The sequence below is a fragment of the Paenibacillus dendritiformis genome (assembly GCF_945605565.1).
In the GTDB taxonomy this organism is placed as follows: Bacteria; Bacillota; Bacilli; order Paenibacillales; family Paenibacillaceae; genus Paenibacillus_B; species Paenibacillus_B dendritiformis_A.
On the sequence record NZ_OX216966.1, the window covers coordinates 2,466,534 to 2,524,204 of the forward strand.

Annotated in this window: 50 protein-coding genes (2 of these 50 cut by a window edge); 42 read left to right on the forward strand and 8 right to left on the reverse strand. The window is 56.3% G+C overall.

Annotation, left to right across the window (positions count from 1 at the left end):
- On the forward strand, positions 1-1,087 hold the 3' portion of the coding sequence (tgt, locus tag NNL35_RS10800; protein ID WP_006679770.1) for a tRNA guanosine(34) transglycosylase Tgt. It extends 53 nt beyond the left edge of the window; the window shows 1,087 of its 1,140 coding nt (coding positions 54-1,140); the start codon falls outside the window, past its left edge; the stop codon is at positions 1,085-1,087.
- A 95-nt stretch (positions 1,088-1,182) separates the two neighbouring features.
- Positions 1,183-1,503 carry a preprotein translocase subunit YajC gene (gene yajC / locus NNL35_RS10805; protein ID WP_006679771.1) on the forward strand — a complete coding sequence of 107 codons (321 nt, stop codon included), beginning with the start codon at positions 1,183-1,185 and terminating at the stop codon, positions 1,501-1,503.
- Between the two features lie 301 nt (positions 1,504-1,804).
- Here yajC and NNL35_RS10810 read toward each other — a convergent pair whose 3' ends face one another.
- Positions 1,805-2,665, reverse strand: coding sequence for a phosphatase PAP2 family protein (locus NNL35_RS10810; RefSeq protein ID WP_111155278.1), 861 nt, complete (start codon positions 2,663-2,665; stop codon positions 1,805-1,807).
- Positions 2,666-2,779: 114 nt separating this feature from the next.
- On the reverse strand, positions 2,780-3,175 hold the full coding sequence (locus NNL35_RS10815; protein WP_006679645.1) for a TIGR04086 family membrane protein: 396 nt from the start codon (positions 3,173-3,175) through the stop codon (positions 2,780-2,782).
- 218 nt (positions 3,176-3,393) lie between these two features.
- On the opposite strand from NNL35_RS10815, the gene NNL35_RS10820 reads away from it, so the two are divergent.
- Positions 3,394-4,707, forward strand: a complete 1,314-nt coding sequence (locus tag NNL35_RS10820) for an ArsB/NhaD family transporter (RefSeq protein ID WP_254553343.1) — start codon at positions 3,394-3,396, stop codon at positions 4,705-4,707.
- Positions 4,708-4,867: 160 nt separating this feature from the next.
- Entirely contained in the window at positions 4,868-5,695 is an 828-nt protein-coding gene (locus NNL35_RS10825; RefSeq protein ID WP_254553344.1) for a DUF421 domain-containing protein, read from the forward strand.
- 13 nt (positions 5,696-5,708) lie between these two features.
- On the opposite strand, the gene spoVB is transcribed toward NNL35_RS10825, so the two are convergent.
- Complete coding sequence (gene spoVB / locus NNL35_RS10830) at positions 5,709-7,307, reverse strand: stage V sporulation protein B (RefSeq protein ID WP_254553345.1); 1,599 nt, start codon at positions 7,305-7,307, stop codon at positions 5,709-5,711.
- Positions 7,308-7,549: 242 nt separating this feature from the next.
- On the opposite strand from spoVB, the gene NNL35_RS10835 reads away from it, so the two are divergent.
- The 6 genes from NNL35_RS10835 to NNL35_RS10860 all read left to right on the forward strand — a co-directional run bounded on the left by NNL35_RS10835 (position 7,550) and on the right by NNL35_RS10860 (position 14,167).
- Positions 7,550-7,762: a post-transcriptional regulator gene (locus NNL35_RS10835; protein WP_193372699.1), complete on the forward strand. Its 213-nt coding sequence runs from the start codon at positions 7,550-7,552 to the stop codon at positions 7,760-7,762.
- A gap of 97 nt (positions 7,763-7,859) precedes the next feature.
- The gene (secD, locus tag NNL35_RS10840) at positions 7,860-9,140 is read left to right on the forward strand and encodes a protein translocase subunit SecD (protein WP_006679650.1); all 1,281 of its coding nucleotides are present in this window, start codon (positions 7,860-7,862) and stop codon (positions 9,138-9,140) included.
- Positions 9,130-10,038, forward strand: coding sequence for a protein translocase subunit SecF (gene secF / locus NNL35_RS10845; protein ID WP_254553346.1), 909 nt, complete (start codon positions 9,130-9,132; stop codon positions 10,036-10,038). The genes secD and secF overlap by 11 nt, the downstream gene beginning before the upstream one ends.
- Positions 10,039-10,242: 204 nt before the next feature.
- Positions 10,243-11,190: a cation diffusion facilitator family transporter gene (locus NNL35_RS10850; RefSeq protein WP_254553982.1), complete on the forward strand. Its 948-nt coding sequence runs from the start codon at positions 10,243-10,245 to the stop codon at positions 11,188-11,190.
- Positions 11,191-11,211: 21 nt separating this feature from the next.
- Positions 11,212-13,665, forward strand: coding sequence for a single-stranded-DNA-specific exonuclease RecJ (gene recJ / locus NNL35_RS10855; RefSeq protein ID WP_254553347.1), 2,454 nt, complete (start codon positions 11,212-11,214; stop codon positions 13,663-13,665).
- Positions 13,655-14,167, forward strand: a complete 513-nt coding sequence (locus NNL35_RS10860) for an adenine phosphoribosyltransferase (RefSeq protein WP_006679654.1) — start codon at positions 13,655-13,657, stop codon at positions 14,165-14,167. The genes recJ and NNL35_RS10860 overlap by 11 nt, the downstream gene beginning before the upstream one ends.
- A 64-nt stretch (positions 14,168-14,231) precedes the next feature.
- On the opposite strand, the gene uraA is transcribed toward NNL35_RS10860, so the two are convergent.
- The gene (uraA, locus tag NNL35_RS10865) at positions 14,232-15,500 is read right to left on the reverse strand and encodes a uracil permease (RefSeq protein ID WP_111155270.1); all 1,269 of its coding nucleotides are present in this window, start codon (positions 15,498-15,500) and stop codon (positions 14,232-14,234) included.
- A 312-nt stretch (positions 15,501-15,812) separates the two neighbouring features.
- On the opposite strand from uraA, the gene NNL35_RS10870 reads away from it, so the two are divergent.
- The 14 genes from NNL35_RS10870 (at position 15,813) to NNL35_RS10935 (ending at position 30,742) form a co-directional block, all read left to right on the forward strand.
- Positions 15,813-17,990 (forward strand): RelA/SpoT family protein, encoded by a 2,178-nt coding sequence (locus NNL35_RS10870; protein ID WP_006679656.1) that lies wholly within the window; start codon positions 15,813-15,815, stop codon positions 17,988-17,990.
- A 273-nt stretch (positions 17,991-18,263) separates the two neighbouring features.
- Positions 18,264-18,707, forward strand: coding sequence for a D-aminoacyl-tRNA deacylase (gene dtd / locus NNL35_RS10875; RefSeq protein ID WP_254553348.1), 444 nt, complete (start codon positions 18,264-18,266; stop codon positions 18,705-18,707).
- A gap of 172 nt (positions 18,708-18,879) precedes the next feature.
- Positions 18,880-19,023 (forward strand): hypothetical protein, encoded by a 144-nt coding sequence (locus NNL35_RS10880; protein ID WP_164776455.1) that lies wholly within the window; start codon positions 18,880-18,882, stop codon positions 19,021-19,023.
- Between the two features lie 191 nt (positions 19,024-19,214).
- Positions 19,215-19,646 carry a flagellar basal body rod protein gene (locus NNL35_RS10885; RefSeq protein ID WP_111155268.1) on the forward strand — a complete coding sequence of 144 codons (432 nt, stop codon included), beginning with the start codon at positions 19,215-19,217 and terminating at the stop codon, positions 19,644-19,646.
- A 118-nt stretch (positions 19,647-19,764) separates the two neighbouring features.
- Positions 19,765-21,333: a coproporphyrinogen III oxidase gene (locus tag NNL35_RS10890; RefSeq protein ID WP_254553349.1), complete on the forward strand. Its 1,569-nt coding sequence runs from the start codon at positions 19,765-19,767 to the stop codon at positions 21,331-21,333.
- A gap of 541 nt (positions 21,334-21,874) precedes the next feature.
- A complete protein-coding gene (gene hisS / locus NNL35_RS10895) occupies positions 21,875-23,125 on the forward strand; it encodes a histidine--tRNA ligase (protein WP_254553350.1) in 1,251 nt (416 codons plus the stop codon).
- Positions 23,126-23,210: 85 nt separating this feature from the next.
- Complete coding sequence (gene aspS / locus NNL35_RS10900; protein WP_254553351.1) at positions 23,211-24,998, forward strand: aspartate--tRNA ligase; 1,788 nt, start codon at positions 23,211-23,213, stop codon at positions 24,996-24,998.
- A 117-nt stretch (positions 24,999-25,115) separates the two neighbouring features.
- Complete coding sequence (locus tag NNL35_RS10905; protein ID WP_006679662.1) at positions 25,116-25,868, forward strand: tRNA threonylcarbamoyladenosine dehydratase; 753 nt, start codon at positions 25,116-25,118, stop codon at positions 25,866-25,868.
- A gap of 5 nt (positions 25,869-25,873) precedes the next feature.
- Entirely contained in the window at positions 25,874-27,205 is a 1,332-nt protein-coding gene (locus NNL35_RS10910; RefSeq protein ID WP_111155281.1) for a replication-associated recombination protein A, read from the forward strand.
- A gap of 35 nt (positions 27,206-27,240) precedes the next feature.
- Positions 27,241-27,732, forward strand: coding sequence for a fluoride efflux transporter CrcB (crcB, locus tag NNL35_RS10915; protein WP_254553352.1), 492 nt, complete (start codon positions 27,241-27,243; stop codon positions 27,730-27,732).
- Positions 27,729-28,094, forward strand: a complete 366-nt coding sequence (gene crcB, locus NNL35_RS10920; protein WP_254553353.1) for a fluoride efflux transporter CrcB — start codon at positions 27,729-27,731, stop codon at positions 28,092-28,094. The genes crcB (NNL35_RS10915) and crcB (NNL35_RS10920) overlap by 4 nt, the downstream gene beginning before the upstream one ends.
- Before the next feature lie 60 nt (positions 28,095-28,154).
- Complete coding sequence (locus tag NNL35_RS10925; protein ID WP_254553354.1) at positions 28,155-28,697, forward strand: PCYCGC domain-containing protein; 543 nt, start codon at positions 28,155-28,157, stop codon at positions 28,695-28,697.
- 169 nt (positions 28,698-28,866) lie between these two features.
- A complete protein-coding gene (locus NNL35_RS10930; RefSeq protein WP_006679667.1) occupies positions 28,867-29,175 on the forward strand; it encodes an ArsR/SmtB family transcription factor in 309 nt (102 codons plus the stop codon).
- Between the two features lie 223 nt (positions 29,176-29,398).
- Positions 29,399-30,742, forward strand: a complete 1,344-nt coding sequence (locus NNL35_RS10935) for a hemolysin family protein (RefSeq protein WP_254553355.1) — start codon at positions 29,399-29,401, stop codon at positions 30,740-30,742.
- A gap of 79 nt (positions 30,743-30,821) precedes the next feature.
- Here the strand turns inward: NNL35_RS10935 and mnmA are convergent, their stop codons facing one another.
- Both mnmA and NNL35_RS30370 read right to left on the reverse strand, forming a co-directional pair.
- Positions 30,822-31,922: a tRNA 2-thiouridine(34) synthase MnmA gene (mnmA, locus tag NNL35_RS10940; protein WP_006679669.1), complete on the reverse strand. Its 1,101-nt coding sequence runs from the start codon at positions 31,920-31,922 to the stop codon at positions 30,822-30,824.
- 192 nt (positions 31,923-32,114) lie between these two features.
- Complete coding sequence (locus tag NNL35_RS30370) at positions 32,115-32,420, reverse strand: DivIVA domain-containing protein (RefSeq protein WP_276540129.1); 306 nt, start codon at positions 32,418-32,420, stop codon at positions 32,115-32,117.
- 315 nt (positions 32,421-32,735) lie between these two features.
- Between NNL35_RS30370 and cymR the strand changes: the two genes are divergently transcribed.
- The 8 genes from cymR (at position 32,736) to NNL35_RS10985 (ending at position 42,534) form a co-directional block, all read left to right on the forward strand.
- Entirely contained in the window at positions 32,736-33,155 is a 420-nt protein-coding gene (gene cymR, locus NNL35_RS10950) for a cysteine metabolism transcriptional regulator CymR (protein ID WP_006679671.1), read from the forward strand.
- Positions 33,156-33,174: 19 nt separating this feature from the next.
- Positions 33,175-34,338, forward strand: coding sequence for a cysteine desulfurase family protein (locus NNL35_RS10955; RefSeq protein WP_254553356.1), 1,164 nt, complete (start codon positions 33,175-33,177; stop codon positions 34,336-34,338).
- Between the two features lie 116 nt (positions 34,339-34,454).
- Positions 34,455-34,952 (forward strand): PRC-barrel domain-containing protein, encoded by a 498-nt coding sequence (locus NNL35_RS10960; protein WP_111155257.1) that lies wholly within the window; start codon positions 34,455-34,457, stop codon positions 34,950-34,952.
- 26 nt (positions 34,953-34,978) lie between these two features.
- Positions 34,979-35,194, forward strand: a complete 216-nt coding sequence (locus NNL35_RS10965; protein WP_006679674.1) for a hypothetical protein — start codon at positions 34,979-34,981, stop codon at positions 35,192-35,194.
- A gap of 233 nt (positions 35,195-35,427) precedes the next feature.
- Complete coding sequence (locus tag NNL35_RS10970; RefSeq protein WP_254553357.1) at positions 35,428-37,386, forward strand: anaerobic ribonucleoside triphosphate reductase; 1,959 nt, start codon at positions 35,428-35,430, stop codon at positions 37,384-37,386.
- Positions 37,383-37,868, forward strand: a complete 486-nt coding sequence (gene nrdG / locus NNL35_RS10975; protein WP_254553358.1) for an anaerobic ribonucleoside-triphosphate reductase activating protein — start codon at positions 37,383-37,385, stop codon at positions 37,866-37,868. Before NNL35_RS10970 ends, nrdG begins: the two co-directional genes overlap by 4 nt.
- 50 nt (positions 37,869-37,918) lie before the next feature.
- Positions 37,919-38,989, forward strand: coding sequence for an AI-2E family transporter (locus NNL35_RS10980; protein WP_006679677.1), 1,071 nt, complete (start codon positions 37,919-37,921; stop codon positions 38,987-38,989).
- Between the two features lie 230 nt (positions 38,990-39,219).
- Positions 39,220-42,534 (forward strand): SwmB domain-containing protein, encoded by a 3,315-nt coding sequence (locus tag NNL35_RS10985; RefSeq protein ID WP_254553359.1) that lies wholly within the window; start codon positions 39,220-39,222, stop codon positions 42,532-42,534.
- A gap of 528 nt (positions 42,535-43,062) precedes the next feature.
- On the opposite strand, the gene NNL35_RS10990 is transcribed toward NNL35_RS10985, so the two are convergent.
- The gene (locus tag NNL35_RS10990; protein WP_254553360.1) at positions 43,063-43,230 is read right to left on the reverse strand and encodes a hypothetical protein; all 168 of its coding nucleotides are present in this window, start codon (positions 43,228-43,230) and stop codon (positions 43,063-43,065) included.
- Positions 43,231-44,191: 961 nt separating this feature from the next.
- On the opposite strand from NNL35_RS10990, the gene alaS reads away from it, so the two are divergent.
- The 10 genes from alaS (at position 44,192) to NNL35_RS11040 (ending at position 57,323) form a co-directional block, all read left to right on the forward strand.
- Positions 44,192-46,834 carry an alanine--tRNA ligase gene (gene alaS, locus NNL35_RS10995; protein ID WP_254553361.1) on the forward strand — a complete coding sequence of 881 codons (2,643 nt, stop codon included), beginning with the start codon at positions 44,192-44,194 and terminating at the stop codon, positions 46,832-46,834.
- Positions 46,835-46,992: 158 nt separating this feature from the next.
- Positions 46,993-47,253, forward strand: a complete 261-nt coding sequence (locus tag NNL35_RS11000; protein WP_006287029.1) for an IreB family regulatory phosphoprotein — start codon at positions 46,993-46,995, stop codon at positions 47,251-47,253.
- 49 nt (positions 47,254-47,302) lie between these two features.
- Positions 47,303-47,719, forward strand: coding sequence for a Holliday junction resolvase RuvX (gene ruvX / locus NNL35_RS11005; RefSeq protein WP_006676955.1), 417 nt, complete (start codon positions 47,303-47,305; stop codon positions 47,717-47,719).
- A 9-nt stretch (positions 47,720-47,728) separates the two neighbouring features.
- Entirely contained in the window at positions 47,729-48,025 is a 297-nt protein-coding gene (locus NNL35_RS11010; protein ID WP_006676956.1) for a DUF1292 domain-containing protein, read from the forward strand.
- Positions 48,022-48,321, forward strand: a complete 300-nt coding sequence (locus NNL35_RS11015) for a DUF1292 domain-containing protein (RefSeq protein ID WP_006676957.1) — start codon at positions 48,022-48,024, stop codon at positions 48,319-48,321. Before NNL35_RS11010 ends, NNL35_RS11015 begins: the two co-directional genes overlap by 4 nt.
- 81 nt (positions 48,322-48,402) lie before the next feature.
- Positions 48,403-49,464 (forward strand): endolytic transglycosylase MltG, encoded by a 1,062-nt coding sequence (gene mltG / locus NNL35_RS11020; protein ID WP_006676958.1) that lies wholly within the window; start codon positions 48,403-48,405, stop codon positions 49,462-49,464.
- 17 nt (positions 49,465-49,481) lie between these two features.
- Entirely contained in the window at positions 49,482-50,417 is a 936-nt protein-coding gene (locus NNL35_RS11025; protein ID WP_006676959.1) for a peptidase U32 family protein, read from the forward strand.
- Positions 50,418-50,434: 17 nt separating this feature from the next.
- Complete coding sequence (locus tag NNL35_RS11030) at positions 50,435-51,778, forward strand: peptidase U32 family protein (protein WP_006676960.1); 1,344 nt, start codon at positions 50,435-50,437, stop codon at positions 51,776-51,778.
- 1,476 nt (positions 51,779-53,254) lie between these two features.
- Entirely contained in the window at positions 53,255-55,363 is a 2,109-nt protein-coding gene (locus tag NNL35_RS11035; RefSeq protein WP_254553362.1) for a methyl-accepting chemotaxis protein, read from the forward strand.
- A gap of 118 nt (positions 55,364-55,481) precedes the next feature.
- Positions 55,482-57,323, forward strand: a complete 1,842-nt coding sequence (locus NNL35_RS11040) for a peptidoglycan D,D-transpeptidase FtsI family protein (RefSeq protein WP_254553363.1) — start codon at positions 55,482-55,484, stop codon at positions 57,321-57,323.
- 51 nt (positions 57,324-57,374) lie between these two features.
- Here NNL35_RS11040 and NNL35_RS11045 read toward each other — a convergent pair whose 3' ends face one another.
- A protein-coding gene (locus NNL35_RS11045) for an AI-2E family transporter (RefSeq protein WP_254553364.1) crosses the window boundary here: on the reverse strand, positions 57,375-57,671 show its 3' portion. 852 nt of this gene lie beyond the right edge of the window; only the last 297 of its 1,149 coding nucleotides appear in the window; the start codon falls outside the window, past its right edge; it ends in the stop codon at positions 57,375-57,377.

A 57,671-nucleotide genomic window follows, 5' to 3' on the forward strand; every position in this document is an offset into this window, starting at 1 on the left:
GCGCCTGGGCATCGTCCATACGCCGCACGGGTCGTTTGAGACGCCAACATTTATGCCGGTCGGCACGCAGGCGACCGTCAAGACGATGAGTCCCGAAGAATTGAAGGAGATGAGCGCGAAGATTATTTTGAGCAATACGTATCATCTTTTTCTCCGGCCGGGACATGAGATCGTACGGGAAGCGGGCGGATTGCATAAATTCATGAACTGGGACCGCGCGATATTGACAGACAGCGGCGGATTCCAAGTCTTCAGCTTAAGCGACATGCGCAATATTGAAGAGGAAGGCGTTCATTTCCGTTCCCATCTGAACGGAGACAAGCTGTTCATCTCTCCGGAGAAAGCGATGGAGATTCAGAATGCGCTCGGTTCCGACATTATGATGGCATTCGACGAATGCGCTCCTTATCCTGCCGAGCATAGTTATGTCAAGCATTCGCTCGAGCGGACGACCCGCTGGGCGGAGCGATGCCTGAACAGTCATGCGAGACCGCATGATCAAGCGCTGTTCGCCATCGTGCAGGGCGGAATGTATGAAGATCTGCGCATACAGAGCGCCAAGGATTTGACTTCGATGGATTTCCCGGGGTATGCTATTGGAGGACTCAGTGTGGGTGAGCCGAAGCCGTTGATGTACGTGGCATTGGAGACGACGGTGCCCCTCTTGCCTGACAGCAAGCCGCGATACTTGATGGGAGTCGGATCGCCGGATGCATTGGTGGAAGGATCGATGCGCGGAATCGATATGTTCGATTGCGTCCTGCCTACCCGTATCGCGCGCAACGGGACAACGATGACGAGCCAAGGCCGTCTCGTCGTGCGGAATGCCAAGTTCACAAGGGATTTCGGACCGCTTGATCCGAACTGCGATTGTTATACGTGCCGCAATTATTCGCGTGCGTATCTCCGCCATTTGATTAAGGCGGATGAGACGTTTGGCTTGCGCCTGACGACGTATCACAATTTGTATTTCCTGTTGAATCTGATGCGTCAAGTTCGTGAAGCCATTCGCGAAGATCGTTTGCGTGACTTCCGGGACGAATTTTTTGAAGCTTACGGAATGGATCGCAACGAGAGCGGCTTTTAATGGACCGCCGATGGCTGAGTGCGCGCATATAGACAACGGCATTGGCAGGAGGAGTCCATACATAGGTTAACCATTTGGAGAAAGGGGGATTGTCCATGTTTTTAGCCGGAGCAGCTGATCCTGGTGCTGGCGGCGGGTTGTTAACGATGCTGCTGCCATTCGTGGCGATGTTTGCGGTGTTCTATTTCCTGTTGATCCGACCGCAGCAGAAGAAGCAGAAGCAGCGTAATTCGATGCTGAGCCAGTTGAAAAAAGGGGACAAAATCGTGACGATTGGCGGCCTTCATGGGACGATTATGGAGATTACCGACGACATCGTCGTCCTGCGTGTCAATGATGTTACGAAGATGACATTTGACCGCAATGCGATTAGCACGGTGGTCACTAGCGAGGAAGCCGCAAGCGCGTCATCATAGTCTAGTCGCCTTTTACCGAACACGATATTTATCGCTTCAGACTGTCGACAAAGTCCTGTCGACAGTCTTTTTTCTTAGGAAGGGCGGGGCCAGGGAAGGCAGAACAGGTTAGGTTAGGGCAAGCTGGTCCGCGCATGAAGCAAGCTGTTCCCCGCATGAAATTGCTGCATTCTTGCAGTATTGGTGGAGCAGATGATAGGGATAAAAAACGTAAAGAACTCCCGCGATTGCCGTATTTCGCGGGAGTTTGTCTTCAATCTAAAGCGATGCCTCGTCAGAGACATCGCTTTTTTGTCCATTTTCAGATTTTCGAATCCGGATACGATTTGGTATACGCTTTGCCGCCGCGCTTGGACAGCTGCGTATTCCACGAAGTCCGGACCCCTGCCCATTTCATTCCGAGCCAAGAGGCCGTAATTGCCAGTATCGTTCCCGCGATCATATCCGTCAGCCAATGAATGCCGAGGTAGAAGATCGAGAAGATGACGATGAGGGCGCTGATTGAGGTGAAGATCGCCCAACGTCGGTTGCCGGATTGCGATGCGAGCAGCGCAACCGTCACGGATATCGATGTATGCAAGCTAGGGAAGCAGTTATCCAATCCGGATAATTGCCGGTAGTTCTCTTCGAATGACGGAAACACGTCGAGCATGCGGAACTCTACGGCGGCCGGCGGATAAGACCATACTTCGTTCACCGGGAAGAACAGATAGAACGGGATGGCTACCGCGTAATTGATGATGACCGCATAGCATACCGCCCGCGCCATGCGAAGATTATCCTTCGCGATATAGATGGCGATGGAGCCGACAATGAGCGACTGGAAGACAACAATATAAAAAAAGGCGACGACCTGGGTAAGAAGCGGATGATGGAACAGCTTCTGAATGCTGTGTACGAATTGGCCTTCCAGCTGATGAATATGGGAAGTAAAATCCCAGTTGATGGCCAGCGCTGCCTCGACGGTCAGCTCAAAGTTGTTCACGAGCAAGATAAGAATGAGGCCGATAAAAGCGAATAAGAAAGAGCGGGAATGCCGCAAAGCCTTGTAAAATGCAGCGACGACTGCCAGCGGCTGCTTGCCTGATCCGAACCAAAGCAGCAGGATAACGACCGCGATAGTCCATAACGTGACCGTCTGCATGGAGTGAAATAATACCACAAATATCCCCCTATATATTTCCGGTAAACGGTTATTTAATTCATTTAGTATACCATAAAGAGCAGGGGGAACATATGCACCCAAGCGACCATTTCTACCTGCCGGTCCGGATGCTTATTTGTTGTGGCTCATATTGACGCCGAATATGCCGCCGAGCGCGCCGCAGGCGCTTGCGGCAGCAACGAGAATCAGCTTCTGCAAGCTGATGCCGGCATCCATGGCGAGAAAGCCGATAATGAGGACAAGCATGGCGTAGCAAAAACCGGTCAGACCGCCATAGTACCAGCCTCTCCGCCCGCTGCGCCGGCCTGCCGTCCAGCCTCCGATAAAAAGAGCGATGATATGGACAAGATAAATATAGCCGAGCGTCTTGTCCTCATTGGCGGAACTGGAGTAGAGCAGCACGGATAAGGCCAGGGCGCCCATGGCCATCCAGATAAACGAATTGACGATGCCGGCCAAAATGGGGTGATTCGGCTTCCATTGTGATACACGCTGCAATGCATTCATGATAGGGATTCTCCTTTCGGCTTGAATTATCGTTCCCGAGCGTGGGTGGGACAAAATATATCTGGTAGTACAGATCGTATGGGCAAGCAGATAGAAATAGTACAAGACATAGACGAAAAATAATGAACGGCGTTATAATATGTGAGCAAAAATATCGAATCCGTCATGGGATCCCCGGATCCGAATTGAAGCTATTGCGCAGAGAGGGATGGAATGACATGGGACATGATGCGTCGACATGGCAGGTCACGATTGCGGTAATCGTCTTTTTAGTGACCTATGCCATCATCATTTCGGAAAAAATTAACCGGGCCATTATCGCCCTGCTTGGAGCAGTGGCGATGCTTGTGCTGCAAATCGTAGATGTGCACCGCGCGTTCACCGAGCATATCGAATGGAACACGATTTTCCTGCTGGTCGGGATGATGATACTGGTCGGGATTACGAACAAGAGCGGTATCTTTCAATATGCCGCCGTCAAGGCGGCCCAGCGAACAAAAGGCAGGCCGATCCGGATCCTGGTGATACTAGCGACGTTAACTGCGGTCGGATCGGCTTTTCTGGATAATGTGACGACCGTGCTGCTGGTCGTGCCAATTACGTTTTCCATTACCCGGATGCTCAGTATCAATCCGGTTCCGTTTTTGATTACGGAAGTGATCGCATCGAATGTGGGCGGCACCGCAACCTTGATCGGCGACCCGCCGAATATTATGATCGGGTCTGCGAACCCGCATTTGACTTTTAATATGTTCTTGATCTATTTGGCGCCGGTCATCGCGGTCATCATGGCCGTGCTGCTTGCCGTGCTCGTATTTATTTACCGGAAGCAGTTGAAGGTCACGGACAGTCAGCGCCAAGCGCTGATGGAGCTGTCGGCGGAATCGTATATTTCCGACAAGGGGCTCGTCAGGAAATCGGTCACGATCCTCGTATTGACGATCTTGGGCTTCATGCTTCACTCGGCCATTCATGTGGAGCCGGCGGTTATCGCGATGGCGGGAGCTACGCTGCTGATGCTGATCGGCCTGAAGGGTGAAGAAGAGCTGGAAGAAGCACTGCATCGGGTGGAATGGATAACCATCTTGTTCTTCATCGGTCTGTTCATTCTTGTAGGAGGACTAATCGAAGTCGGCATCATCAATCAATTGGCCCAATGGATGTTGAGCGTCACGAGCGGCGATATGACGCGAACCGCCATGTTCGTGCTCTGGGGCTCGGGCATCGCGTCCGCGACGATTGACAATATCCCTTTTGTGGCGACGATGATTCCGCTCCTGCAGGATGTCGGGACCCAGATGGGCATTACGGATCCGAACCAATTGAATCCGCTCTGGTGGTCACTGGCGCTGGGCGCTTGTCTGGGGGGCAACGGGACCTTGATCGGCGCATCGGCGAACGTGATTGTGGCAGGAATGGCGCAGCGCGAGGGACGTGGCTTCGGGTATATGGATTTTCTCAAAATCGGGGCTCCGCTGACGCTGCTGTCGCTGGCGATTTCAACTGTCTACATTTTCCTGTTCATCCTCTAACCGTTCGCGATCCAAGGCGGACGGTTTGGAACAGCCGCTAACCGTATTGTAAGATGCAGGATGGGAACATTTCGATAAGAAAAAGCTGCATGCCTCTCGAGGACCAGGGCCAGAATACACGTTACTGGCACACCGAAAATGGCACCGGGAGGCGTTGCTAATGGAAGTCTGGACTCTCGTATTGCGCACAATCCTGATGTATATTGTGGTCTTCGTCGTGCTTCGTCTGATGGGCAAAAGAGAGATCGGCAAGCTGTCCGTCTTCGATGTCGTCATCTCCATCATGATCGCGGAGATTGCGGTCTTTGTCATCGAAGACGGCAAGAAGCCGCTATGGCAAGGGCTTGTCCCGATCATCGTGCTTATTATCATTCAGATCAGCGTGGCTTACATAGCCTTGAAAAGCCAATGGATAAGGCATTTGTTCGATGGCAAGCCAAGCGTTATCATCAAGAACGGCCAGCTTGACCGCCCGGAGATGGCGCGGCAGCGGTACAATCTGGACGACCTGATGCAGCAGCTCCGCGAGCAGGGCGTGGATAATATCGGAGATGTTCGCTATGCGATACTGGAGGCGAACGGCAAGCTGACCGTGTTCCTGAAGCAGGACTCGGATACGCCGACCGCCGAGCAATCCCAGAGCGGCGCCCAGCAATCGGGAGGCATTCTGGAGGATGATTATACGGGGGATACGAAAGGTCCCGGCCCGGTTACCGCCGGCAGCTCAGCCTCCTCGTCGGGCGGCCGAAAGAAGGCCAAGAAGCAGCGCCCCGCCTTGCGCAAGCCGGAGCGTTACCATTTCACGACCTTGCCGCTGCCGCTGATTATGGATGGCAAGGTGCAGGATCATAATCTGTCGACCATCAATAAGACCCGCTTCTGGTTGAAAAACCAGCTTACGTTGAAAGGCGTCAGCGAATTTAAAGACGTTTTTTTCTGTTCTATCGATCATCGGGGCCACTTATTCGTGGATCGGAAGCATAAGTAGCTGAACCGGATGATTATTTGCGATGCGGCTTCGGCGGCAGCCAATGCCGGACCAGCGGAAGCCGCGTCACATCATCGCGGTTGATGAGGCCCATAATAATGAGCAGTAGCAGATAGACAATGACCCCCGCCATCCCCGCAGCGACAAAGCGCAGCAGGCCGTAGCCTTCCGGCAGCGGAGCGCGCACATAGACCGCCTGAATGCAGCCTGCCATAATCACCATGGCAGATCCCACCTTGATGAAATCGAGCCATGGCATCTTCAATTGAAGATGGCGGATGACGCTCACCGCATGGAGCAGCGTGACGACGACAATATTGATGCATATCGCGATAATGGCTCCATAAATGCCCAATTGAGGCTGAGAAGCCAACTGAATAATGAGCAGAAGCTTCAGGGCGGCTCCGATAAATGTGTTGACGAGGGCGGTTCCCGGGCGCTCAAGGGCCTGCAGCGCAGCCTGCAGCGGCGCCTGCAAATAGATGAAGACCGCGATCGGAGCCATCCATCGCAGCATGGGAGCGACGCTGGCATCGTTATAGAGCAGGACGCAGAGCGGAAGCGCGAGCACGAACATGATGACGGCGAACGGCGCGCCGCATACGAGGGCCAGCCGGATCGCCTGATGTATACGCTTATGAATCGTGCGCATGTCATTTCGGCCGAGCGCCTCGGATAACGAAGGCACGAGAGAGACGGCCAGCGAGTAAGTCAGCGCCCCAGGGAGCGTCAATATCGGGATAATCATGCCCTGGAGAGCGCCGTACTGCGCCGTCGCGATCGCGGTGAGAACACCGGCGGCCGCCAGGCTGCGCGCGATCGCAATCGACTCCAGCAGGTAGGACAGCGAGCCGATAAGCTTGCCTCCCGTTACGGGTAACGCAATGCGGAGCAAGCGGGGAGCTACCTTGTGCGAAGCTCCTTCCTGCAGCGGCTGTGGTGAAGCCGGAGCTCCATCGGCCGCGCCGCTCTCCTTCTGCTTGCGCGCGGACCGCATCAGGAAGACGAGGACGAGCAGCCCTCCGAGCTCGCCTACGACGACGCCGACCATGGCGCCCGCTGCCGCCCATTCCAGCCCGTAGGGGAGGAAGAGATAGGCGAAGCCGATGACGGCCACGATGCGGATAAGCGTCTCGGTTACTTGGGAGACGGCGGTCGGTACCATATTTTGCATGCCTTGGAAGTAGCCGCGCAGCACAGCGGAGATGGCGACCATAACGATGATTGGCGTCATGACGAGAAACGTATAGTACACCCGGCTATCCGTCAGAACGCGGGTTGTAATCCATGGTGCGAGCACGAGACAGGCGGCGGAGAAGACGATGCCCGCGCTTACGGTCAGCTTCATGGCGATGGATAAAATGCGCCGCACGCGGGCACGATCCCCGACAGAGTCCGCCTCGGCGATCAGCTTCGCTACGGCGAGCGGAACGCCGCCTGTAATCAACGTAATGATGACGAGCAGGAAGGGGTAGCCGAGCTGGTAGATTCCTACCCCTTCCGCCCCGATGATGCGCGGAAGAGTAACGCGCGGAATGAACCCGAGTATGCGATTCACAATGCCTGCGGCCAATAAAATCAGCGTTCCCTGTATGAATGACTGCTTCTTCACGTTCCGATCATCCCTCTTCCCCTGAAGACTTGTCTACCTGATATAACCATAAATATGCGGTTGTCCCCATTCCATGACGATTGGCTTGTACCGATGGAAGCGAAAAGTCAGGAGAGGCAATGATTGCTATGGGGTGCGAAGCAGGAATTGCGTGCAGGATCGCGAATAATAAATAGACACGGAAAGGAGTGAGCGGCGTGTCTGAGCCATGCACGGAACAGGAGCGGGTCGAGGCGATCGAAATGTGCTGTGAGAGCAAGGCGGAAGAGCTGAGGCTGCTCGGCTACGAGCAGGTAACGGGGAAGGATGTATGGGAGTGCGTCAGCGCCAAGTATAAAAAAGAGGACGCTGAGCCGGCCATTCATCAGGTCGTCAATGATATTTTGTCTTTGAAAGCAACGCAATTCATGAACTTTATGACGATGGCGGCTTATCGCGGGTCTCCCTTTTTATAAGGCGAGATTTTTTTTATGCCATGATCACAAAAATTGACTCGAAAAATGACGGTCGATATAATAGGAATATTGAATATGAAAGGGGAATAGGGACGATATGAAAAGGGTGTTAGCATTTCTGCTCATCGTTGTCGTATCGCTAGGTGTCATTGTCTGGACTAGCCCTTCGATCGTCAACAACATACGTCTCGGACTCGATCTCAAGGGCGGCTTCGAGATTCTATACCAAGCCTCTCCGCTGGAATCGGGCGGGAAAGTGACTAACGATGCGCTTAAACAGACCGCCAAAAGTCTGGATAAACGGATTAACGCCACCGGTACGAGCGAACCGGAGATTACGATTGAAGGCTCCGACCGGATCCGCGTCAAAATTGCGGACGTTCAGAACGAGGAGGAGGTGCGGAAGAAGCTGAAAGAACCGGCTGTTCTTACATTCCGCAGCTCTGAAGGCTGTAAAGACGCGACCGATTACTGCAAGATTGAACTGAAAGGAACGGACTTCGTCGAAGGCGGAGCGAGCGTCGTATTTGACGAGCTGCAGCGTCCGATCGTAGCGATTAAGCTGAAGGATGCGAGCAAATTCGCCGAAATTACAAAACGTCTCGCCGGTCTGTATGATCCGGATCCGACCAAAGCGCGCAACCATCTGGCGATTTTCATGGATGACACCCTCATCTCCGATCCGTCCGTCAATTATGAGATTCCAGGCGGGGAAGCGACAATTACCGGCCAGCGCACGAAGGAAGAAGCGAACGAGCTGAAGGATACGATCAATCTCGGTTCCTTGCCGCTCAAGCTGACCGAGAAGTACTCGCAGACCGTTACGGCTACGCTTGGCAAGATGTCGCTGGAGCAGACAGTGAAGGCCGGACTCATCGGCACGGCGCTGATTCTGTTATTTATGCTTGTCATCTATCGGCTGCCTGGTGTTATTGCCAGCGTCTCGCTGATTCTGTTTACATGGATTCTGCTGATTGTCTTCTGGCTGTCCGAGATTACGCTGACGCTGCCGGGCATCGCGGCTTTCATTCTCGGTCTCGGCATGGCCGTCGACGCGAATATTATTACGTATGAACGGATTAAGGAGGAGCTGCGCAGCGGCAAGTCGATCAAATCCGCGATGAAGGCAGGCTCCAAGAACTCGTTCCGGACGATTATGGACGCGAACATTACGACCATTATTGCCGGCGTCGTCATGTATATTCTGGGCGAGAGCCAGGTCAAGGGCTTTGCGCTCATCCTGATGATGACGGTTATCGTCAGTATTTTGACGAACGTATTCCTCTCCCGCGTCATGCTGCATGCGCTGGTCAAAGCGAACGTGCTGTCCAAACCGGGATATTTCGGCGTAAAGGAGAGTGAAATCCGTGCGCTTTAAAGGAACGTTCAACTTTGTTCATTCCAGCAAATACTTCTTTATTTTGTCGATCATTATTACGATTGTCGGCGCGATCTCGCTTAGCGTGTTTGGCTTGAACTACGGGGTAGATTTCAGCTCGGGCACGAACGTGGACATTACGCTCTCAAAGCCGGTGGAGAAGGCCCAGATCGAGCAGATGCTGGAGCCGTACCACTTGAAGAAGGAGCCGACCATTACGATGGGCAGCGACCGGGTGACGATCCGGTTCACGGAAGTGCTGACCGAGCAGATGGAGAACCAGTTCAAGGCAGATTTCAAAAAGCTGGACGCGGGCGCTTCATTCGAAATCAATACGGTCGATGTCGAGATTGCGCGCGAGCTGCAGCGCAATGCCTTGCTCGCGGTCCTGATCGCGAGCATCGGCATCATTATCTATATCAGCATCCGCTTCGAATGGCGCTTCGCCATCTCGGCGGTCGTCGCCTTGCTGCATGATGCGTTCATGGTTATCAGCATCTTCTCGATATTCCGGCTTGAGGTCAATCTGCCGTTCATTATCGCGGTGCTGACCATCATCGGATATTCCATCAACGATACGATCGTTATTTTTGACCGGATTCGCGAGAATATGAGATTTGCCAAGGTCAAAAATATACATGACTTGTCCCATCTCGTGAACGACAGTATTTATCAGACGCTGACCCGTTCCATTAATACGGTGTTGACCGTTCTCGTGGCGGCCCTCTGTCTGTTTATTTTCGCGAGCGAGTCGATCCGGATGTTCTCGCTGGCCATTCTGGTCGGCTTGGCATTCGGCGCTTATTCCTCGATCTTCATCGCGAGCCCGCTGTGGGTCGTCTTGAAGAGCAAGGAGAAGAACAAGTCCAAGTCTCCGGCGAAGCCGAAGCAGGCGTAACCGCCAACTTCAAGCCGAAGGATGCGGCGGCAATGGAACGAGTCCCGGCTTGGCTTCCCTGCCGCAGCCTGCGGCGCAAGCATAAAGATGAAGCCGCGTCAGTACAGGATGCTGACGCGGCTTTGATGTTGCAAGCAAGAACAGACTCATGCGAAGTCGAAGTCCACAATAGGAATGAAAAAAATGAAATGCGAGGGTTGCGACATGACGACCGATCGGTTTGCAAGGGCCGAGGCAGGGGCATGGCTGGGCATTATCGGCAATCTGCTGCTCGCGCTGCTCAAAGGGATTGCCGGCTTCTTTGCGGGCAGCCAAGCACTCATCGCGGACGCTTGGCACTCCGCCTCGGATGTGGCGGGATCCGGCGCCGTCCTTGTTGGCTTGAAAGCAGCGAAGCGCCCTCCGGACAAGGATCATCCGTATGGACACGGCAAAGCGGAATCCATCGCCGCCATCATCGTCTCGGTGCTGCTGCTCGTCGTCGGGCTTGAGCTCGCCGTCTCGGCCGTGAAATCGGTATGGCACGGGCAGATGGACATCCCGAAATGGTACGCTCTCGCCGCGATTATGGTGTCTATCGTGGTGAAGGAAGCGATGTTCCAGTACAAGTTCCGGCTGGGCAAGCGCTTATCATCGCAAGCATTGATTGCGAACGCATGGGAGCATCGTTCCGATGTCTATTCCTCCATCGCGGCGCTGATCGGGGTGGGAGCCGCGATGCTCGGCGGGATGTATCATATCGAATGGCTGCTGTATCTGGATCCGGCAGCCGGATTTATCGTGGCGCTTCTTGTGCTGCAGATGGGAACGAGATTGGTGAAGGAAGCGATTCACTCGACGATGGACCATGTTCTTCATGATGAAGAAGCGAATCCGCTCATCCGGGCCGTACAGTCGGTCAACGGCGTCATTACCGTCGACAATCTGCGGGCGCGGGAACATGGCCATTATGTTATCGTCGATGTTAAAATCAGTGTAAATCCCCGCATATCGGTGGCCGATGGCCATGCGATTGCGAAGCGGGTCAAAAATCATTTAATGCAGCGTTATTTGCATGTGGCAGACGTATTTGTCCATGTGAACCCGTTCGAAACCGGCAATCCGTACCGGATTCCGGACAATGACGGGGGAGAGTCTACGCTGCTGCAATGAGGATGTTAAAGGAGTGGGAGGATGCTTCATCCACGCTCCCGGTGGATCTGCTCTGACGTGCCGGATACCGGCATCGAGCAGCTGGCCCAGGAAGCCCGGGTCTCGAAGCTGGTCGCCCGTATGCTGGCCGTACGGGGGATTGCAGACGCAGAGCAGGCGCACCGGTTTTTGCATGCGGATATTGATGAGATGCACGATCCATATTTATTGGCAGGAATGGAAGACGCGGTGGCCCGAATCCGGACAGCGCTTGCGAACCGCGAGCGCATTCGCATATATGGCGATTACGATGCGGACGGAGTCTCGAGCACATCGCTTATGATTTATTTGATGCGTCACCTGGAGGCGGATTTCGATTATTATATCCCGCATCGGGCCAACGAAGGGTACGGGCTGAACAAGGCCGCGCTGGAAGATGCCAAGGCTTGCGGCGTCACCCTCGTCGTAACGGTCGATACCGGGATAAGCGCCGTGGAGGAAATCGCTTACGCCCGCGGGCTTGGAATCGACATCGTGGTGACCGATCACCATGAGCCTCCGGAGCAGCTTCCGGAAGCCTGCGCCCTGGTCAATCCGAAGCTGCCTTATTGCCCTTATCCGTTCAAAGGGCTGGCCGGTGTCGGGGTGGCCTTCAAGCTGGCGCACGCGCTGCTCGGACGGATTCCCGAGGAGTGGCTGGAGCTGGCCGCCATCGGCACTGTCGCTGATCTGATGCCTCTGCTGGATGAGAACCGCATTCTCGTGCGGGCAGCCCTGCAGCGGATGAAGCGTTCCCGCTATGCCGGGATTCGGGCGCTGCTTCAAGTGTGCAGCATCGATCCGAAGGAAGTGACCTCGACGCATATCGCCTTCTCGATGGCTCCGCGAATCAATGCCAGCGGCCGGCTCGATCATGCCGGCATCGCGGTTCAACTGCTGACGGCGGAAGACGACGCGGCGGCCGAGGCGTTCGCATGGGAGCTGGATCGGTTGAATAAGGAGCGGCAGAAGATCGTCGACGGCATCGTCAAGGAAGCGGAAGCACAGTTGGTGGAGAAGATGGAGGATACGGGCGAGCCTCCTCATGTCATCGTATTGGCCGCGGAGGGCTGGAATGTCGGCGTCATCGGGATCGTCGCTTCCAAAATCCTCGAAAAATATTACCGTCCGACCTTCGTGCTGGGAATCGACGGGGAGACGGGATTGTGCAAAGGCTCGGCCCGGTCGATCCCGGGCTTCGATCTGTACGAGGCGATGCAGGCGTGCGGCGAACTGTTCGAGCATTATGGCGGTCATCAGGCCGCGGCAGGCATGACGATTCAGGCAGACAAGCTCGCGGAGCTTGAGCGGCGCCTGCAAGAGATTGCCGAGGGTATACTGACAGAGGAGCACTTCGTTCCTTGCGTCGAAGTGGACGCGGAATGCGGCTTGAATGAGATTCCGCTGGAAGTGATCGACCAGCTGGAGCAATTGGCCCCGTTCGGCATGGGCAATCCGAGCCCCCGGGTCGTCATCCGCAACGCGCGGGTGCGCGAGATCCGGACGATGGGCAAGGAAGGCCAACATTTGAAGTTGATGTTGAGCCAAGAGCGTGCTACATTGGATGCGGTAGCTTTTCACCGGGGGGGCTTGGCCCGAAGGATTGCGAGTGACGTGAAGGCGGATGTGCTGGGCGAGCTGTCCGTCAATGAATGGAACGGTCGGCGCAGACCGCAGTTGTTCATGCAGGATATCCGAATCCAGGAGCGGCAGCTGTTCGATTTGCGGGGGATCCCGGAGGCTTGGGAGACCGCCGTCCAGCTGGCGCGTATATTGGAGCAGGATGGAGACGGCGCAAGCGTGCTCGTCACGACCCGTGAACAGGCGGGCGTGCATGCCGCGGAATCGTTCGCGTGGCTGTATAGCGACGAGGAGGATGGACCGGTCGTCGTTCCTGGCGCATGGCGGGGAGACGAGCCGTTCATTGCCGCGATGTCGGAGCGCGTTCGCGAGATGGTGCTGTTCGGGATGCCGCCATCGGAGCAGGATTGGAGCCGGTTAATCCGCCAGCTTCGCCATATGGAACGGCTGCATGTCGTGCTGCCGCGCGAACCGATCGGGGGACGGCTTCATATGCCGACGCGCGATCGAATCAAGCGGGCTTATGCCGAATTGAGACGGGTACATACATGGACCAATGAACCCGAGCCGATGCGAGCGCTGGCCAAGCGCGTCAACTTGTCCCTGCGGGAATTCATGCTGCTGCTCGATATGTTCAAGGAGCTGCAATTTTTAACTTGCACTCATCATAAACATACAACGACATTCGAAATGGCGGCACAGCCGGCGAAGACCTCGTTGGAAGCTTCCCAACGTTACCGGGACTGGGCAACTGCAGCCGCCTGGGAGCAGCGCTGGTATGAGCCAGCGACGGAGGAGTTTGCAGCATGGCTGTGGTCCTGCTGGGACGAAGACCGCGATGTTTCATTACTTAGGAGGAGTTCAGATGGATTTTAAATCGTATATTCGGGTCATCCCCGATTTTCCTCAGCCGGGAATCAGCTTCAAAGATATTACGACGCTGTTGAAGGACGGTTCCGCTTATCAGGCGGCGATCGCCGCAATGAAGCAGCTGGTCGAGGATAAGCAAATTGATCTGATTGCCGGACCGGAGGCGCGCGGCTTCGTCGTAGGCGCTCCGCTCGCCTTGGCGATCGGGGCCGGATTCGTCCCGATTCGCAAGAGCGGCAAGCTGCCGGGTGAGACGATTGAAGCGGGCTATGCGCTGGAATACGGCAGTGACAAGCTGGCCATGCACAAGGATGCGATCAAGCCGGGGCAGAAGGTGTTGATTGCCGACGACCTGCTGGCAACCGGAGGCACGATCTCGACGGCCGTCAATCTGGTGCGTCAACTGGGCGGAGAAGTGGTCGGTGCGTTGTTCCTGATCGAACTGAGCGACCTGAACGGACGCGCCAAGCTGCCGGATATTGACGTGCGTTCCCTGATGACTTACTAATAGGTGAATGTCAAAAACCCCCTGAACCGGGCTGACGCCCGTTCCAGGGGGTTTCTTGCATGCATCAGGCTTGCTCGTTAGACAAGCCCAGCTTGTCAATGATGATGAAGAACAGGTTGAGCACGATGCCGAGCACCGTGGCCAGCGCCATTCCCTTCAATTCTACAGCGCCCAGCTTCAAGGTGGCGCCGCTGATGCCGATGACGATGATGAGCGTCGTCAGCAGCAGATTTTTCGGCTTGCCGTAGTCGACCTTGGCATCGACGAGCACCCGCAGGCCGGATGCCGCGATAACCCCGAACAACAGCAGGGATACGCCGCCCATGACGGGCACCGGGATGTTGGCGATGAGGGCGGATACTTTGCCGAAGAACGACATGATAATGGCAATGACCGCCGCGCCGCCGATGACATATACAGAATAGACGCGGGTAAGCGCCATGACACCGATGTTCTCCCCGTACGTCGTGTTCGGCGTCGAGCCGAAGAAGCCGGAGAAGATGGTCGAGATCCCGTTGCCGAGCAGGGAGCGGTGAAGCCCCGGGTTTTTCGACAGATCGCTGCCTACAATATTGCTAGTTACCATCAAATGCCCGATATGCTCCACGACGACGACCAGTGCCGCAGGCACGATAATAGCGATCGCCGTCCAGTTGAATTCAGGGAACGTGAATGTCGGCGCTTTGAACAGGGCGGCCTCCCGGACCGGATCCATGCTGACGGCGCCCATGAAGTAAGCGACGACATAACCGGTAATGATACCGATTAGAACTGGAATAATTTTGAAGAAGCCGCGGAAGAGCACATTGCCGAGCACGGTCACGCCGAGCGTGACGCAGGCCAGCGTAATGGCAGTCGAATCGAGCGCGGCTCCCGGAGCGGACGGAATAAATCCCGACATTCCGGCAGCGACCGGAACAAGCTCGAGGCCGATGACCGCGACGATGGCTCCCATGGCGGCCGGCGGGAAGAGCACATCCAGCCAGCGAGTGCCAACCCACTTCACGATAAGCGCGACCGCCACGAAGATGATTCCGCATACGATGAAGCCGGAGAGCGCTTGGGCGTAGCTGCCGCCATTGCCGGTGAGAACGACTGTAACCGGAGAAATGAACGCAAAGCTCGATCCGAGAAAGGCTGGGATGAGCCCCCGGCACAGCACAAGATAGAAGATGGTGCCCAATCCGTTCATCAGCAGTACGATGCCCGGATCGACGTGGAACAGGTTCGGCACCAACACGTTCGATCCGAACATGGCGAACATGTGTTGGATGCTTAGCAGCAGTCCAGGCCCGAAAGCCGGTTTTTCATGCACTTGAATTTCGCGTTGCAAGTCGAATGCACTCCTTTAATATGAAATTGTCATAATCCGTTCTGGATATTATCCCTTAGACCCAACTATATAATTTACATGCTGTCCGGCTTATTTTTCAACAACATTTTTCTGATGGGGCAATAAAATGTCGAGAAAGTCGAGTTTTTTCGAATGAAAAACCTATTTTTCAACAAAAAAAGACAGACTCAATTAGGGAAGCCTAGGGAGACCATTGACGGGAGACACCGAATAAAGGCATAATTAAAGGATATAAATCTGTAGTCTGGCGGATATGCTCCCCGACTGAAGAAAGGAACCGAAACGACTCCAATGGGCATCGATCATTTATTAGAGAAGGCCTCGGCGTATATGAAAGAATCGGATCTGGATCGCGTCCGTGAAGCGTATCTGTTCGCGGAGCAGGCTCATTCGGGGCAGGTCCGGAAATCCGGTGAACCCTATATATTGCACCCTCTGGCTGTCGCCGACATCGTCGTGAGCATGCAGATGGATCCGACTTCCGTCGTAGCGGCGCTGCTGCATGATGTCGTGGAGGACACATCCGTCTCCCTGGAGGAAGTGCGCACCAAATTCGGAAATACATGCGCGATGCTGGTCGATGGATTAACGAAGCTCGAACGGATTCAGTTCCGGTCCAAGGAAGAGCAGCAGAACGAGAATTACCGGAAAATGTTCGTGGCCATGGCCAATGATATCCGCGTTATCGTCATCAAGCTGGCGGACCGGCTTCACAATATGCGGACGCTGAAGTACCAATCGGAAGAGAGTCAACGGCGCATCGCCTACGAGACATTGGAAATCTTCTGTCCCATCGCCCACCGGCTCGGAATCTCGGCCATCAAGTGGGAGATGGAAGACATTGCGCTTCGCTATTTGAATCCGCAGCAGTATTACCGCATTGCCAACCTCATGCACAAGAAGCGCGCCGAGCGGGAGCAGTATATTGCCGACGTTATCGGGCGCATCCAGGAGAAGCTGGAGGAGATGGGCATTACCGCCGATCTGTCCGGCCGACCGAAGCATATATACAGCGTCTACAAAAAAATGACGGCCAAGAGCAAGCAGTTCAATGAAATCTATGATCTGCTGGCGATTCGGATCATCGTCGACAATATCAAAGATTGCTATGCCACCCTCGGCATTATCCACACGCTCTGGAAGCCGATGCCGGGCCGGTTCAAGGACTATATCGCGATGCCGAAGACGAATATGTACCAGTCGCTCCACACGACCGTCATCGGTCCGACGGGGGAACCGACCGAGGTGCAGATTCGGACCTGGGAGATGCACCGCACGGCCGAGTACGGGATTGCGGCCCACTGGGCGTACAAAGAGGGCGGAGCCAATTCGGGCAGCTTCGAAGAGAAGATGACGTTCCTGCGCGAAATTCTCGATTTGCAGCAGGAGACGAACGACGCGCAGGAATTCGTCGAATCGCTCAAAATGGATTTTTTCTCGGATTTGGTGTTTGTATTCACGCCCAAAGGAGAAGTCATCGAGCTTCCGGCCGGATCCGTGCCGCTTGATTTCGCGTACCGCATCCATACCGAGGTCGGGAACCGGACAATCGGGGCGAAGGTGAATGGCCGCATCGTGCCGCTCGATCACCAGCTGAAGACCGGCGATATCGTCGAGATTTTGACGTCCAAGCATTCTTACGGGCCGAGCGCGGACTGGGTCAAAATCGCGCAGTCGTCGCATGCGCGCTCCAAAATCAAGCAGTGGTTCAAAAAAGAGAAGCGGGAAGAGAACGTTCAAAAGGGACGCGAAGGCATCGAACGGGAATTGAAGCGGCTGGGGCTGGAGCCGTCGGCCTGGATGAGCGACGACAAGCTGCTCGAGGTCGCGAAGAAATTCACCTTCAACGATATCGAGGACATGATGTCCGCGATCGGCTTCGGCGGCATTACCGCCTCCCAGATCGTGACCCGCTTGACGGAAAAGCTGCGCAAGGAAACGGAAGAGGCCAATCAGATTGAATTGACCCACGAGGTCAAGGAAGTCAAGAAGGAGCCGGAGCGCAAACCCCGGCCCGCGCATGGCGTCAGAGTGGAAGGCATCGACAATTTGCTCGTTCGCTTCGCCCGCTGCTGCAATCCGGTGCCTGGCGACGAGATCGTCGGGTATGTTACCCGCGGACGGGGCGTCTCGATCCACCGGGCCGACTGCCTGAACATCCCGACGACGATCGACGGGGAAGAGGCGGAACGGATCATCGATGTGCAGTGGGGCGATTCCTCCGAAGCGAATTACAGTGTCGACATCGAGATTACCGGCATGGATCGGAGAGGCTTCCTCAATGAGGTGCTGCAGGCCGTCTCCGAGAGCAAGACGAATATCGCCGCCGTCTCGGGCCGTTCGGATCGCAACCGGCTGGCGATGATTCATATGACGATTCTTATCCGCAATACCGACCATCTCCATTCGGTGGTCGAGAAGATTAAGCGTGTGAAGGACGTGTATACGGTGCAGCGGATCATGCAGTGAGATCGCTGCACTTTTTTGGCATGTTATGAGGTAGTTCAAAAAGTCCGCTTTTGATCACGAAGTGAATCAGGAAGTAACTCGGCATCGAATCTTGCATTCACTCTTGATGTCCGCTGCTCATGTAGCTTACCTACACTCCGCTGCTCCCTCTTCGAGTTCAAGCAACCTTCTCGGTGCTGAAAACCGGACTTTTTGAACACATAATTAAAGAGGTTTTTTCAAAAGAAGTAATTCAAGAGGTAGTTCAACTGCAGGAAGGGATGATAAGGTAGCATGCGAATCGTGGTTCAGCGGTGCAAGGAAGCCGCGGTAACGGTTGAGGAAGAGACGGTCGGGAGCATCGGCCCAGGCTTGATGCTGCTCGTCGGCGTAACGCATGAGGATATGGAGCAGGACGCGATCTGGGCGGCCGACAAAATTGCCGGGCTGCGCATTTTCGAGGATGAATCGGAGAAGATGAATCTGTCGGTTCAGGATGTAGGAGGCGCGATATTGTCCGTCTCGCAATTCACCCTGTTCGGCGACTGCCGCAAAGGACGGCGCCCCAACTTCATGGCTGCCGCGCGGCCGGAGCAGGCGGAGCGGCTCTATGAGAGCTTCAATGAGCGGCTGCGCGGGCTGGGGCTCGCTGTGGAGACCGGCCGCTTCGGAGCAATGATGGATGTGCAGCTGGTGAACTGGGGGCCGGTCACGCTCATCGTGGACAGCCGGGAGTAGTCTCACGCCGGACAAGCTCGGCCCGCCTGGGGAGCGAGCGGGTTGAATAGTGGAATAATTGAACGCGGACGCGGCCCATACTAGGGAGGAACCCTGCGCGTGCTGCCCTGCCCGACCGGATGCTTCGCTTGGCATACGGGATCGGCCGGCAGCTGCGGAAAGGAGCCGTATCGTGCGACAATCTTTGCATCAGCTCGCGATCCAGTACAGCACCTGGGCAGCCGTTCAATCCGTCAAGGAAGCGGCTGCGCTCTTGCGGGAGGAGCAGGCCGAGCAGGACGCTCTTCGCCGCCAAGGAGCCAATGTAAAGCGATAGCCGCGGTCATTCGATGCCCGGTCTTCTTCCATCAGGAAGGGGCCGGGCATTGCTGTCTGTTTCACCGGCTGGGGCGCCGGGGTATTAAGTCGTACGGAAGGACTTCCGCCAGCAATCCGCATCTTCATCTTGGTGCACAGGATGAGGAAAGGGTGGAAATACGATACCAGAAGACGGCGAGGTGACGGAAGATGAAACGAATTCAGGCATATACGCGGACGGAGGACGAGGCGGAGACGCTGCGGATACAGCTTATCGCGGCAGGCGCCACGAATATCGAGGTCGGGGAGCTGGGAGGCCCGCTTGGCAGCAAGCAGATGCTGTTCGCCCCGTTCATAACCGGCAATGCGAATGGCTCCGCTTATAACGGCGGCATATCGGCCGTAGGCCCGGGCGGCATCGTGAGGACGCGCGACGACGGTCAGGAGGCGCTCACGACGACCCCCGCCACGGATTTGACCGGTAACGAAGGGGGTGAGGACATCGCTTCCTCCGAACGGATGGAGCCGCCGGACGGGCTGCGCTATGTCGTCACCGCGAAGGCGGATGAAGCGGACTATCATGACGCCGTCCGGCTTATCCGCGAGAATGGCGGATATTTCGATCCGGGAGAAGAGGGCTAACCTCTTCACTTTATTTCGGAAAGTCAATATGATAGGATAAGGACTGGCGCCCGCATGGATGGGCGCCTTTTTGGGAAGAAAAGCCAATTTGGGCCGCGTAAGGGGGAGCTTGCAGGAAATGCGCATTACAGTAATCGCCAATGAAGCGGCGTTTGAACGTTCGCTTATTCATATTGTTCAATTGTTCATCGAGCAGCCGGAGGTCACATATCAGGTAAGCCAGCAGCCGGAGGCAGAGCGGGCGGAGGAAGCCGAGGCGGTCATCCGTCTCGTGCAGACTGACCCGGAGGCCGGGCTCGCGCCCGAATCGTTCCCGCTCGCGGCAGCGGGCCGCGTTCATGTCCGGGCTGCGCTGGAGCGGAAGGACGGCCCTTCGCTGGAAGCCGTCAATGAACGTCCGTGTCCTGCGGGAGCGACCTATGAGCAGTACCGCAAGCAGGTGAAGAATGCATTCTCCCATGCGCTGCTGCAGGTGCTGACCGCATGGACCGGCATGGAGCAGCCGTGGGGCATTCTGACCGGCGTCCGTCCGACGAAGCTGATGCATGAGGCCCGGCGGCGCGGACTGTCGCAGGACGAGGCGAAGAAGATGCTTCGCGAAGAATATTTGATAACGGACAGCAAGATCGCGCTGATGGAACAGATTGTGGAACGCCAGCTGACGGCACTGCCCGATCTGGATCAGCTTCAGAATCAGCTAAGCATTTATATCGGAATCCCGTTCTGTCCGACCAAATGCGCCTATTGCACCTTCCCGGCCTACGACATCAACGGGCGTCAAGGCTCGGTCGATTCGTTCCTTGGCGGGCTTCACTATGAAATGCGCGAGATCGGACGCTTCCTGAAGGAACGGAATATTCCAATAACGACGATATACTATGGCGGTGGAACTCCGACCAGCATCACGGCGGAAGAGATGGATATGCTGTATGAGGAAATGATGACCTCCTTCCCCAATGTGGAGAAGGTGCGGGAGATTACGGTCGAGGCGGGACGCCCGGATACGATCACGCCGGAGAAGCTGGATGTGCTGCGGAAGTGGAATATCGATCGCATCAGCATCAATCCGCAGTCTTATATTCAGGAGACGCTCGATATTATCGGCCGCCATCACAGCGTGGAAGAGACCGTGGAGAAATACAAGCTGGCGCGCGAACTCGGCATGAATAATATCAATATGGATCTCATTATCGGGCTCCCGGGGGAAGGGACGGCAGAGTTCGCCCATACGCTGCGGGAGACGGAACAGCTCATGCCGGAATCGGTGACGGTCCATACGCTGTCGTTCAAGCGCGCCTCTGAGATGACCCGCCACCGCGGCGAGGAGAAATTCAAAGTGGCCGGCCGGGAAGAAGTGGAGCGGATGATGACGATGGCGGCGGAATGGACGGGGGCGAACGGCTATGTTCCGTATTATTTGTACCGCCAGAAAAATATCCTCGGCAACCTGGAAAATGTCGGCTATGCGATGCCGGGAACCGAGAGTCTGTATAATATTCTCATTATCGAAGAAATTCAATCGATTCTGGGCCTGGGCTGCGGCGCATCCTCCAAATGGGTGCATCCGCAAACCGGCGCGATTACCCGCTTCGCCAACCCGAAGGAACCGAAAGTATACAATGACAATTATGTGGAAGTGACGCGCAAAAAAATAGAAATGATGAAGGAATTGTTCAGGGAGGCCTAAAGGAAACGCTTGCTTTTTTGTAATCTGTTTGTAATCTTTGCTTCATGTTCCTTTAATATTTGCGCCCTATACTGAATGCATGACCCCCTTTTTAATATATTCTTTTGCTGGACCTACATCTGATGTAGGTTTTTTTCTTGACTTTAGCGTGTTACATCCTTACAATGTTCTTTATATTCTGACATACCAACCGATTCAATGACGGGAACAAGTAACCCGCCCCACATGTGCAGAGAGAGGTTCCATGGCTGGAAGAACCTTGATGATGGACGGACGAAGGACATCCCCGAGAACCGGCGGCGAATTCCATTCGGAATCGAATGGATGTGTAGCCGTTCGGCGTCTGGCGTGCGTTATACGTGAATGAAGCGCGGGAAGCGATCCGGAGGCATATGGGCCGGCGAGGGAGAGCGGACGGCGGAATGTGGGTGGCACCACGGGTGATTGGATTCGACAACCAACTCTCGTCCCTTAGCAAATGTTACATTTGCAGGGCGGGAGTTTTTTTATTTTTCAGGAAGCAGGCAGGAGGAGGAAGAACATGGCTTATCAGAAGCCGACAGGCACACAGGATTTGCTGCCGGGCACCGTCGAAATATGGCAGACGGTCGAGCGCAAAGCCCGCGATCTGTGCCGTCGATTCAACTACAAGGAAATCCGCACCCCGATATTCGAACAGACTGAGCTGTTCGAGCGCGGCGTCGGCGAGACGACGGATATCGTGGAAAAAGAAATGTATACGTTCAAGGACAAGGGCGATCGCAGCATGACGCTTCGTCCGGAAAATACGGCAGGCGTCGTCCGCTCCTATGTGGAGAACAAGCTCTACGGCGAACCGGATGTGACGAAGCTGTATTATATCGGGCCGATGTTCCGGTATGAGCGGCCGCAAGCGGGACGCTACCGCCAGTTCCATCAATTCGGCGTGGAGGCGTTCGGGGCTTCGGATCCGAGCCTGGATGCGGAGATTATTGCACTCGGGTATGAATTCATGAAGGAGGTCGGGCTGACCGGCGTCCGCGTGGAGATCAATTCGGTCGGCAACGTGCCGAGCCGCGCGGCATACCGGGAGCGCCTGCTTCAATTTTTGGAGCCGATGAAGGAATCGCTGTGCAAGGACTGCCAGTCCCGAATGGAGCGCAATCCGCTGCGCGTGCTCGATTGCAAGGTCGATCAGGACAAATTCGGCAATGCGCCTTCCATTCTGGACAGCCTGGATGAAGAGTGCGCAACGCATTTTGCCAAGGTGAAGCAGTATTTGTCGGCGATGGGGGTTGAATATGAAGTGAACCACCGCCTCGTGCGCGGACTCGATTATTATACGCATACGGCCTTCGAGTACAAGGCGCAGGGCATCGGCGCCATCGATACGGTCGGCGGCGGCGGCCGCTACAACGGTCTGGTGGCGGATATCGGCGGGCCGGATCAGCCCGGCATCGGCTTCGGCATCGGGCTCGAGCGAATTGCGCTGCTCCTGGAGAAGCAGGGCGTCGATTGCAATGAGACGTCGCCGCTCGATATTTATCTGGTCGGTCTTGGCGAACAGGCGGAGGCCGAGGTGACGAAGCTGCTGAACGATCTGCGGCGCGAAGGACTGGCCGCCGAGAAGGATTACCAGGGCCGCAAGATGAAGGCGCAGATGAAATCGGCCGATCGCATGCATGCGCGTTATGCCGGGATTCTGGGAGATGACGAGCTGTCCCGGGGCGAGATTGCGCTGAAAGAGCTGGCCAGCGGGGAGCAGCGGTTCGTGCCGCTGTCCGAATTGGCGCAGCAGTTGAAGCAGGCTTGAACTGCTGAGGCGCCGCGTGCAGGCAAGAGGCAGACGATGCAAGAACATAGATGAAGAACGATCGATAATGAGGAGAGTGGAGTTCATGATGTATAAGACGCATTCCTGCGGAGATATAACGAAGGCCCGCATCGGAGAGACAGTCACTTTGAACGGCTGGGTACAGCGTCGGCGGGATTTAGGGGGCGTATTGTTCGTCGATCTGCGCGACCGCACCGGCCTGGTGCAGATTGTATTCAACCCGGAATTTTCAACCCGCGCCCATGAGATTGCCGATCGCTTGCGCAATGAATTCGTCGTGGCGGTGAGCGGGCAAGTCGTCATGCGCGACGCGGAGACAGTCAATCCGAACCTGCCGACGGGCGATGTCGAAGTTCGCGTGACGGACATCGAAATATTGAACGGGGCCAAAAACCCGCCGTTCTTCATTGAAGACGGCATCGAAATCGACGAGTCGCTTCGCCTGCGCTACCGTTACCTTGACCTTCGCCGTCCGGAAATGCAGCGCACGCTGAAGCTGCGCTCCAAAGCGTCGAAAGTGATCCGCGATTTCCTGGACGAGCAGGAATTCGTCGAGGTGGAGACGCCGATTCTGACGAAGAGCACGCCGGAAGGAGCACGCGATTATCTCGTGCCGAGCCGCGTGCATCCGCGCGAGTTCTTCGCCCTGCCGCAATCCCCGCAGCTGTTCAAGCAGCTGTTGATGGTATCGGGCCTGGAGCGCTACTACCAGATCGCCCGCTGCTTCCGCGACGAGGATCTGCGCGCCGATCGCCAGCCGGAATTCACGCAAGTCGACATCGAGACCTCTTTCCTGTCCGAGGAGCAGCTGCAGGGCATGATGGAGCAGCTGATGGTCCGCCTGTTCAAGACGACGATCGGCGTGGACATTCCAACGCCGTTCCAGCGCATTACGTATCAGGAAGCGATGGAGAAGTACGGCTCCGACAAGCCGGATCTGCGCTTCGGCCTGGAACTGGTCGATGTCTGCGACCTCGTGGCGAACAGCGGCGTCAAAGTGTTCGCCTCCGTCATCGAGAAGGGCGGCGTCGTCAAAGTGCTGAACGCCAAAGGCTGCGGCACGTGGAGCCGCAAAGATATCGATGATCTCGGCCCGTATGCGGCGCGCTACGGGGCGAAGGGCCTGGCGTGGATTCAAGTGAAGGACGGCGAGTTCCGCGGTCCGATCGTCAAGTTCATGAACGAGGAAGAGATCGCCGCTCTGCGCGAGCGGACGGGCGCCGAGGACGGAGACCTGCTGCTCTTCTCCGCCGATACGCGCAAGGTCGTGTACGATGTGCTCGGCAACCTGCGCCTCTACATCGGCCGCAGACTGAATCTGATCGACGACAGCGCGTTCAAGTTCGCCTGGGTCGTCGACTTCCCTCTGCTGGACTATGATGAGGAGGAGAAGCGCTATGTTGCGGCGCACCATCCGTTCACGCGTCCAAAAGATGAAGACCTGCATCTGTTCGATTCGGATCCGGGCCAAATCCGGGCTCAGGCGTATGACCTCGTGCTGAACGGCTACGAAGTCGGCGGCGGCTCCCTGCGGATCTACAAGCGCGACGTGCAGGAGAAAATGTTCACGGCGCTTGGCTTCTCCCCGGAAGAAGCGCAGGAGAAGTTCGGCTTCCTGCTGAACGCGTTCGAATACGGCACACCGCCGCACGGCGGGATCGCCCTCGGTCTCGATCGTCTTATCATGCTGCTGGCAGGACGCACGAATCTTCGCGAGACGATTGCATTCCCGAAAACGGCCAGCGCGGTCGATCTGATGATGGATGCGCCGAACGTCGTGGAGCCGGCTCAATTGGAGCAGCTTCATATCAAATCGACCTTCAAGAAGAAAGAGAAGAAAGAAGAGCAATAACACGCCCGCTGCTTCGAGCAGCTTGAACGAACGCCCCTTGCCGATCTATGCTATATAGCAGGCGGCCAGGGGCGTTGCCATTATACTCGGGCGTTAGGCCCGCAGGAGGAATAGCTGATGTTGCATCAATTTTCGCGTACAGAATTAGCCATCGGCCCGGAAGGGCTGGACAAGCTGAAGAACAGCACCGTCGCCGTGCTTGGCATCGGCGGCGTCGGCGGCATCGCTGCGGAAGCGCTGGCGCGCACCGGCATCGGGCGCATTATCATGATCGACAAGGATGTCGTCGACATCACGAATGTGAACCGTCAGATCCACGCCTTGACGACGACGGTCGGACAGAAGAAGGCGGAGCTGATGCAGGAGCGGATTAAGCTCATCAATCCGGAGTGCGATGCTATCGCTTTAAATATGTTCTATACGGAAGAGACGTACGAGGAACTGTTCGCCTACGATCTCGATTACGTCGTGGACGCTTCGGACACGATCTCTTATAAGATTCACCTCATTAAGGAATGCTTGCGCCGCAACATCCCGATGATTTCGAGCATGGGGGCGGCCAATAAAATGGACCCGACGCGCTTCCAGGTGGCGGACATCTCGAAGACGACGGTCGATCCGATCGCGCGCGTCATCCGGCAGAAGCTGCGCAAGGACGGCATCAAAAAAGGAGTCAAGGTCGTCTTCTCGACCGAGGAGCCGTTGAAGCCGCGCGTTGACGTGACCGAGAAGATCGTTCCGGAGACGGCCCCGGATATCCGCAAGGCGAAGCAGCCGCCGGCCAGCAACTCCTTCGTGCCGCCGGTGGCGGGGCTGATCATGGTCAGCGTCGTCGTCCGCGATCTGCTTACTACGTTAGAATCACGGTGATGAACATGGATTTATTCTCCTATCAGGAAGAACGGGATCCGGGCATGCGCCTGCTGGCCGACCGGATGCGCCCGCGTAATCTTGATGAATATATCGGCCAGGAGCATATCGTCGGGCCGGGCCGTTTGCTGCGGCGGGCTATCGAAGGGGATCGCATTTCTTCGATTTTGCTGTATGGGCCGCCGGGATGCGGGAAGACGACGCTGGCCAATATTATTTCGGAGCGGACACAGGGAGAGTTCGTCCGCCTCAATGCGGTCGATGCCTCGGTCAAAGACGTGCGGGCGGTCATCGAGCAGGCGGAGAACAACCGCAATCTGTACAATACGAAGACGATTCTGTTCCTGGACGAGGTGCACCGCTTCAACCGTTCGCAGCAGGACGCGCTGCTGCCCGCCGTCGAGAAGGGAACGATCATCTTCGTCGGCGCCACGACGGAAAATCCGTTCCATCATGTCAACGGAGCGTTGATGAGCCGCTCGACGCTGTTCCAGCTCAAGCCGCTGACGAAGGAGCATTCGCTGAACGCGATGCGGCGGGCGCTGGCCGATGCGGAACGGGGGCTCGGCTTCATGAAGGTGGAGGCGGAGCCGGGAACGCTGGAGCATATCGCCGCGATGGCGAACGGCGATATTCGCCGGGCGCTCAACGCGCTGGAGCTGGCGGTCATGACGACCTCGCCGGAGTCGGACGGAACCGTCCGCATTACGATGGAGGTCGCGGAGGAGTCCGTGCGGAGGCCCCTCGTGCAGGCAGACGAATCGGTGCAATACGATGTGCTGTCCGCCTTCCACAAGAGCATCCGCGGCTCCAGCGATGCGGCGCTGTACTGGTTCCTCTACGCGGTGGAGAAGCTGGGCATGGATCCGATGACCTTCATCCGCCGCCTCACTGTCGCCTGCAGCGAGGATATCGGCCTGGCCAATCCGCAGGCGATGGTTCAGGCGGTCAGCGCGCTGGAGGCGTACCAGCGCATCGGATGGCCGGAATCGAAATATATTGTCGCCCAGGCGATTCTGTTCGCCGTAGAGAGTCCGAAGTCGAATTCGATTCCGGCGGCCATCGCCCGCGTCATGGCGGCATTCGACGACTATCCGTCGGCTCCTGTGCCGCTCCATCTCCGCGATGCGCATTATAAAGGGGCCGAGAAGCTGGGGCATAAGGGCTACAAATATCCGCATGATTATCCTGGGCATTATGTCGATCAGCAGTATTTGCCGGATTCAATCCGTAACCGGGTCTTCTTCATGGCCAGCGAGCAAGGGACCGAGGCGAAGATGCGCCTGAATCAGGAGCGGAGACGCCAATCGAAGCCGGACAACGGGGACCAAGGGTAGCGAAAAGCTCTTGTGACGGATACAGGTAATCATTCATGGGCTCAACATTCAGCAGCCAGAAGGAGAGGGAAGCGATGATGGCGAAGCATACAGGTAGAGCGGATGCCGCGGCGATGCGGAGAGCAACGGGAGCCGCTGTCGCGGCAGGGGGCAGCGCAGGTGCCTGTCTCCGCTATGGCGTCGGCCTGCTGCTCCCGTTCCATCCGGGGACAGGCTTCCCATGGGCGACCTTGGCCGTCAATCTGGCCGGCTGTCTCTTTCTCGGCTGGTTCTTCACCTGGGTGCAGGAGCGTCCCGGCCTGTCTCCGGTATGGAAGCCGCTGCTCGGAACCGGGCTTACGGGGGCGACCACGACATTCTCGACCTTCGCGGTCGAAGCGCTGGAGCTGTTCGCAGCCCATCGATATGCTGCCGCGGCCCTCTATCTGACAGTGAGCATCGGCTTCGGTCTGGGGCTGGCCCGGCTCGGAATGTGCTGGGCGGCACGCTCCAAGCCGGCAGGCGCATTGCAGGAGGGACGGCGATGAATATGCTGTGGGTAGCGATAGGCGGGGCGCTTGGCGCCTGGAGCCGTTATGAGTTGGGCGCTTATATTGCGAAGCGGGCAGGCAGCCGCTTCCCGTGGGGGACGCTGCTGGTCAATTGGGGAGGCTGCTTCCTGCTCGGCCTGTTGGCCGGGATGCGACAGGTGCTGCCCGCTCCGCTGTATGTCTTCGCTGCCGTCGGCTGGTGCGGCGCCTTTACGACATTTTCGACTTTCAGCTTCGAAGCATTGACGCTATGGAGGGACAAGCAGCGCGGCCTCTGCGCGCTGTATCTGTTCCTGACGGCAGCCGTCGGACTCGCCGCTGCGGCGGGAGGACAATGGCTGGCCGGTCTGCCAGGGTAGCGCGGGCCGCAAGGTCAAGCGCAGTATCGATCGACATGAAATGAAAATGGAGGAGTCGACATGTTCCAAGCGAGGCGTTCCTCAACGGGACGGAATAAGATTCAGATGCTTATCGGTGCGGTTATAGTAACGGTATCGGTGCTCGGAGCGGCCGGATGCAGCGCCGGCGAGGCCGGCCATACCGGGACGGGCAAGCCGGAGGCGGCCGAGCGGCTGATGCCGAATGGGGATCTGCGGCAAACGACAGCGTCCGCCGACCAGCTTCCGCCTTTTATGGACGATAAGAGCGAGGAGATGCAATTGATATACAAGCTGGCTGCCGCCAACCATGAGCTGCTGACCTCGATGCCTTGCTATTGCGGCTGCGGAGAATCGGCAGGACATCAGAGCAATCTGAACTGCTTCGTCGCGGAGATCGAAGAAGACGGCACCGTCGTATGGGACGATCACGGCACCCGCTGCGGCGTATGCCTCAATATCGCGGTAGAGGCTTCCAAGCTGAAGAGCGAAGGAATGAGCGACATCGATATCCGCAACGCCATCGACGACAAATACAAAGAAGGATATGCCGAGCCTACGCCTACCCCGATGCCATCCGTATAAGCAGGCTGCGCCGATTCGCGTGCGGTCAATTTCCTTGAAACGCCATGTTTAAATTGAGCCGCTTTGTCATATCCTACAGGCAACAGCTTGCCAACATATGAGGATATGTTCATTCCCGTCCGGAGCCGGATACACAGGGGATGGACTAAAGGACAAAGGAGAGACAATGATGGAATATTTCCTGGGAAAAGATCTGGATCCTGAAGTGCTCGAGCATGTATCGCAAACCTTCAAAGCACTGGGGGATCCGACGCGGATACGGATATTGTCCATGCTGGCCAAGGAAGAATGCGCAGTGAATCAGCTTGCGGAGACGCTGCAGCTGTCCCAGTCAGCGGTATCCCACCAGTTGAAGACGCTGCGGGCCTACCGGTTTGTCCGTTACCGGCGGGAAGGACAAAATATTTTATACATTTGCGACGATGACTATATCATCGGATTGTTGAATGAAGCGGTCCGGTATGCTTCCAAATTATAAAAAAGCCCCGTTTCCGAGCAAAACGGGTGATAGGACGCCGTAGAGGCGGAATATACTTAATGTCAACCGGGCGCACGGCAAGGGGATGCCATTTCATCGGTTTTTCGGGCCGTGCCGCCATTTGACGGTTATGTACTTTCTTATATAATGTTCTTAATGCAATTATTTTCAGATGATGGGGAGGTGTACCTGTCTATTCCGATGACGGGGAGACAGGGAAAGTTTGGGTGATCCGTTACCGATAGGCTTAGGCATTTTTTTGGTTCCATTTCTTGTATTTCTGAACGGTTTTTTTGTCGCTGCCGAATTCGCCATGGTGAAGGTGCGCGGCAGCCGGATTGATACGCTGGTGCAGGAAGGCAATGCGAAGGCGCGGTTCGCGCGGCATGTGACCGAGCATCTGGATGCGTATTTATCCGCTTGCCAGTTAGGCATTACGCTGGCTTCTCTCGGCCTGGGCTGGATCGGGGAGAAGACGGTAGCGCAGCTGCTCAGAGAGCCGCTGGCGGCCCTCGGCCTCGGCGAGGTCGTATTGCGCAGCGTATCGACCGTAATTGCGTTCATCATCATTACGGTGCTTCATATCGTGCTGGGCGAGCTCGCGCCAAAATCTTTGGCCATTCGCAAAGCCGAGGCGATTACGTTGTTGACGGCGGCGCCGCTCCGTTACTTTTACAAGATTATGTATCCGTTCATCTGGCTATTGAACGGAACTGCGAACCTTCTGCTGAAGTTATTCGGTATTCAGCCTGCTTCCGAGCATGAGTCGGCTCATACGGAAGAAGAAATACGTATTTTGATGAAGGAAAGCTACAAGAGCGGTCTGATTGACAATACCGAGCTTGCCTTGGTCGATAACATTTTTGACTTCACAGAAACGCATGCGCGCGATATTATGATTCCGCGCACGGATATGGTCTGCCTTTATGCGCAGAATTCATTCGAAGAGAATAAAGAGAAAGCAATCACGGAAATGCATACACGCTATCCGGTGTGCGACGAGGACAAGGACAATATTATCGGCTTTGTCCATATCAAGGATTTGGTGAAGGCGCCGCCGGGGATTGAAGATATACGCCAAGTGATGAGACCGATGATGAGCGTGCCGGAATTGATCTCCATCAGCGCGCTGATGAAGATGATGCAGAAGAACAAGGTGCAAATTGCCTTGCTCATCGATGAATTCGGCGGAACGGCAGGTCTGGTCACCTTGGAAGATATTATGGAGGAGATCGTCGGCGAGATTCAGGATGAATTCGACGAGGAACGGCCGCAGATCGAGAAGCGGGACGAGTCGAACTATTCGATTGACGGCCGCCTTCTGATCGAGGAAGTGAACTCCTATTTCGGCACGGATATCGTATCGGATGATTACGATACCATCGGTGGCTGGATCTACGCCCAGGTGGAAGTGCCGCCGCGGATAGGCCAGACCATCGCCGTCGAGTCTCACTTCGAGTTCATTGTGGAGGAGACCGATCATCTTCGCATCGCGCGGCTGCATGTCCGCAAGCTCGATGCGCCGGCCCACGACGAGATCGATTCTTCGGCCTCGACAACCGTATAGAACAAACGAATCCCCCCTTGCTGCCAGAGCGAGGGGGGATTGGTGTATTCCGGGCTTCCGGTGCGTAGCCCGCTTGCGGTTAGTACTTCAGCTTATGGACGGCGTCGATCGTTCCTCCGCCCAGGCAGACCTCGCCGTCATAGAACACGACGGCTTGTCCCGGCGTAACTGCCTTCTGGTGCGCCCCGAACGTCACTTCATAGGTCCCGTCGCCGATTCGCTCGATCGTGACCTCCTGATCCGGCTGCCGGTAACGGAACTTGGCCGTGCAATGCAGCTTGTCCGGCGCCTCGCCCGCGATCCAGCTCACGCCGGTCGCCCGAAGCCCGGTCGAATACAGGCTGGGATGGTCGCCCTGGACGACATACAAAATATTGCGGGCGACATCCTTCTCTGCCACGAACCAAGGCTCGCCCGTGCCTGAACCGCCGATGCCGAGGCCTTGGCGCTGTCCGAGCGTATAGTACATCAAGCCGTCATGACGGCCCTTGAGTTCTCCGCTGCGGATATCGATCATATCCCCGGGCTGGGCCGGCAAGTACTGGCTCAAAAACTCCTTGAAATTGCGTTCGCCGATGAAGCAGACGCCGGTGCTGTCCTTTTTCTTCGCAGTAGCGAGTCCGGCTTCTTCCGCAATCCGGCGCACTTCCGGCTTCGGCAGATGGCCGATCGGGAACATGGCGCGCGCGAGCTGCTCCTGATTCAAGGCATTCAGGAAATAGGTCTGATCTTTGTTGCGGTCGATGCCGCGAAGGAGCTTGGCCTGGCCGTCCTCCCGCACGACGCGGGCATAATGGCCCGTGGCCACGTAATCGGCGCCGAGATCGAGCGCTTTTTGCAGGAACTCTCCGAACTTGATCTCCCGGTTGCACATAACGTCCGGGTTCGGGGTCCGTCCGCGCCGGTACTCCTCCAGGAAGTAGGCGAAGACTTTATCGTAATATTGGCGCTCGAAGTTGACCGTATAATAAGGGATGCCGATCTGCTCGCAGACCCGGCGCACGTCTTCGGCATCGTCCTCGGCGGTGCAATGTCCGAATTCGTCGGTATCATCCCAGTTTTTCATAAAAATGCCGATTACATCGTACCCCTGCTGCTTGAGCAGCAAGGCCGTTACGGAGGAATCGACGCCCCCCGACATGCCGACGACGACACGGGTATGGGCATTCGCAGTTGTCATGATATCACCGTCTTTGCTGCGGGCCGGCCGGTCCAGGCGCGTGGAGCCGCTGCCTGGCCGTGACCCGTCGATTTATAGTATCACTCTATTGTAACATACCGGCTGAATGAGATGGGGAAAATAACGATCAACAAGCTCTTCATGTTCCTAGTATGGGCTGCTTTGCCGCGAAACTTTCGCGTTGACTCACCGCTAGTCCTTTATCTTTCCGAAAGAATAGATTTCAAGCTCCCGAATCCGCTGCACAATATTGTCCATGTCAGGCTCAGACGTTTCGGGAGCGTCTTCATACAGCAGCTCAGCGATCTGTGCCTGCAGCTGTTGAATGATTATGTTGTAGGTCTCGTAATCCTTAATAATCAGGTCTAAATATTCGTTGACCTGATCTTCATCATACCCTCGAAACGTGCGATCAAATTCTTGGTTATGGATTTCGAGCGGAGTGAACCGGACTCCGAGTTCCGTCGGCCTTGAGGTCGCTAATTTTTCATTTATCATAGAGCACTCTACCTTTCCTCTACCGTTCTGCACTTTATGTTCTGAACTTCATGCTCTGCACTTTATCGTCGAATGTTCCATTATCTACATTATAATCGAAATTGGGCCCGGGAGCCGAAAATGAAATGAGCGTCTGCTCATATTCTACAATATCCCCCTAATTCTCCAATGAACTTTATGCGAAAGTTCTTCATAAAATTCGAATAGCCTGTCAGATTATTGTCCATAACGGAGATAGTTATGTTACGATATACGGGGTGCCTTAATCGGAATACATTGAATTGGACAGGAACAACCAATAAATGAGGTGTAACAATGAAAATATCAACGAAGGGCCGTTACGGGCTGACGATTATGATGGAGCTGGCCAGGAGCTACGGCGAAGGCCCGACTTCCTTGAAGAGCATCGCGGAGAAGAACAATCTCTCCGAGCATTATCTTGAACAATTGATTGCGCCGCTTCGCAACGCGGGCTTGGTCAAGAGCATACGGGGCGCGTACGGCGGATATATATTGCCGGAGAGCCCGGAGCAGGTCACGGCGGGCGAAATTATCCGCGTGCTGGAAGGCCCGATCTCTCCGGTCGACTTCACGGAAGAGGACGATCCGGCCAAGCGCGATCTGTGGCTTCGCATTCGCGACAGCATCGCCCAGGTGCTCGATTCGACAACGCTTGCGGATCTGATTTCGTACAAGGATGAGAACGTGCAGGAAAGCTATATGTTCTATATTTGACGATCGCGAGGGAACCGAAATGGAACGAATTTATTTCGATCATGCCGCGACGACGCCGCTTCACCCGGAGGCGGCGGAAGCGATGATCGCCGTCATGCGGGACGTGTACGGCAATGCCTCCAGCGTTCACGCCGCCGGCCGCGAAGCGACAGCGGCCTTGACCCGGGCGCGGGACGGCATCGCGGAGCGGCTGGGCTGCCGGCCGCAGGAGCTCGTCTTTACAAGCGGCGGGACGGAGAGCGACAATGCAGCCCTGTTCGGCGTTGTCCATACCGCCTGGCGGAAGCATGGACGGGAACGTCCGCCTCATGTCGTGACGACGGAAGTGGAGCATCATGCGGTGCTCCACGCTTGCCGTTATTTGGAGCAATTCGGAGTGGAAGTGACATACGTCGCGCCGGACGAGACGGGCCTCGTCGCGCCAGATCGCATTCAGGAGGCACTCCGGCCGAATACTTGCCTGGTGAGCGTAATGACGGGCAACAACGAAGTGGGCACGCTTCAGCCGATTCGCGAGATCGGCCAGCTGGTGCGCGAGCAGGGGATTGTAATGCATACCGACGCCGTTCAGGCGTTGGGACTGCTGCCGTTCCAACTGAAGGATTGGCCGGTCGACATGGCCAGCTTCTCCGCCCACAAGATCAATGGGCCGAAGGGAGTCGGCTGCTTATATATCCGTCAAGGGACCGATTGGGAGCCGATGCTGCACGGGGGCAATCAGGAGCGGAAGCGCCGGGCCGGTACGGAGAATGTGGCCGGCATCGCGGGCTTCGCGGCCGCGCTTCGCGTCGCAGAGGACGAGCGGGAGGATAAGGTGCGCCAGACGAAGCGAGTCAGGGCTGAGTTGTGGTCGAAGCTGGTTGACGGGCTGGGAGATCGGGTTGCGTACAATGGGCATCCAGAGCAGCATCTGCCTCACATCCTGAATGTGAGCGTGCTGGACGTTCCGACAGAGACGCTGCTGATGAATCTTGATCTCGCGGGCATCATGGCAGCCAGCGGCTCCGCCTGCACTTCCGGTTCCCTGGAAGTGTCTCATGTGCTCGAAGCGATGAAGCTGTCCGAGCTTCGCACGAGCACCGCCGTTAGATTCAGCTTCGGATTGGGCAATACTATAGAGCAAGCCGATATTGTGTCGCAACAAATTGCAACCATCGCCAATCGCGTCCGTAGTAGAAATTAAGGAGTCCGCTAGACATCATCGAGGGGCGGGACCCGCGGCGAATGGAGCGCTATCGGCGGAGCGGCGCGCCTGTGCGGCGCAGCCGTATGTGCCATGAACCGAAGGAGGGCCCCTGAATGAAGTTGCTGGAGCTGATCGGTCTGCCCGTGTTCGATATCGGTACGGGTAAGCAAGTGTCCAAAGTGAAAGATATCTGCATCACTCCCGATTGGAAGATTACCCATCTTCAGCTTGTCAGCCGCGTTCGCAAGCAGGACATGCTGATACGGTGGGAGGATGTGACCGCATGCGGGGATGACGCGGTCATGATTACGAGCGGCGAAGCCGTGCAGATGAAGGACAGCGCCTCGCTGGAACGGGCATTTCTGTCGGGAGAGGCGGCATTGAAGGGATTGCCGGTCATGACTTCGGAAGGCTCCCAGCTCGGATGGGTCGCCGACGTTTATTTTCAGCCCAATATGGGTAACCAGATAACAGGCCTGGAAATTTCAGACGGCCTGCTTGCGGACCTTCTGGAAGGAAGACGGCAGATTGAAGGAATGAGCCGCTTGACATGGGGCACCGATGTAATCGTCGTGGAAGAGAGCGGAGGCGCAAGTGCACAATCAAATTAGTCTAATGGACGGAATGGTGAAGAACGATGATGCGATGCCCGAATTGCAATTCCAAAGATATCGGGAAAATTGGCGCCCACCAGTTTTATTGCTGGGGATGCTTTATCGAGTTGACCGTTAACGGCGATAAAATGTCGGTGTTCCAGGTGGAGGAAGACGGAACGTTGAGCTCGCTCGACGATTTATTTTTTGGCGATGAGTTTATGACACCACCCTATCCGGAAGCCCATGCTTCTTCATAACGGAATGAACACAAAGTGGAATAAAGCGAACAAAAGCGTTCATGCTGCCCCCGAGGCGGTGCATGGGCGCTTTTTGCCGTTCCGGCGGCTGCCCGGCTGTGACCGATCTCATATTGCAACCTTTCGCATTTGTAGATAATACATATTGTGTCTTTTTTAAAATACTAATACTACATATAGTGTTTCAGGGTGTTAGATTATCAATAGAAACGATAGGAAAGGGTGGAGTAGCGATGACGATCATGCCGCGATTGCGCGATGGGAACGTTGCCGAAGAGAGTGCGGGAGGTGCCGGACCGATGCCTTGGGCATCATGGGGGAGCGCCCGGAAGGGGGATGGCGGGACGCTGCGGGACAATCATCCGCTGACGGCATCGCTGCACGAGATTGTGCGGGACAGCGATTCGGATCTGATGCGCGAGAATGCGAATGTGGACGGCCGATCACCGATGGGCATCATGAGCAAGATGGCCAGCGAATGCTCGCGTTGGTATGCGATGAACTATTTGCTCGCCCCGGAAGCGCGGGAAGCGGTGGAGGATAATCTGCTTTACCCTCACGATCTTGATTTCTACGCGTACGGAACGACGACCTGCTGTCAAATCCCGCTCGGACAGCTGCTGAAGCGGGGCTTCAATACCGGCCACGGTCATATGCGGGAGCCGCAGGATATCAAGAGCGCGCTCGCTCTCGCCTCGATCATTTTGCAGGCGAATCAGAACCAGCAGCATGGCGGCCAGGCCTATCCCGCCTTCGATTACGATCTTGCCCCGTATGTAGGCAAGACGTTCCGGCGCCACCTGGCCTATCTGGAATCGCTGCCGCTGCAGCCGGAGCTCGACCGGGAGCAGGAAGCATGGCGCTTGACCGAGCGCGACGTATACCAAGCATGCGAAGCCTTCGTACATAATGCCAACTCGATGCATTCGCGCGGGGGAGGGCAGGTTCCGTTCATCTCGATCAATTATGGCACCGACACGTCGCGTGAAGGGCGCATGCTGGTCAGACAGCTGCTGCTGGCGACGAGGGCGGGCTTGGGCAAGGGAGAGACGCCGATCTTCCCGATCCAGATTTTCAAAGTAAAAACAGGCGTCAACTTCGCGGAGCAAGACCCGAACCGCGATCTGTACGAGCTGGCGCTGGCGACGACGGCGGAGCGGCTGTTCCCGAACTTCGCCTTCCTCGATGCGTCTTTCAACAAGGAGCATGACGACGGGACGCCGGAGAGCGAGGTCTGTTACATGGGCTGCCGCACTCGGGTCATGGCCAATGTGAACGGCCCCTCGACGCCGCAGGGACGCGGCAATCTGTCCTTCACCTCGCTGAATCTGGTGCGGATCGCGCTGCTGGCCCGCACGAAGGAAGCTTTTTTCAGCCTGCTGGACGATATGCTGGCCATTGCCGTGAGACAGTTGGCCGCGCGCTATGAATATCAAGGGGGAAAGCGCGCCCGCGATTTTGCCTTCCTGATGCAGCAGGGCGTCTGGCGCGGCAGCGAGCGGCTTCAGCCGGAGGACGAGCTGCGTGACGTATTGAAGCAGGGCACGCTCAGCGTCGGCTTCATCGGGCTGGCCGAGGCGCTTGTCGCCCTGACCGGCTCCCATCACGGTCAATCCGAGGAGGCGCGCCAGCTCGGTCTTGACATTGTCGGCCATATGCGCCGCCGGATGGACGAAGCTGTGGCTTCCACCGGGATGAACTATTCGCTTATCGCGACCCCGGCAGAAGGGCTGTCCGGCAAATTCACGAAGCGCGATCGGGATGATTTCGGCCGCATTCCGGGAATTACCGATCGCGATTATTATACGAATTCATTTCATGTTCCGGTCTATTATCCGATCAAGGCGTATGACAAAATCCGCATCGAAGGGCCGTACCATGCCTTGTGCAACGCCGGCCATATTACCTATGTCGAGCTGGATGGCAGTGCCAAAGCGAATCCGCAAGCGCTCGATCGGATTGTGCGCGCCATGGCAGAGCACGGGATCGGCTACGGATCGATGAACCATCCGGTCGATCGCTGCCGCCGCTGCGGCCATCAGGACACGATCGAGGAGGCATGCCCCGTATGCGGCGGCACCGATGATGACATTGAGCGCATTCGCCGCATTACCGGTTATCTGGTCGGCGATATGAGCAAATGGAACTCGGCCAAGCGGACAGAGGAGACCGAGCGGGTGAAGCATCAATGAGCTTGCGGGTGATGTCGATTGTGCATGATAGCGTCGTGGACGGCGAAGGGCTAAGGACGGTCGTGTTCGTCAGCGGCTGTCCCCATCGCTGCCCGGGATGCCATAATCGAAGCTCCTGGCGCAGCGACGGCGGCACGCTGATGAGCGTCGAGGCGGTGGCGGATGATGTGCTCTCCAATCCGCTAACCGATCTCACCATGTCGGGCGGGGAGCCCTTCCTCCAGGCCCGGGGGCTGGCCAAGCTGGCCCGCATCGTGAAGGACGCAGGCCGGACAGTCTGGTGCTACACCGGATATACGGTGGAGGAGCTGCTGCAGGACGGAACCCGGGATCAGCGGGATCTGCTGCGGCTGACGGATGTGCTCGTGGACGGGCGTTTCCTGATCGATCGCCGCCGTCCCGGCCTTCGCTTCCGCGGCAGCGACAATCAGCGCATCTGGAAGATGAGGAACGGCCAGCCGGACGAGTTAATTTTCACTTAGCTACACATACTTTACTGTATGATGCTCGTCCGAACGGAGTGTGGAATACAGTGGAGCGTTTTTGGAAAAACAAGTTGTTCGTCTATGGCGTATATGTGCTGCTCGCTTTGTTCATCTTGTATTACTTGTACTTGTTGAAGCCGCTTCTCGGCAATGTATACGGGATAGTAAAGTCGGTGGTTGCCCCGTTCCTCATCGCGATGATTATCGCTTATGTGCTCAATCCGGTCGTCAATATGCTGTCCGAGCGCAAAGTTCCCCGGCCGATCGCGGTGCTGCTCATTTATGCGGTATTCATCGCCTGCGTTACCGTGCTGCTCATCAATATGATTCCGATGATTATGAAGCAGCTGGAGGAATTGAACGAGCAGATGCCTCACTTGAATGCGAAGGCGGCGGAGCTGATGGACGGGCTCAGCGAGTCGTCTCTGATGCCGACGTCCGTCCGGAGCAGTCTGAACGATTGGATTTACGGGATGGAGCAGCGGGTGGGCAAGGTGATCACGGAATTTATGAACAACCTCGGCGATATGCTCAACGTCCTAATGATGGCGCTTATCGTTCCTTTTTTGATTTTCTATATTTTGAAAGACTTCAATGTGTTCGAACGAACCGTTATCGCCTATGTTCCGAAGACGCACCGCAAGCATATGGTGATGATGCTCAAAGAAATCGATAACGCGCTCGGCAGCTATATCCGGGGGCAAGTCCTCGTCTGCGCCATTATCGGGGTGCTGGCTTATGTCGGCTACTGGCTGATCGGATTGCCATATCCGCTGCTGCTGGCGCTGTTCGTGGCCATTTTCAACGTCATTCCGTATCTCGGGCCGTATTTCGGAGCGGCTCCCGCTCTGATCGTCGCTTCGACCATGTCATTGAAGATGATGATTTTCGTCATTACCGTCAATACGATCTGTCAAATTCTCGAAGGGAACATAATTTCGCCCCAGGTGGTCGGCCGGACGCTGCATATGCATCCGCTCTCGATTATTTTTGCTCTGCTCGTCGGAGAACAGCTCGCCGGCATCATCGGAATGATTCTGGCCGTGCCGGTGTTTGCGGCGCTGAAAGTCGTCTTGTCTCATGTGTTCACGTATTACGTGCGTCGCAAAACGGTGTGACCGAAGTCGGGATGACTATAGCAGCAATAGAGGAGAAACGCTGGAAATGAACAAGCTCCAGCCGAACTTTTGACCCCCTACCTAAGATGTGATTTGTTAACGCCTCTCGCTGGCGAACAACAAATGGTGCCCCGCTTGCGTTAAAGAAAGTGGGTGCGGCGAAGGAGCACCGCCGTACGGCACATCCGCAAGGATACATCGGTCGGTTCGACCAAAGGAGGGGTTCACACGTGAAAAGAGCATTGGCCGTCTTACTCACGGCGGCAATGGCGATGGAGCTGTCCATCAGCACGGCCTTGGCGCAGTCACCCGACGAAGTTGCTCGCGCAGACCAAGCCTGGCACATCATTACCGTTGATTCCGTCACGCCGCGTTCCGGCTCGGAGGACATCGAGATTCAACCGCAGCTGAGCATGGTGTTCGGCGAGGCGGTAAGCAAGAGCAAAGGACATATTACGATCAAAAAGCGAAGCGGCGAGACCATGGAGACGATTGCGGTAGATAGCGATCAAGTCCGGCTCGACGACAAGCGGACCAAGGCGGTCATTACGCCTTCGGTCAAGCTGGATTATCGCACAACGTATACGGTGCAGGTCGACTACGGCACCTTCACGAGCGGGAAGGGGGAATTCCTTGGCATTTACGATCCGACGGTCTGGTCGTTCACGACGAAGGCGGAGCAGGGCATTCCGATGCTGGAGCAGCTGGCGCCCGCCCGTGGACAGAAGGATGTGCGCGTCGATGCGAATCTGGCGCTCACGTTCAATGAACCGGTCTGGAGATCGGAAGGCAGTATCCTCATTAAAACCGCCAAAGACGGCAAGGTGTATGAAGCGATCTCCGCTTCATCGAACCGGATCAGCGGAGATGGCACAAGGTCGATTACGATTGATCCGGTGCTGGATCTGAAGCCCGATACGGAATATATCGTGGAAATTACGGCAGGTGCCTTGCGCAATGGCAGCAAACAGGCCTATCCCGGGCTGCAGGGGGACAACGCCTGGCGGTTCGCGACGGGCAAGCAGGATGTCACGGCGCCGGTTCTCCTGTCGGCTTCGATGCAGAATGCCGATACGATCCGGCTGACCTACAACGAGGCGCTTGACCCCGCATCGATACCGCCGGCATCCCGCTTCTCCGTCACGGTCAACGGAGATTCGCGGAGCATTGCGAATGTGGCGGTAGCGGGAAGCGCCGTCGACGTGAAGCTGAAGAATGGCATCGCCTACGGTCAAGTCGTGCGTATCAGCTATACGCCGGGCAAGGACCGGAATATTCAGGACGCTGCCGGCAATGCCGCAGCCGCGCTTGACCGGACGCCGGTCAGCGATACCACGGATGCCACGCTGCCGAAGCTGCAGCAGGTGACGGCCAAGGGGACGCAGATCGTCTTCGAATTCAACAAAGACCTTGATGCGGTATCGTCCAAGGCCGCAGATCAGTTCACCGTCTGGGTGGACGGCAAGACAAGAGCCATTACCCGCATCTCCCAGGATGGGCGCAAGGTGACGCTCTCGCTGCTTCACCTCATTACGAACGGCCAGGTCGTGAAGATGCGCTATGCGCCTGACCGGTACCCGCTGCAGGACCGGGCCGGCAATCCAGTGCCTGCGATAAGCGAGCAGTATGTGCGCAATCTGAATGATACGAAGCCGCCGGTGCTGGAGGCGGCCGAAGTGAACGGCAGTGTGCTGCGGCTGGTGTATAACGAAGGTCTGAAGGCGGATCAGGTGCCGCATCGGAGCCATTATTCGGTGCTGGTGAACCGGACGGCACGCTATGTCCAGGCCGTTCAGATCCGCGGGAATGTCGTGGAGCTGGCGCTCGATTCCAGCGTCTCCGACCATGACGAGGTGACCGTGTCCTATGCGCCGGCCGATCCCCGTCTGACGGATTTGTCCGGCAATGCGGCTGCCGCCTTCACGCTGGCGAAGGTCGCGAACAAGACGGACAATGAGGCGCCGGTGCTGCGTAGCGCTTCGGTCAAGGGCGCCTCAGTGACGCTGACCTTCTCGGAGAAGCTGCGGGAATCGCCGGCCCCGGCGCCATCCCAGTTCTCCGTTCAGGCGGACGGTGCCGGCGTGCGGGTGAAGAGCGCCTCCGTCAAGGACGACAAGGTGACGCTGGCGCTCGACGAGAGCGTGAACCCGTACAGCACCGTGACCGTCTCCTATGCGCCGGGCACGAATCCGCTGCGGGATCTGACCGGCAATGCGGTCTCATCGTTCGCCAACGCAGCGGCCGCGAACGAGACGGACGGTTCGGTGCGTCCCGGCGACATCCAGCCTGCTTCGCATGACTGGTTCCTGGACAGCGGATGGTTTGTGCTGTCCAGCTCGGCGGCGGATACGGCCTCCGATCGCTCGCGTTATGGCCAGTCCGTCAAGCGGTATACGCTGCCGGCAAGCAAGTTGAAGTCCTCATTCGAATATGTCATCAAAAACGGCACACGCAACTATCTGGCGTTCGATGTGCCGGTCTCCGAACGCGCGGCGATGGTGGCCGTTCCGCTGTCAGCACTGAAGGAAGTGTACAATAAAGCGAGCGATGCCGTCTTCTCGATCCGGTACGGCGACATCCTGTACTCGGTGCCGCTTCGCGAGCTCGACTTCGGCCGGCTGGAGCGCGACTGGGGCGGCAGCGCGGCCTATCTGCTCCTGCAGGCTGAGAAGCCGACAGGGGCGGACGCGAATGCGCTGACGAGCTATCTTCAGGCGACAGGAGCGAACATCCGCGTGCAGCCGGTCGACTTCTACGCTTCCACCTACGCCGGTTCGGCCAGCCCGCGGGCGCTTGAAGCGCAGCTGGAGTACAAGGTGCGCACGACCGGCTATGTCGATAGCGGGAACGCTTCGGCTGTCCGCTACGATGCCGCTCTGGCGAAGGCGGGCTTCGTGCCGACGGTGATGAAGCAGGAAGCCGGATTAACGGTGTTCAGCTTCCGGTTCAAAGGCAATCAAGCGGTCGCCATGATGGACCGCAGCAAGGACTTCCAAGATATTCGAAGCCATTGGGCGCGGGAAGCGATCCGCGAGCTGGCTTCCAAGTATATTATTGAAGGCGTCAGCTCCACCGCCTTCGCGCCGAACGCGAACATTACACGCGCGCAGTTCGCGACGCTGCTCGCCCGCTCGCTCGGGCTGCAGGGCGATCCAAGCGCCGCCGCCGGGTACCGCGACGTGAGCACGTCCGGCAAGCTGGCGCCTTATATCGGCGCCGCGACGAAGGCCGGCATTATCGGTGGCTTCGAGGATCGGACCTTCCGGCCGAACGAGTCGATCAACCGCGAGCAGATGGCCGTCATGCTGGTGCGCGCCATGGATTACACCGGCTATGCCGTCACCGCCGACCCGGGGGCCTTGAACAAGTTCAAGGATCGCAACAAGATCGGGCGCTATGCCGTGACCGGGGTCGGCAAGGCGGTGACGAGCGGCATCGTGCAGGGCATGACGTCGACCACCTTCGATCCGAAGGGAACGGCGACTCGGGCGCAAGCGGCCGCGATGCTGAAGCGGATGCTGCAGCAGATTAACTATTTGGGATAGTTGGGTGAGGCCCATTGCGCATGGCATATGGCGTTCATGGGCGGCCGGAAGGCCCCCTGCCGAGGAGAGAAGGCCTCGGCGGGGGCTCTTTTTGTAAGGGGGAGCGATGGCGGGAGTGAATGAATCAGCTCCGGGCACATTCGGGCACAGATGTGAAGCATCGCTCCCGAAGTCGCGCTGGTGATTTCCAGTCTCAAATGCACATCGTGGCACACCCGATTGAAAAAAAGCTGCACGGGTCAGGCTGTTGAGAAAGTCCAAGGGATTTTTTGGCACTTCATTTTTTATGTGGTGGATCTCGTCTTTCCGTAGAAAAAATCGATTTAAAACGCTATGCGTGCTTAGTTTTGGGCAGGAAAATGGACAATCTCCACCCCTTCGTAAAAAACAGGGGTTTTCCAACGACCTGACAACTGCACCATTTCCCTAGACACGTCTATCCGGTAGGCGAAATCCGCAAAACTACACGATTTCTCCAGACACTTCTATTCGGTAAGCGAAATCTGCAAACCTGCACGATTTCTACGCTTATTCGGTAAGCGAAATCCTCCGCAAATACAGCAATTCGATATGGACGACTTTACCAGAAAGGGAATCCTGCAAAACTGCAGGAATTTCACCGGTTTTGCTTCGACATGAAGCAAGAGGGCCAAAAATGATGTAGATTTGCAGCAATTCCTCGGGATGTGGACTCATTGAGCCGAAATTCCTGTAAAATAGCAGCAATTCCCTCCACATGTTCAAGCCTCGAGAGGCAACGATGCCTCCTGAAGGCCACGAGGCGATGATACCTCCTGGAGGCGATGATGCCCCCAGGATCCGACCCGGTCTCTTGGATCCCGTAAAATCAGGCCGTTGAGAAGTCTGTGGGAATTTTGTCCACTTCATTTTTTATGTGGTGGATCTCGTCTCTCACTAGAAAAAATCAATTGAAAACGCTTTGAAAGCCAAGTTTTGATTAGGAAAATGCACAATCTCCACCCCTTCGCAAAAAACAGGGGTTTTCCAACAGCCTGATCCTATCAGGATTTTTCTTTTCGGGGAGGGGAAGCGGGGAAAAGCTGTAATTGTGCAGGTCTTTTCGGCGCTGCATGCAAGTCCCCATAGCCGAATCTGGCAGGGCGAATGACACTCGCCCGGGACGGCGCCAGCCATCACTTCAGAAGCGGAATCGGACGCGGCTTAAGACTGGCTTTGGACGGGATGGCAACGGTGTCATTGACAAGCGCCGCCGGTTTATTTATACTATGTTATCGGATAAATAGGCACAAATAGGCATAAAGCGAAGACAAAACCCATAGTAGGCTGCAGCCCTTGATCCAGAGAGAAGATTCCGGCATCGATACCGCGAGCCGGGTGGAAGAATCTTCATCGAGAAGAACAGCTGAACGCTAGTTTTGGAGCGTGAATGAACTTCACCGGGTCGGACCCGTTATCAACGATAAGGCGATCGCCCGCTGGACGGCCGCCGGACTGCACTGCGGCATGACTGAACGATGAGCCGCCCGTCCGGAGACGGTCTCTTGCCGGGGGATAACCAGGGTGGTACCGCGATGGATTCAATCGTCCCTGATTTATCAGGGGCGATTTATTTGTATAAGGGGTAGTTACCCCGAACTCAAGAATAATTTTGTGACAAATGGAGGCGTCAGTACGCATGAAAGCCAGTGAGATTCGCGCAAAATGGTTGGAATTTTTCGAGGGTAAAGGCCATCATATCGAGCCGAGCGCTTCGCTCGTCCCGCATAACGATCCATCGTTGTTATGGATCAATGCCGGCATGGCGCCGTTGAAGCCCTATTTCGACGGGCGCGTGAAGCCGGATAACCCGCGGATTGCCAATTCGCAGAAATGCATCCGCACGAATGATATCGAGAATGTCGGCAAGACCCGCCGTCACCATACGTTTTTCGAGATGCTCGGCAACTTCTCCATCGGCGATTATTTCAAAGAAGAAGCGATTACCTGGGCATGGGAGTTCCTGACCGACAAGCGCTGGATCGGATTCGATCCGTCCCGGTTGTATGTCACGGTCTACAACGAGGATGAAGAGGCCTACAAGCTGTGGAATGAGAAAATCGGACTGCCAGCCGATCATATCATCAAGACCGGGGACGACAACTTCTGGGATATCGGGGAAGGGCCATGCGGTCCTTGCACGGAGATTTTCTATGATCGCGGCGAGAAGTACGGCACGCTGGAGAATGATCCGGAATGCTACCCAAGCGGCGAGAACGAGCGCTATCTGGAAGTATGGAATCTCGTATTCTCTCAATTCAATCACAACAAAGACGGCAGCTACACTCCGCTGCCGAACAAAAATATTGATACCGGCGCAGGGCTTGAGCGGTTCGCTTCCATCCTGCAGGATGTCGACTCGAACTTCGATACCGACTTGTTCCAGCCGATTATTCAGGCTAGCGCTCGCATTGCCGGCGTAACTTACAAGGAGAATGAGAAGAACGACGTCGCGCTGAAGGTGATTGCCGACCATGTGCGCACGGTGGTATTCGCTGTCGCCGACGGCGTACTGCCTTCCAATGAAGGCCGCGGCTACGTTATCCGCCGCTTGCTGCGACGTGCGGTCCGCTATGGCAAAGTGCTCGGCATCGACCGGCCTTTCCTCGTCGACCTCGTCCCGCATGTCGGCGACGTCATGGGCGGATACTATCCAGACATCGTCGAGAAGCGCGAATTCATCGAGAAGGTCATTCGCAATGAAGAGGAGCGCTTCCACGAGACGCTGGCCGATGGACTGGCCATTCTCGGGGAAATGGCGGAAGCCGCCCGCGCGGAAGGACGGACGCAGATTACCGGCGCAGAAGCGTTCAAGCTGTACGACACCTACGGCTTCCCGCTTGATCTGACGGAAGATTATGCCGCCGAGCATGGGCTGACGGTCGATCATGAGGGCTTCGATGAAGCGATGCAGGCGCAGCGCGAACGGGCCCGTGCCGCGAGACAGGACGGCGCAAGCATGAAGATTCAGGGCGGACCGCTGGCAGAATTGACGATTAAAAGCGAGTTCGTTGGTTATAATGAGTTGGTAACCCAATCCAACATTGTCGCGATGTTCGCCGGCAATGAAGCCGTCGAGGAAGTGAAGGCGGGAGACACAGGCCAGATCGTGCTCGAACGCACGCCTTTCTATGCGGAGAGCGGCGGACAGGTGAGCGATGGCGGCATGTTGACCGCACCGGGGACGGCAGCCGTCGTCGAAGAGGTGTTCAAGGCGCCTCATGGACAGCATGTGCTTGTCGTCCGGGTAACGGAAGGCTCGCTCCGCACAGGCATGACTGTGCAGGCGGCGGTCGCCCGCGCCGAACGGGAAGACATCGTGAAGAACCATACCGCGACCCATCTGCTCCACAAAGCCCTGAAGCAGGTGCTCGGCGAGCATGTCAATCAGGCCGGCTCCCTTGTGGAGGCGGAGCGGCTTCGCTTCGACTTCACGCATCTGGGCGCTATCCAACCGGACGAGCTGCAAGAGATCGAGCGCCGGGTCAACGAGCAGATCTGGAACGGCATCGGCGTCGTTATCGAGTCCAAGCCGATTGACGAAGCGAAGGCGCTGGGCGCGATGGCGCTGTTCGGCGAGAAGTACGGCGATATCGTGCGCGTTGTCCAAGTGGGCGATTACAGCATCGAGCTGTGCGGCGGATGTCATGTCCGGAACACGTCGGAGATCGGATTGTTCAAAGTGGTGAGCGAGAGCGGGATCGGCTCCGGCGTCCGTCGTCTGGAAGCCGTTACGGGCCGCCATGCTTATCAATATATGGAATCCCAATTGGATCTGCTGAAGCAGGCGGCCGGCCTGTTGAAGGCTAACGCAGCCGACGTGCCGAAGCGGGTCGAGGCGATGTTCGCCCGCGAGAAGGAACTGGCGCGCGAGAATGAATCGCTGAAGGCGAAGCTGAGCAGTCTCGAAGCGGGTCAACTGACCGACCGGGTCCGCTCCGTGGCGGGGATTCCGGTGCTGGCGGCGCAGGTCGATGCCGGCGGCATGGACGCGCTGCGCACGACGGCCGATGAGCTGAAGGCGAAGCTTCCAGGCTCTGTGATCGCGCTGGCATCTGCAGCCGATGGCAAGGTGAACCTGGTCGTCGCCGTCGCTCCGGAACTGGTGAAGCAAGGATTGCATGCCGGCAAGCTGATCAAGGAGCTGGCTTCCGTCTGCGGCGGCGGAGGAGGCGGCCGTCCGGACATGGCTCAGGCCGGAGGCAAAGATCCGGGCAAGATCGACGATGCGCTTCGCCTGCTGGATGAGCTGGTGGCTAAGCAGCTGGAAAGCGGCAAATAGGGCTGTTGATCCAGCCGCCTGGAAAATAGTAAAATAAGAACAAACCTGACGCTTCATCGTTTCGACAAAAATTTATTGAATAATACAGGCTATGAAGCGGAATATTTTCTCGTTTGTTCGGGTATGTGTTATGATAAGAGTAAAGCGAGGTGTCGGCGATGAATTCCATGGATAAGACGATGAAGTTCAATGTGAAGGCAGAGGAGCAGGAGGCATCCAGCCAGGATATATTGCTGTCTGTCTACGATGCCCTTGTCGAGAAGGAATACAATCCCATCAACCAAATCGTCGGTTATCTACTATCCGGGGATCCCGCTTATATCCCGCGGCATAACAATGCTCGAAGCCTGGTACGGAAGAAGGAGCGGGATGAATTGATCGAGGAGCTGGTGCGCTTCTATCTCAATCATCACCGTTAACAAGCGTACGGGCTCCCGAGTTCATCGGAAGCAGACATAGGAGACGATAATGAAGATTCTCGGCTTGGATTACGGGGACCGCAAGATCGGGGTCGCGGTCAGCGACGCGTTCGGCTGGACGGCGCAAGGCCTCGAAGTCATCGTTCGGCGGAAGCCGGAAGACGACCTGCGCCGGATTGGCGACATCATCAAGGAACACGGCGTCGAGGAAATTGTTATCGGATTGCCGAAGAACATGAACGGAACGATTGGACCGCGGGGCGAAATAAGTATGTCATATGCTGAAGTCTTGAAGCAGTCGTTCGGATTGCCCGTTCACCTGTGGGATGAGCGCTTGAGTACGGTATCGGCGGAGCGGGCTTTGCTCGAAGCGGATGTAAGCCGGAAGAAGCGCAGACAAGTCATTGATAAGATGGCGGCAACCATAATTTTGCAGACGTATCTTGACTATCAATCAAGAAGGTGAGGGGTTACCATGACACAGGACAATTATTTGCAAGAGGAACCGGAAATTATTTATATCCCGGACGATGAGGGCAATGAAGAAGAATTTGAGGTCATCATGAAATTCGAAGTGGATGGTTCTGATCGGAAATATATGATGGTAATTCCTGTTGATTCCGAAGACGAAGAGACCGATGAAGTATATGCGTTCCGCTATGAAGAAGACGGTGATGATCTGAAGCTGTACATCATCGAAGATGAAGAAGAATGGAATATCGTAGAAGAGACATTCAATACGCTGGTCAGCTCCGAGGAGGATGAAGCGTGAGCACCGATGAGGGCATCCGGTTCATTGAGCGGTTGAAGAGCGTCTATGGCGACGCGGTGGAGATGACGGACGAGCGCGGGAAGAGCCGAACCTGGTCTCTTGTCGCGGAGTTCGAATATCGCGGACGGGCGTACGCCGTGCTGCAACCGGGCGAAGGCAGGGACGCGGAGCCGGATCTGTTCCGCATCGTGCCGGAAGGCGACAACGGCTGGCAGCTTGAGACGATAGACGATGACGAAGAATGGGAAGACGTGATGGAGCGCTACGACGAGATCGCGTTCGCCGATCAATTCTAGCCGCGCCATCGCAGACAGTGATAATGAACTCGTGAAAAAGGGCGGAATCTCCGCTCTTTTTCCATGTAGGAGCGTGGAAGAATGAAGACTGGAACGAAGGTAATGACCGCTTTCCTCATTCTGATTATCGTGGCGGGAGCCGGCGTAATCGGTTATGTGTGGAACGGCATGCAGCCCCTGCCGACCGAGGATCGCGAGATTACCGTCACTATCGAGCCGGGCACGGGAACGTCAAGCATCGCTTCCCGCCTGGAAGCAGAGGGCGTCATTAAGAATGCACTTATTTTTAAAGGTTATTTGAAATATAAAAATGAAGGCTCCCGCTTTCAGGCAGGGACATATGCTTTCCAACCCGGTGTTACTTACGACGAGATTATTGCCCGTTTGAACCAGGGCGACGTCGTGCCGGACAAAATGATCCGCTTTACGATTCCGGAAGGCTATACGGTCGCGCAGATTGCAGACAAGCTGGCTGACGAAGGGGTTGTGAACAAGGAAAACTTCCTCAAGCTGACGAATGACATTTCGTGGTTATCAGGGCAATCTGACTTGGCTGCACATATTCCGACCGACGACAACATCAAGCATCCGCTGGAAGGGTATTTATTCCCAGAGACGTATGAGATGAGGGAAGAAAGCAGCGAGGAAGAGATCATCGTGCGCATGCTGGAGGAGATGCAGCAGCGGCTGATGGACATCTCCCCGAGCTGGGAAGATGAGCTGCAAAATAAAAATCTAACGCTCCATCAATGGCTGACCGCTGCGTCGCTGATCGAACGTGAGGTCGTCGTCGATGACGAGCGCCCGATTGTGGCGGGGGTCATCTTCAACCGCATGAAGCAGAGCATGAAGCTGCAGATTGACGCCACGGTCCAGTACGCGCTGGACAAGCCGAAGGAACGGCTGTATTATAAGGACTTGGATATTGAGAGCCCTTATAATACGTATCAGATTGACGGCTTGCCGCCGGGTCCGATCGCGAGTCCGAGCAGCGCGTCGCTTGAGGCGGTGCTGCATCCGGAGCCTTCCGACTATTTGTTCTATGTTACGAAAAAAGACGGCAGCTACACTCATTTGTTCGCCAAAACGTATGAAGACCATTTGAAAAATATCGAGAAAAGCAAACAGACAGCAGGGGAATAGAAAGTGGGGAAGGAACGATGACGTATCAACCCGAATTGCTCGTCACCGCCGGCAGCACGGAAGAGGTCGCGCGTCTGCTTGAAGCTGGCGCGAATGCGGTCTTGGTAGGGGAAGAGAAGTACGGAGTGCGTCTGCCGGGCAATATGACGCCCGATCGCATTGAAGCAAGCTTGCTGCATGCCCGCGCCCGCGAGGCGAAGCTGTATGTGGCGGTGAATAATATATTTCACAACGACAGGCTTCAAGAATTGGCCGACTATTTGCGCTGCCTGGAGGAGTTGAAGGTGGATGCGATTGTCTTCGGCGATCCTGCCGTGCTGATGACCGCGCGCTCAGCCGCGCCTTCGCTGAAGCTGCACTGGAACGCAGAGATGACGTCCACCAACTACAAGACGGCGAAATACTGGCAGAAGCGCGGTGCGAGCCGCATCGTCGCGGCGCGCGAGCTGAATATGGAACAGGTGCTGGAAATGAAGCAGCAGCTGCCGGACATGGATGTGGAGATTCAAGTGCATGGCATGACGAATATTTATCATTCCAAGCGGCATCTGGTGAATCATTACTTCGCACATATCGGGGAGCGTGACGAGATGGGCCGTGCCGATATGAGCCGGAAGCTGTTCCTTATTGAGCAGGAACGTCGTGAGGAGAAATACCCGATCTTCGAGGATGCGAATGGTACGCATATTATGAGCTCGGATGATATCTGCGTGCTCGAGGATCTGAAGCCGCTGCTGGATGCGCGGGTGGACAGCTTCAAGATCGAAGGGCTGCTGAAGCCTGTATCGTACAATGAGACGGTCGTGAAGGTCTATCGGGAAGCGATTGACAGCTATCTTCGCGATCCGGAGCAGTACCGTTTTCAGGAAGAGTGGATGGATCGCATCCGGGCCGTGCAAGATCCGGAGCGCGAGCTGTCGTTTGGGTTTTTCTATAAAGATCAGGTGTATTGAGAGGGGAGCGAACAGCGATGACAACCGAAGCGAAGCCTGCCAAATGGAAAGGCAAGCGGTATCGACTGGATAAGCCCGAATTGCTCGCTCCCGCCGGGAACCTGGAGAAACTGAAGTTCGCGATTCATTATGGCGCAGACGCCGTCTATATCGGCGGACAGAAGTACGGTCTGCGCTCGAATGCGGACAATTTCAGCTTCGAGGAAATGCGGGAAGGCGTAGAGTTCGCCCGGAAGTACGGAGCGAAAGTATTCGTGGCGACGAACATTTATGCTCATAATGAAGATCTGGAAGGCATTGAGGACTATTTGCGTCAACTGGAGCGGGTCGGCATCAGCGCCATCATTGCGGCGGATCCGATTATTATCGAGACGGCACAGCGCGTGACGCCAGGGCTCGAGGTGCATGTCAGCACCCAGCAATCGATCGCCAATTGGCAGACGGTCCAATTCTGGAAGGAGGAAGGCGCGCCGCGTGTCGTCCTGGCTCGGGAGACCAGCCTGGAAGAGATTGTAGAGATGAAGCAGCATGTCGACATCGAAATCGAGGCGTTCATCCACGGCGCAATGTGCTCCTCTTATTCGGGACGCTGCGTGCTGTCCAATCATTTCACGAACCGGGATTCGAACCGGGGCGGCTGCTGCCAATCCTGCCGATGGAAATATGATCTGTTCGAAGACGGGCGGCCGGATCCCGATCGGGTCGTCACTCCGGAGGAGGCTGCCGGCATTCCGGTGCTGGAACAATTCCGGCTTGGCGTGAATCAGCTCGCCCTTGCGGATGAGGAGGAGCATGCCTTCTCGATGAGCTCGAAGGATCTGTGCATGATTGAGCATCTGCCCGATCTGATCGATGCCGGCGTCGACAGCTTCAAAATTGAAGGCCGGATGAAGTCGATTCACTATGTGGCCACGGTCGTTAACGTGTATCGCCAAGTTATCGATGCCTATATGGCCGATCCGGACAATTATGAACTGAAGCAGGAATGGCTGGATGAGATTCGCAAGGCGGCGAACCGTCCCGTCAATACGGGCTTCTTCTATGACGAGCCGGATCATGAGGATCATATTTATGAACCGGAAGAGAAAGCGGCGCCGTATGACTTCGCCGGCCTGGTCATGGACTACGATCCGGCAACGGGCATGGCGACAATCCAGCAGCGGAACCACTTCAAGCCGGGAACGGAAGTCGAGTTCTTCGGCCCGAACGGCACCTTCTTCAAGCAGACGATCGATAAGCTGTGGGATACCGACGGCAACGAACTGGATGCCGCGCGACACCCGCTGCAGCTTGTACGAATGAAGGTCAACGAACCGGTTCGCTACTTCGATATGATGCGGAAAAAGACAGCAAAGGCTTAACCGAATCCCAGCCTGCCCCCATCCAGGGGCAGGTTTTTTTATTTATTACTTGTAAACCATCGGGCGTGCAGGTGGGCCGTTTATTTTGTTGCGGGAGAAATTGTGCAGCAGCTGAGATAGGGGCTGGAGGCGGTTCTGCTAATGCTTAATGCTGCGGCTAAAGAGTTCAAGTATGGCCTGAATGCTCCATATGAGCAGCATCCCTGTTAGGCAGGAAGGGCAATTATGCCTCGACTGTTCCTTATGTGCAATATCCCCTCTGCTCAGGAATATTTCAAGTAAGTCACGCTGCCTTATAAGCGCTATCCCCATTGCGCAGGAAAGTTTTCAAGTATGCTTTGAATGCTCCATATGAGCAGTATCCCCGTATCCCCATTGTGCAGGAAAATCTACAAGTATACTTTGAATGTTCCATATGAGCAGTATCCCCGTTAGGCAGGAAGGGCAATTATGCCACGAATGTTCCTTATGTACAATATCCCCTCTGCTCAGAAATATTTCAAGTAAGTCACGCTGCCTTATAAGCGCTATCCCCATTGCGCAGGAAAGTCTACAAGTATACTTTGAATGCTCCATATGAGCAGTATGCCGTTGGACAGGAAGTTACCTAATCCTAATTTAGTGAGTCAATCAAAACCCCTTGTCGGTTGGGAGATTGTCATAAGACATGTGTTGGAGCCTGAGTGGTTGGGAGACTCACCATAAGTCATGCGGGCGTACCTGAACGATTGGGATAATGAACGTAAGACGTCGAGGACACCTGAACGATTGGGATAATGAACGTAAGACGTCGAGGACACCTGAACGGTTGGGATAATGAACGTAAGACGTCGAGGACACCTGAACGGTTGGGATAATGAACGTAAGACGTCGAGGACACCTGAACGATTGGGATAATGAACGTAAGACGTGTGAGCCCACCTGAGCGGTTGGGAGAATGAATGTAAGACGTGTGAGCCCACCTGAACGATTGGGAGAATGAACGTAAGACGTGTGAGCCCACCTGAACGGTTGGGAGAATGAACGTAAGACGTGTGAGCCCACCTGAACGGTTGGGAGAATGAACGTAAGACGTCGAGGACGCCTGAGCGGTTGGGATAATGAACGTAAGACGTGCGAGTTCACCTGAACGGTTGGAAGACCATGCCATAAGACAGGGAAGGGCTCCTGACCCGTTGGGAGAGTCTTCATAAGGGATTGCAGGGGAGACTGACTTTGCAGATTAAAGTTAAGCTAGGCAGCAACCTGAGTGTTGGGGAGGGCAACCATAAGTGCGTGCAAGGGTGGGGTTTGCTGCATCGTTTTTTGATCGTTTGGTTCTATTTATTTTTATTTTTGTGCACATTTAGTCACAAAATCGTGGATGCGCTTCCAAATATGCGAAAGGGATTCCGCACGGAGCTGTCGAAGTAGTGCGTAAGACATAGTTATAGGGCGAATGACCTTGATATTGTTGATGGAGGAGAGGTGCTGTCGATGGGTACACGATTACGCGGATCCGAACCGCATCATGCTAGGGAACAACGCGCTTCTGTTACTAGACATTCTTTCCATCCGCTTCGTTCGGTCGGGATGAAGCTGTTTCTTGTCTTTTTCGCAAGCATTGCGCTTCTTGTTGGTTCGGTGGGACTGTTTTCGTTTTTTCAGGCACGGAATATCATTCAAAGCCAAATCGCCCAAGCACAGGAACAGACGTTGATTCAAGTGGGGGAGAAGCTGGATTTGTTTTTCACCAACTACGCCGAATTATCTACCCAGATTCTGTTCAACCAAGATATACAGGCCGCTTTTTTGGAAGCGGCGCTGCAGCGCGAGGGCAATGAATATGAGAAGCTGCAAAATCGGGTTCGGGTCGAGAACCACTTGAAATCCTATGTGATCGGCAATCCGACTCTGCACGGTATCTACTTGCTTCCCGTGAATGAGAAGGAGCCTTCCTTCACATCCGGGGCATCGGCGGAAGAGCTCAAGGAGCTGCGCCAGGCGAGCTGGTTCACACAGGCGCAGGAACAGCCAGGGGAGGTACTATGGCTGCCTACGAAGGCGACCGGAGTCTCCGGCGCCAGTCCGGATGCGGCGTTCGGGCTCGCCCGTTCCGTCAAAAATACATACACGGGAAAAACGCAATATGTTGTCTTGGTGGAAATCTATCTATCGGGGATACAGCAGCAGATCCACTGGAAGACAGAGGAGGGCGCCTTCGCCCAGATCGTAGATGGCGAAGGCAAGCTGGTCTTCACGGAGCAGACGGAAGCCGTTAGCCAACCGCCGCGCATCCGACTTGCTGCCGAGCCGGACACGGTTAGCGGGCGAGGACGGGCCTCGGATGTGAACGGCAGCGAGCTTCTTGGCGCTTATTACCGTTCCCCGGTGACCGATTGGACATTGAACGGCTTCACGCCGTCCAGCGTCTTGCTTCAGGATACGATCACGATCCGGAATATTTCGTGGGCGGCGATCGCCATCTCGCTTGGCGTAGCGCTGCTTATCGGCTGGTATGTCATCCGAAGCATCGGCTACCCGCTTGAACGGCTGAGCCACCTGATGGAGGAGGGAGCGAGGGGCCGGCTCGGCCTGCAGATGAAGCACCGCTCCCAGGATGATATCGGGCGGGTTGCGGCCAGCTTCAATGCGATGATGGGCCGGATCGGCGAATTGGTCGGACGGACGGAGGAATCCGCCCAGGCCGTGCTGGCGACGGCAGGGAAGCTGACGGAGGCATCCCGCGCGACCTCTCAGTCCGCCGAGGAGATTGCGCTGGCTACGGAAGAGATTGCGCACGGTTCGACGATGCTGGCTGTCGAAGCGGAGCGGGGCAATGAGTGGACCGGCCGCACGTCGGCGCAAATGCTGCATGTCATCGATCTGAACGTGGAAATGTACAGTGCGGCCACGGAAGTGGAGGCGGCCGGACAGCGCGGCTCCGCTTTTATGGAAGAGCTTGGGCGCAAAACCGGACTGACCGAGAGACGCATTCACGCCCTTGTCGGCAAGGTTGATGCACTGAAGAGGGGGTCAGGGGCGATTCGCAATATTCTTGACCTGCTGACGCAGATTGCGAAGCAGACGAATATTTTATCGTTGAACGCCGCGATCGAGGCGGCACGCGCAGGTTCAGCGGGACGCGGATTCCTTGTCGTCGCGGATGAGATCCGCAGTCTGGCGGATGAGTCGGCGCGCGCGATTGAGCATGTCAGGGACAGAACGGAAGCGATCGAACGGGAAATGTCGGAGACGATCGAGATGCTAAGCGGGATCCGGCCGGTGTTCGAGGAGCAGCTCGCTGCCGTGCATGGAGCCGATTCGCTCTTCCAGGAAGTTCAGCAGAATATGGGCCTGTTCATGGCGAAGCTGGATCAGGCGACGGAAGCGGTCAACGAGCTGGATGAGACGCAGCGCATGCTGACGGAAGCGATGACGAATGTCGGGGCGGTGGCCGAAGAGTCGGCAGCGACAACGGAAGAAGTCGCTTCCTTGAGCGGGGAGCAAAAGTCGGTCTCCGAACAGCTAGTGTCGTTGTCGCAAGAGCTGGAATCCGTCTCGAAGGATCTGATGGAGCGGCTTGCTCAATTTCAACTCAAATAAAGAAATGCCGGCATTACACTGCCCTCTGCTGTCAGGGGGCAGTTTTTTTGTATGCGTTTCCGTCGATACTGGACATAGGAGCCAGCTAGATTGAAGGATCCGCGGAAGGAGGATTGGCATGGAGGGGCATAAAAAGAAAATCAGCATGGCCCAGCTTGCCGGGCTGCTTACGCTTGCCCGGGGGCGCATAGCGGCGGCATGCATCTTGATTGCGGCGGTGCTTGGCATCTATATTATGCGGCTCGGCTGGCTACAGCTTATCGAGACGCATCGTCCTGTCCAGGGGGGCGGGCATACGCTTCTGCAGCGTTCCATTATTCAGCGGGAACGAGGCATCGTGCTCGACGACGGCCGGGGGTCGATCCTGGATCGCAACGGCCGTCCCTATACGGGTGCGGCCGTGCAGGCCGCCGTCCTGTTCCCCGTTCATCGCGATTCGATACCATCCGAAGCGGTACGCACGCTTGCGCTCTGGTTCCATACGACGGAACGAGACGTGCGGGCGCGCTGGGAGAGCGCTACTGAACCGCTCGTATGGCCTTCGTCCCGCGACGGCAAGCTGCCCCATCCGCTTACGCCGGAGCAGTCCCGGCGGCTGAATGCTTCCGGCTGGGACGGGGTGCGCTCTCTTCCGATAACGGTCCGGTATCCGCTCGGCAAGGATACGCCGCAATGGATCGGATTTGTCGCGCAATCCGCCGGGGAGCAAGGCAAGGCGGGCATGTCCGGGACGAGCGGAATGTCAGGACTGGAGCGGTCGTTCGAGCCTGTGCTGCGGAGCCTCGGGCCGACGATACTCGTCCATTATACCGATGCGGATCAGCGTCCGCTGTATGGTCTCGATATCCGGATCCGCCGTCCGGACAATCCGTATTATCCGCTGCAGCTTATCACGACGGCGGATCGCGAGATCGAGGCTGCGATTGGGCAGGCCGCGGATGAAGCGGGCATGAAGAAGGGCTCTGTCGTCGTGCTCGATGCGGCGACGCGCGATGTCGTAGCGATGGTATCCCGCCCGGCCGCCGACCCGAATCATGTGATGCCCGAGCAGGGGGCCTGGAATAACCGTGCGCTCAAAGCGCTGCCCCCGGGCTCCGTGTATAAGCTGTTCATCGCTGCTGCCGCGCTCGAAGCTCAAATCACGGATCCGCAGGAACGATTCCATTGCAGCGGCGACTATGGCAAATACGGTCTATCCTGCTGGCTCAAGGACGGGCACGGAACGTTGACACTGCGTGAAGCGTTGGCGGAATCCTGCAATGTCGTCTTCGCCGAGCTTGCAGAACGGATGAGCGCCGCCGAGCTAGAGTCGTATGCCAAGCGGTCAGGGATGGCAGCCACTGTCGGCATGAGCTCCTCGGATGGCCGCGGGCATAACGGGTTGAAGCATTTTGATGGAGAAGAGACGAGCCGGATATTTGCAGCGGGAGAGGATAACGGGATGATTGACGGGGGAGAGCGGGCGCAGCTTGGCATCGGACAGCGCAATGTGCGTCTGACGCCGTTGGCGGCTGCCAATTATGTCGCCACTCTGCTTCAGGACGGAGTCCCAGGGGAGCCACGTCTCGTCCAGGAGATCCGTTATGCGAACGGGCTTCCTTTCGCCCGCTTCGATGCCGGAACAGGAAGCGAACGGGTGATGAAGCCGCAGACGGCGAGACAGGTGCGTCATTGGATGGAGGATACCGTCGCCTATGGGACGGGACAGTCGCTTCGCCAAGCGGCCTGGCGGCTGGCGGGCAAGAGCGGAACCGCACAGGCTGATGCTTACGGAAGCGGGCGGCTGCATACGTGGTTCGTCGGCTATGGCCCGGTGGAGAAGCCCAAATATGCGGTCAGCGTCGTCTTTGAGGATGAGCCTGCCGGGACGTCCCACCGGGCAACCGCCTTATTCGGCAAAGTGATGGATGTGCTCGCAGCGCATGAGAATTCCGGCTTGCCGCGCCGCAGCACGCGGTAACCGCCTGTTCAGGCTTGTCCGCGCGGCTGCGGCTTCGTGCCGGCAGGAAAATTATTTATTGTCCGTATCCCGCACGGTTCCGTCATTCCCCGTCGGTCCTTCCGGGAAAGGGGAGGCATCGAACTCTTCTTTTGGCATACGAATCCATTTGTTCAAATACCCTTGATCATAGAGAGCCTTGACCAAAATAAGAAGAATAGGCGACAGTACGACCCCCACGACACCAAATAACGACAAAGACAATATCATAAAGGAGAGCATCGTAAACGCAGACACGCCCAACGTATTGCCCGTAATTTTCGGGTCCAATATTTGTCGAGTAATCAGCGTGACGCCCAGAACGACGGT

What these genes read in the sequence shown, in the direction of transcription:
- yajC (WP_006679771.1), top strand. Translation starts at nt 1,183, where the DNA reads ATGTTTTTAGCCGGAGCAGCTGATCCTGGTGCTGGCGGCGGGTTGTTA.
- NNL35_RS10815 (WP_006679645.1), bottom strand. Translation starts at nt 3,175, where the DNA reads ATGAATGCATTGCAGCGTGTATCACAATGGAAGCCGAATCACCCCATT.
- NNL35_RS10820 (WP_254553343.1), top strand. Translation starts at nt 3,394, where the DNA reads ATGGGACATGATGCGTCGACATGGCAGGTCACGATTGCGGTAATCGTC.
- NNL35_RS10825 (WP_254553344.1), top strand. Translation starts at nt 4,868, where the DNA reads ATGGAAGTCTGGACTCTCGTATTGCGCACAATCCTGATGTATATTGTG.
- NNL35_RS10835 (WP_193372699.1), top strand. Translation starts at nt 7,550, where the DNA reads ATGTGCTGTGAGAGCAAGGCGGAAGAGCTGAGGCTGCTCGGCTACGAG.
- secD (WP_006679650.1), top strand. Translation starts at nt 7,860, where the DNA reads ATGAAAAGGGTGTTAGCATTTCTGCTCATCGTTGTCGTATCGCTAGGT.
- NNL35_RS10850 (WP_254553982.1), top strand. Translation starts at nt 10,243, where the DNA reads ATGACGACCGATCGGTTTGCAAGGGCCGAGGCAGGGGCATGGCTGGGC.
- recJ (WP_254553347.1), top strand. Translation starts at nt 11,212, where the DNA reads ATGCTTCATCCACGCTCCCGGTGGATCTGCTCTGACGTGCCGGATACC.
- NNL35_RS10860 (WP_006679654.1), top strand. Translation starts at nt 13,655, where the DNA reads ATGGATTTTAAATCGTATATTCGGGTCATCCCCGATTTTCCTCAGCCG.
- NNL35_RS10870 (WP_006679656.1), top strand. Translation starts at nt 15,813, where the DNA reads ATGGGCATCGATCATTTATTAGAGAAGGCCTCGGCGTATATGAAAGAA.
- dtd (WP_254553348.1), top strand. Translation starts at nt 18,264, where the DNA reads ATGCGAATCGTGGTTCAGCGGTGCAAGGAAGCCGCGGTAACGGTTGAG.
- NNL35_RS10885 (WP_111155268.1), top strand. Translation starts at nt 19,215, where the DNA reads ATGAAACGAATTCAGGCATATACGCGGACGGAGGACGAGGCGGAGACG.
- NNL35_RS10890 (WP_254553349.1), top strand. Translation starts at nt 19,765, where the DNA reads ATGCGCATTACAGTAATCGCCAATGAAGCGGCGTTTGAACGTTCGCTT.
- hisS (WP_254553350.1), top strand. Translation starts at nt 21,875, where the DNA reads ATGGCTTATCAGAAGCCGACAGGCACACAGGATTTGCTGCCGGGCACC.
- aspS (WP_254553351.1), top strand. Translation starts at nt 23,211, where the DNA reads ATGATGTATAAGACGCATTCCTGCGGAGATATAACGAAGGCCCGCATC.
- NNL35_RS10905 (WP_006679662.1), top strand. Translation starts at nt 25,116, where the DNA reads ATGTTGCATCAATTTTCGCGTACAGAATTAGCCATCGGCCCGGAAGGG.
- NNL35_RS10910 (WP_111155281.1), top strand. Translation starts at nt 25,874, where the DNA reads ATGGATTTATTCTCCTATCAGGAAGAACGGGATCCGGGCATGCGCCTG.
- crcB (WP_254553352.1), top strand. Translation starts at nt 27,241, where the DNA reads ATGGGCTCAACATTCAGCAGCCAGAAGGAGAGGGAAGCGATGATGGCG.
- crcB (WP_254553353.1), top strand. Translation starts at nt 27,729, where the DNA reads ATGAATATGCTGTGGGTAGCGATAGGCGGGGCGCTTGGCGCCTGGAGC.
- NNL35_RS10925 (WP_254553354.1), top strand. Translation starts at nt 28,155, where the DNA reads ATGTTCCAAGCGAGGCGTTCCTCAACGGGACGGAATAAGATTCAGATG.
- NNL35_RS10930 (WP_006679667.1), top strand. Translation starts at nt 28,867, where the DNA reads ATGGAATATTTCCTGGGAAAAGATCTGGATCCTGAAGTGCTCGAGCAT.
- mnmA (WP_006679669.1), bottom strand. Translation starts at nt 31,922, where the DNA reads ATGACAACTGCGAATGCCCATACCCGTGTCGTCGTCGGCATGTCGGGG.
- NNL35_RS30370 (WP_276540129.1), bottom strand. Translation starts at nt 32,420, where the DNA reads ATGATAAATGAAAAATTAGCGACCTCAAGGCCGACGGAACTCGGAGTC.
- cymR (WP_006679671.1), top strand. Translation starts at nt 32,736, where the DNA reads ATGAAAATATCAACGAAGGGCCGTTACGGGCTGACGATTATGATGGAG.
- NNL35_RS10955 (WP_254553356.1), top strand. Translation starts at nt 33,175, where the DNA reads ATGGAACGAATTTATTTCGATCATGCCGCGACGACGCCGCTTCACCCG.
- NNL35_RS10960 (WP_111155257.1), top strand. Translation starts at nt 34,455, where the DNA reads ATGAAGTTGCTGGAGCTGATCGGTCTGCCCGTGTTCGATATCGGTACG.
- NNL35_RS10965 (WP_006679674.1), top strand. Translation starts at nt 34,979, where the DNA reads ATGATGCGATGCCCGAATTGCAATTCCAAAGATATCGGGAAAATTGGC.
- NNL35_RS10970 (WP_254553357.1), top strand. Translation starts at nt 35,428, where the DNA reads ATGACGATCATGCCGCGATTGCGCGATGGGAACGTTGCCGAAGAGAGT.
- nrdG (WP_254553358.1), top strand. Translation starts at nt 37,383, where the DNA reads ATGAGCTTGCGGGTGATGTCGATTGTGCATGATAGCGTCGTGGACGGC.
- NNL35_RS10990 (WP_254553360.1), bottom strand. Translation starts at nt 43,230, where the DNA reads ATGAGTCCACATCCCGAGGAATTGCTGCAAATCTACATCATTTTTGGC.
- alaS (WP_254553361.1), top strand. Translation starts at nt 44,192, where the DNA reads ATGAAAGCCAGTGAGATTCGCGCAAAATGGTTGGAATTTTTCGAGGGT.
- NNL35_RS11000 (WP_006287029.1), top strand. Translation starts at nt 46,993, where the DNA reads ATGAATTCCATGGATAAGACGATGAAGTTCAATGTGAAGGCAGAGGAG.
- ruvX (WP_006676955.1), top strand. Translation starts at nt 47,303, where the DNA reads ATGAAGATTCTCGGCTTGGATTACGGGGACCGCAAGATCGGGGTCGCG.
- NNL35_RS11010 (WP_006676956.1), top strand. Translation starts at nt 47,729, where the DNA reads ATGACACAGGACAATTATTTGCAAGAGGAACCGGAAATTATTTATATC.
- mltG (WP_006676958.1), top strand. Translation starts at nt 48,403, where the DNA reads ATGAAGACTGGAACGAAGGTAATGACCGCTTTCCTCATTCTGATTATC.
- NNL35_RS11025 (WP_006676959.1), top strand. Translation starts at nt 49,482, where the DNA reads ATGACGTATCAACCCGAATTGCTCGTCACCGCCGGCAGCACGGAAGAG.
- NNL35_RS11030 (WP_006676960.1), top strand. Translation starts at nt 50,435, where the DNA reads ATGACAACCGAAGCGAAGCCTGCCAAATGGAAAGGCAAGCGGTATCGA.
- NNL35_RS11035 (WP_254553362.1), top strand. Translation starts at nt 53,255, where the DNA reads ATGGGTACACGATTACGCGGATCCGAACCGCATCATGCTAGGGAACAA.
- NNL35_RS11040 (WP_254553363.1), top strand. Translation starts at nt 55,482, where the DNA reads ATGGAGGGGCATAAAAAGAAAATCAGCATGGCCCAGCTTGCCGGGCTG.